Here is a 57,250-nt window from a genome sequence, read left to right on the forward strand (position 1 = left end):
AGTCCATCTTGCCGCCGTTCCACGCACTGTGCTGGTCGGACCAGCCGTGGCTGAGGTCCCCGTTGCACTGGGCGAGGCGCTCGGGGTCGGCGCCGCCGGCCGGCTTGGTCTGGCTGAACTGCCACGGGTACTGGCGGCTGAGCAGGCCGTTGGGCTGGTTGAAGACGCTGTAGCCGCCGGAGATCTGGATGGCGCTGCGGTCGGCGAAGCCGCGCACGCCGCGCAGCATGCCGAAGTAGTGGTCGAAGCTGCGGTTCTCCTGCATCAGGATCACCACGTGCTGGGCGTCGGCGATGGTGCCGGTCGTGCTGAGCGCGGTGGTGGTGGCGGTCGCGGCGGTGGCACTCGGAGCGCCAGGGGCGCCGGCGACCGCGAGGCCGGCCGCGGCGGCGCCGGACAGCGTGACGAACTTCCTACGACTCAACTCGGCCATCAGCCCGGTCCGTCCCTTCGCTGGCATGTTGTGCACACAAGTCGAGGCTCGCTCGATCGCGCAGCAGTCTCCACCGCCTGCGGAGCCGCCCACCAGATGCGCGCGGCAGGGTTGGCGGACTGTTCGTCCGGGCGTCACCGAGTGACGCCCGGACGAACGGGCGGAGGGGGCGGGATGCTCAGCGGTCCTTGACCTCGATTCCCAATGCGTGGGCGAACTGCGGCGCCAGCTCAAGCAGTTGACTGGAGCTGATGACCGCGCCGCGCAGCCCCTGGTGGCCATCGACGAGGCCGAGGCGGACGGCGCCGCGCAGGTCGGTCCTGCTCAGCGTCGCGCCGCGCAGCCGGACCTCCTCCAGCGTGGAGCCGGGGAAGGACACCCCGGTCAGCTTCGCCTCCCCGAAGTCCACGTCGCGCAGCAGGCAGTCCTCGAAGACGACGTCCCGCAGGACGGCCGAGCGCAGGTTGACCGCCTCCAGCTTGCAGCCGCGGAACACCACCCGGCGCAGCGCCGAGCCGTACCCGGCGACACCGGCGAGCACCCCGCCGACGAAGGAGCTGTCCTGCCAGTCGGAGTCGCTCAGGTCGCAGGCCACCCAGCGGCCGGCCTGCACCCACACCTCGTTGAACCGGGCCTGGCGCAGCTTGACCCCGCTGAGCGCGACGCCGGTGAAGGCGCACTCCAGGAAGGCCGCTCCGGCGCCCGACTCGTCGGTGTGCTCACCGCCGTCGAAGTGTGCGGTGTCGTAGCGCTCGTCGCTGCGCAGCGGCCCGGTGTGCGGGCGCAGCAGGTCGGCGTACGGGAGGTCGGCGAGCTGGTCGGGGGCGGAACGGGGCACGGCGGTGGCTCCTGGCGGTCGGGGCGGCGGACGGGTCTCGCCCGCATGCTCGCACGCGGCACCGACAACGCCCCGTCGCGGCACGGCCGGGCAGGACCCACGCCCCGGCCCGGCACGGCACGGCCTTCTGCCCGCCACGGCCCGCCACAGCGGCCCGCGAGGACGCGCCCCGGCCCGGCCGCACCGGGCGGCCGGGCCGGGGCTGGACGCTCACCGCGTCGATCAGCCGTACAGCCAGATCGAGTTCACCCGGCTGCGCTCGGTGGTGTTCGGGTACGGGTTGGTGCAGGACGGGCCGGGGCCGCCGCCCGACATCAGCTCGCTGCACGGGCCGGAGTAGTGGTCCGGCAGGCCGAGCACGTGCCCGGTCTCGTGCGCCACCACGCGCACCGAGCTGTACTGCTGGTTCTGCGCGTAGTCGAGGAAGACGTAACCGCGCCCGTGGCCGTCGGTGCTGGCGTACGAGCCGCGGCTGTCGTTGCCCTCGTAGTAGCGGAAGTCGGCGGCCGAGCCGGAGCGCAGCTGGACGTTGGCGACGGAGCTGTTCCAGATCTGCGCGGCCTGGGATATCTGGTTGCGGAACGACGGGGCGGAGCTGGCGTCGTAGGTGACCACGACGGTCGCCAGGCCCGGGTTGGCGGCCTGCTTGGCCTTGGCGGAGGCCATCACGGCCTGGAAGAAGGCCTGGTTGTTCGCCGCTTCCTCGGCCGAGCCGGCGTACGTCGTGGCGGTGTAGCCCTGCACGGCCGGGGCGGCCGGCGCCGCGGAGGCGGCGGTGGTGGGCAGCACGGCGAGGCCGGCCGCCATGGCGAGGCCGAGGGCGGCGGACAGCACGGATCGCTTCATGTGGGGGCTCCGGTTCCTGGGGTGCCGTGGCCGGTTGGGGGCCGGCCGGGGGGAGGCACCCGGGTCTACGGGTGGTGTCCCCAGAGCTTCGGGCAACCCGGTGCGTGCGCGGATGATGCCAATCGGCGATAACGCCGTCCAATACCCCTGCTATGGAGTCGATTTGAGTCGTCTTTTCCTCGCCTTGACTCATTCGTGCCCCTGGTTTTCCGTTCCGGACGGGGCTAGGCTCCGTCCGGGGAAGTACCCGGAGCGGCGGGCCGATCGATTCCGGCCGAGCGGCCCGCCGCGCCGAACTCACCTGCCGGAGCCGTCAGTTCGTCGCCGCAAGTCCGTTCGCCCAGAGGTAGTCGACCTGGCTGCGCTCGTTGCCGTCGGGGTAGGGATTGGTGCAGGACGGGCCGGGGCCGCCGCCCGACATCAGCTCGCTGCACGGGCCGGAGTAGTCGTCGGGCAGGCCGAGCACGTGCCCGGTCTCGTGCGCCACCACGCGCACCGAGCTGTACTGCTGGTTCTGCGCGTAGTCGAGGAAGACGTAACCGCGCCCGTGGCCATCGGTGCTGGCGTACGAGCCCCGGCTGTCGCTGCCCTCGTAGTACGAGAAGTCGCCGTTGCCGCCGGTCTGCTGGAGCCGCACATTGCGCTCCGAGCTGTTCCAGATCTGCGCGGCCTGGGATATCTGGCCGGTGAAGGAGGGCGCGTTCGCGGTGTCGTAGGTGACGGTGACGTTCAGCAGCCACGGGTTCGCCGCCTGCCGGGCCTTGGCCGAGGCCATCACGGCCCGGAAGAAGGCCTGGTTGTCCGCCGACTCGGCGGCCGAGCCGGCGTACGTCGAGGGGGTGTAGCCCTGGACGGCCGGGGCGGCCGGGGCGGCGTGGACGGCCGGCGCCGCGGAGGCGGCGGTGGTGGGCAGCACGGCGAGGCCGGCCGCGAGGGCCAGGCCCAGGGCGGCGGACGGCACGGATCGCTTCATGTGGGGTCTCCGGTCGCACGGTGCGCCGGCCCGCCGGAGCCGGTGGGGGCCTGACTCGACGGCGGCGCACGGGTGGGGGACCGCCCCGGCGGTGGCCGGCGGCGGGTTGCTGTCCACCGAGCTTCGACCCGCCCGGGGCCGTCACGGATGATGCCAACCGGCGATAGCACCGCCGCACGAGGGCCGGGCCGGCGGCCGGAGCCACCGGCCCGACCCTCCGGCAGGGCGAGCGAACCGGCCCGTCGGCCGGCCCTCCGGCACGCCGTGATGCCTGTCATGTCCTTGGCGAGGGGGCGGGGCGGCGTCTATGCTCCCGACGTGGAGCTCGACGTGAGACACCTCCGGGTGCTGTGCGCGATCGCCGACACCGGCAGCCTCCGCAAGGCCGCGCTCCAGCTCGGCATGACCCAGCCCTCCCTCACCACCCAGCTGCACCGCATCGAACGAGCCATCGGCGGCGCCCTCTTCACCCGCGAACAGACCGGCAGCCGGCCCACCGCGCTCGGCCACTCGGTGCTCTCCCGCGCCCGGCCGGTGATCACCGAGATGGCCGCCCTGGTGGCCGCCGCCCGTCAGGAGGCCCGGGACTCGGCCGCGCCCGGCCGCCAGCGGCGGCTGCGCATCGGCAGCGTCGGCAGCCGGGCGGTCGCGGCCTGGCTGCGCCGGGTGCACGAGCGGCTGCCGGACACCGACACCACCATCCACGTGGACATCTCGGCCAGCGCGCTGCTGCGGATGGTCGCCGCCGACCAGCTGGACGTGGCCTTCGTGTACGAGAGCGAGGGCTTCCCGCTGCGGGTGCCGCCGGACGCCGCGCAGCGGGTGCTGATGGACCGCGAGCCGCAGTTCGTCGCGCTCGCCGCCGGGCACCCGGCCGCGGCCCGGTCGGTCGTCCACCTGGCCGACCTCGCCGAGGACACCTGGATGGTCGACCCGACCGCCGACCACGAGTACGCGGCGATGCGCCGGGTGTTCAGCGAGGCCGGGCTCAACCCCCGGGTGGTGCAGGTGCGGGACAACGCGACCGCCGCCGAGCTGGTCGCCTCCGGCGAGGCCGTCCGCCCCTGCCAGCCCACTTCGCTGCCCGGGCCCGGCACGGTGGTCCGCCCGGTGCACGGGGACCCGCTGGCCGTCCGGCTGCTGCTCACCTGGCGCCCGTGCGCGCTCAGCCCGCCCGCGCTGGACGCGCTGTACGGCGAACTGCGGGCCGCCTACCTGGATCTGGCCAAGGTCAACCCGGCCTACCTGGCCTGGCTGGCGCGGCACGAGCCGGTGCTGCTGGGCCGGACCGGCTAGGAATCCGGCCGGTCACGGTCCCCGCCGGGTCCGGCCGGGCACGGTCCCAACCGGGTCAGGCCGGTCACGGTCCCCGCCGGGCCAGGCCGGCCGGTCACGGCCTACGGCTCCAGCCGGCCCCGCTCGGCCTGACGGCTCTCCCACCCGTGGACCAGCACGCCCACCGCCACCGTCAGCGCGCAGACCAGCCCCGCCGCGAGCACCCCCGGGCCGCCGAGCGCGGTGCAGGCCAGCACCAGGACGGCCCCGGCCGGCGCGATCGCCTGGGCCGCCACGCCCCGCTTGGTGTGCCGGGAGTGCAGGAACCAGACCGTGAGCAGGTAGACGGCGGTGGGCACGGTGACCGTGGCGGTGGCGGCCGTCTCGGAGATCTCCGCCTGGTGCACCGCCGACTCCACCGCCACCTCCAGCCCGGTGCCGATCGCCGCCGCCGAACCGAACACCAGGTAGTGCCCGTAGCCCCAGACCAGCGCCTGCCGGTTGGTGCGCAGGTGCTGGTGGACGGGCCGGGCGAAGTAGATCCACCAGGCCGAGAAGCAGATCAGCAGCCCGCCCGCCGCCACCGGCATCAGCCGCCCCAGCTCCTCGTGCTCGTCCACGGCCGACTGCACCGCGACGGTCGCCGCCGCCACCGTCTCGCCGAGCACGATCAGGGTGAACAGCCCGTACCGCTCGGCGATGTGGTGCGGGTGCCAGGAGGTCCGCATCCGCAGTTCGGCGGCCACCGGCACGGCCAGCTCGCACAGCACCCCGATCGGGATGGCGTACGGCCGGGCGCCGTGCGGGAGGAACAGCATCACCACCCAGCCGACCTGGCAGAGCGTGATCCCCGCCGCGTAGCCCAGCGCGACCTTGCGCCCCACGCCCTGTTCACCGGCGGCGGCGCGCAGCCACTGGGTGACCATCGCCAGGCGCATCACCACGTACCCGGCGATCGACAGCGTCAGGTCCTGGGTGGCGAACAGCCGCGGCACCCCGGCGGCGAGGATCAGCACCCCGGCGATCTGCACCAGGGTGGTGACCCGGTACGGCACGTCGTCGACGTCGTACGCGGAGGCGAACCAGGTGAAGTTCATCCAGGCCCACCAGACGGCGAAGAACGCGATGGCGTAGCCGAGCACTCCGGCTCCGTAGTGCCCGGCGGCGAAGGACCGGGCCAGTTCGCGCCCGGCCTGGCCGACCGCGACCACGAAGCAGAGGTCGAAGAAGAGTTCCAGGGGGGTGGACACCCGGTGCGGCTCGTGGCGGTCGCGCGGGACCATCCGGCGCACCGGGGGCGGGTCGACGGGGTGTCTGCGGGGTCGTGCGGCGGCGGGGTCACTGGCCATCGGAGCTGCTCCGGGGGTCGGGAAGGAGGACCGTCCCGCGCATCCTGGCAGCGCTCCGCGCCCGGCACACCCACCGGCGCGGCGGGTGTGCGCGCACCGGCGAGGCGGTGTGCGCGCTCGGGCGCGGAACGGGAACCCCGCGCGCCCCCGGAGCACGATGACCCCTTATGCCCCTTTTTTCCTTGCTGTCAGCCGCAGTTGACGCTCCGGTGCGCGAACCGGGTGACAGTGCGGCGGGTTTCCGGGCGCGTCCCGCGCGCTGCCTCGCGCCCGGCCGGAGCGCCGCTAGATTCTTCCCCGGTTGGAAGAGCGCGGGCCCTGCCGGGCCCCACGACACGGGTGGCGTGCGGGCAACGCGGAAGGTCAAGGCGGGTGGCGGTACAGCGGGGGCGGCGGGGCCGTTCCTCCTCTGTCCCCGCCACCCGCCTCGCGATCACCGCGCTGCTCGCCAGCGCCTGCCGGGCGGCCCGCCCGGTCCCGACGGCGGCTACTTCTCCCAGCCGACCTTGCTGTAGTCCTCCGTGGCCAGACCGAAGGCGCCGTAGTTGGCCAGCCCCTTGCGGGTCGCCACCACGGCGGGCCGCTGGTAGAGCTCGACGGTGTGGCCGAGCTCCCAGATCTTCGCGTCCGCCTGGTTGTAGAGCTTCGCGGCCTCCGCCGGGTCGACCGTCCCGGCCGCCTTCTTCAGCAGGGCGTCGATCTCCGGGGTGCCCAGCCGCGAGGGGTTGCTGAAGGTGTTGTCGCCCACCGGCAGGCGGAAGTTGGCCAGGCCCTTGGAGTTCGGGAACGAGTCGGTGTTGCGCCAGCTCGCGATGTCGAACTTGCCCGGGGTGACGTACTTGGCGAAGTAGTCGTTGGCGGCCACCTTGTCCAGGCTGACCTTGACCCCGACCTGCTGCCACATCGCCGCCGCCGCGGTGGCGAGGTCGAGCTGGGCCTGCGCGGTGCCGTCGCTGAGCACCCAGTGCAGCTCCAGCGGCCTGCCGTCCTTGGTGCGCGGCCCGCCCCCGCCGGCCTCCGCCCAGCCGGCCTCGTCCAGCAGCTTCTTGGCCGCGGCCGGGTCGAACTTCGCCCACTCCCCGGAGTTGTCCTGGTAGCCGGCCTGGTTGGGCATGATGATGTGGTTGCCGAGCGGCTTGAACTCCACCGGCACCCCGTTGTTGGCGATCTTGATCAGCGCCGAGCGGTCGAGCGCCCTGCCGAGCGCCTGGCGGACCTTCTGGTCCGCCAGCGCCCCGGTGCCGCCGAAGGAGATGTGCACCTCGTCCCACGGGCTGGCGGACCGGATCACGGTGTCCTTGGCGTTCTTGAGCTGCCCGTACGCGGCGGCGGTGCCGGCCGAGGCGAGGTCGATCTCGTTGTTGAGGTACGCCTGGATGCTCGCGGCCTTGTCCATCACCCGGAAGGTGATCCGGTCGAGCTTGGCCCGGGTGCCCCACCAGGCCGGGTCCGGCACGAAGGTGATGGTCTGCGCGGTCTTGTCCGCCGCGCCGATCTTCAGCGGGCCCGCGGTGATCGGGACCTTGTCCACCCAGCCCTTGTTGAAGTCGTCCGGGGTGGCGATGCCGGCCGCCGGGACCAGCGGGCGGAACAGGTTCTGCCAGTCCGCGTACGGCTCCGAGAAGGTGACCTTGACTTCGCTCGGGTCGGCGCCCTGCTCGACCGCGGAGATCAGCTCGTAGCCGGACGGGTCGTAGATGTTGTACGCCGGGTCCTTGCCGTTGCTCGCCTGCCAGTCCGCCTTGAAGTCCAGGTAGCTCAGCGGCTTGCCGTCCGACCAGGTGGCCTTGGGGTTCAGCCGGTACGTGATCACCTGCGGCGACACCGAGGTGACCTTGGCCTCCACCAGGTAGTCCGGATCCGGCTGGAAGGCGCCGGACGCGTCGGTGCGGAAGAGCGAGGGCTCCAGGGCGCGGATGAGGTTCACCGTGTCGGTGTACGAGCCGCCGTCCACCTGGAGCGGGTTCCACTGGGTGATCCACTGGTCCAGCTGGAAGCGCGCCTCCCCGCCGTCCTTGAGCTGGTCCAGCGGCTTGGCGTTGATGTCCTGGGAGTCCTGTCTCGGTGGCTCGCTCTTGGCCACGTCGCCGGCCGAGCCACCCCCGCCCGAGGTGCACGCGGTGACCGTGAGCACGACGGCGGCGGCGAGGGCGGCGGCCCGGCCGAGACGGCGGGCCGTGGTGGAAGCGTCCATGAGGGTCCCCCTGGGGTCGATGACGGGAGTCGGGGCGCGCGAGGTGTGACGGGTCTTGATCGTGGGCAGCCAATTCGGCACCGAGCGAGCAGAACGTAACAGTCGATCAGATCCGCCACCAGGGGGAGGAACGCACACCTGATCCAGACGTCACGAGCGGCAACACCGCCGCAACACCCCCTCAGCGCACCGGTGCTTCACTCTGACCTGCGAATTGCCCGCTCGCCCGCCACCCGCATTGACAACCCACCTGCCACTGCGACCATCTGACGCCCCGACCGGGGCCCGGACCGGAGGCCACTCGATGCCCACCAGACGCGTCGGCCCCACCCGCACCGCCGCGGACGGCCGTTGATGCTCCGCTACCTGGCGAAACGGCTGCTCTACTACGCGGCGCTGCTGATCGCCGCCGTCTTCCTGGCGTACGCGATCTCCGCGACCGCCCTCCAGCCGCGCACCTACTTCGAGGCCAAGGTCCCCCGGCCGTCTGCCGCGTCGGTGGAGCGCCAGCTCACCGCGCTCAACCTCAACGACCGCACGCCGGTGGTCGAGCGCTTCGGCCACTGGGCCGGCGGGCTGCTCCACGGCGACCTCGGCCGGACCATCCACGACACCCCGGTCACCGACGACTTCGGCCGCCGGATCGGGGTCTCGCTGCGGCTGCTGCTGATCGGCAGCCTGCTGGGCATGGCGCTCGGCGTCGCCGCCGGGGCGTGGAGCGCGGTGCGCCAGTACCGGATCTCCGACCGGCTGCTCACCGTGCTGTCCTTCGTGCTGCTCTCCACCCCGGTCTTCCTGGTCGCGCTGTTCCTCAAGAACGGCGCGATCGCCGCCAAGGACGCGGCGGGCCACGAGGTCGTCCCGTTCACCGGCTACGAGACCCCCGGGCTCACCGGCGGCCTCGGCACCCACCTCGCCGACTGGGCGCTGCACCTGCTGCTGCCCACCATCTCGCTGGCCCTCGGCGGCCTCGCCACCTACAGCCGCTACCAGCGCGGCACCATGCTCGACGTGCTCGGCTCCGACTACCTGCGCACCGCCGAGGCCAAGGGCCTCACCCGCCGCCGGGCGCTGCTGAAGCACGGGCTGCGGACGGCCGTGATCCCGATGTCGACCATGTTCGCCTACAGCTTCCTGGGCATCTTCACCGGCGCGATCTTCACCGAGACGATCTTCGGCTGGCACGGCACGGGAGAGTGGCTGATCCAGTCGATCAACGAACAGGACGTCAACTCGGTGGTGGCGATCAACCTGTTCACCGCCGTCGTCGTCCTCGCCTCCGGCTTCCTCGCCGACACCCTGCACGCCGCCCTCGACCCGCGCGTGCGGTCCTGACCGGAGGGAGAGCCGAGATGACCACCGTCACCACCGGATCCGCCACCCCCGGCGCCACCGGCCCCGAACCCGCCGGCCCCGCGCGGCTGCCCGGGCCCTCCGGCCGGGGCCGGCTCGTCCTCGCCCGGCTGCTCGCCGCCCGCGGCGCCGTGGTCGGGGCCGTCCTGGTGCTGCTGCTGTTCGCGCTCGCCTTCGGCGGGCCGTACCTGACGCGCTGGGACTACACCACCCCCGACTTCTCCGCACTGCACCAACCGCCCTCCGCCGAGCACCTGTTCGGCACCAACGGGGTCGGCCAGGACGTCTTCGCCCAGACCGTCCGCGGCCTGCAGAAGTCGCTGGTCATCGGCCTGCTGGTGGCCCTGTTCTCCACCCTGCTGGCCTCCGTGGTCGGCGCCTGCGCCGGCTACTTCGGCGGGTGGGCCGACCGGGCGCTGATGTTCCTGGTCGACCTGCTGCTGGTCTTCCCCTCCTTCCTGATCATCACCATCGTCTCGTCCCGGCTGAAGAGCGCCGGCTGGATCGCCTTCGTCCTGCTGCTCGCGCTCTTCAACTGGATGATCACCGCCCGGGTGGTGCGCTCGATGACCATCTCGCTGCGCGAGCGCGAATTCGTCCGCGCCGCACGGTTCATGGGGGTGCGGCCGCTGCGGATCATCAGCCGGCACATCCTGCCGAACGTCGCCTCCTTCCTCATCATCGACGCCACCATCGCGGTCGGCGGCGCCGTGATGAGCGAGACCGCGCTCTCCTACTTCGGCTTCGGGGTCAAGCCGCCGGACGTCTCGCTCGGCACCCTGCTCGCCGCCGGGACCGGCGAGGCCCCGGTGTTCCCCTGGCTGTTCTACTTCGCCGCCGCGCTGCTGGTGCTGTTCGTCCTCGCCGTCAACCTGATCGGGGACGGGCTGCGCGACGCCCTCGACCCCACCTCCGGGGCCACGGGCCGCCGTGGCCGCCGTGCCCGTGGTTCCCGTGGTTCCCGTGGTTCCAGCCGTGCCCGTGGTTCCAGCCTCTCCCGTCGTTCCGCCGCCCGTAGGAAGCGCCCGTGACCACCACCGCCGAAACCCCGCTGCTCGCCGTCCGCGGCCTCCGGGTCGACTTCGCCGGGCCCGACGGCCCGGTCCCCGCCGTCCGCGGGGTGGACCTCACCCTGCGGCGCGGCGAGACCCTCGGCATCGTCGGCGAGTCCGGCTCCGGGAAGTCCGTCACCGCACTGTCCGTGCTCGGGCTGCTGCCCCGCACCGCGAGGGTCAGCGGCTCGGTGTGCCTGGACGGACGGGAGCTGGTCGGGCTGCCGGGCCAGGAGCTGGCGGCGGTCCGCGGGCGCCGGATCGCCATGGTCTTCCAGGACCCGCTCTCCGCCTTCACCCCGGTCTACCGGATCGGCGACCAGATCGCCGAGGCGGTCCGCGTCCACCAGCGGGTGGACAGGGCCGCCGCCCGCCGCCGGGCCGCCGAGCTCCTCGACCTGGTCGGCATCCCGGCCCCCGACCGGGCCCTGGACAGCTTCCCGCACGAGTTCTCCGGCGGCATGCGCCAGCGCGCCATGATCGCCATGGCCGTCGCCAACCAGCCCGACATCCTGCTCGCCGACGAGCCCACCACCGCGCTCGACGTCACCATCCAGGCCCAGGTCCTGGACGTGCTGCGCACCGCCCAGCGGGAGACCGGCGCGGCGCTCGTCCTGGTCAGCCACGACCTCGGGGTGATCGCCGGCACCGCCGACCGGGTCGCGGTGATGTACGCCGGGCGGGTGGTCGAGACGGCCGGGGTGGACGAGCTGTTCGCGGCCCCGCGCCACCCCTACTCGCTCGGGCTGATCGGCGCGCTGCCCCGGCTGGACGGGCGCGGCGGTCCGCTCGTGCCGATCCCCGGCAGCCCCGCCCCGATGGCCGAGCTGCCGCCCGGCTGCCCGTTCGCGGCGCGCTGCCCGCTGGTGGAGGAGCGCTGCACGGCGGCCGAGCCGGCGCTGAGCGGGACGGTCCCGGACGTGGCCGCTCCGGACGGGACGGCCCTGGACGCGACCGCTCCGGACGGGACCGCTCCGGACGGGACGGCCCCGGGAGGGAGCGGCGGCCACCTGTCGGCGTGCGTCCGGTCCGCGGAACTCGCCGAGCGGCGGCCCGCCCCCGCCGAGGTGTACCCCGTCCCCGCGCTGCCCGGCACGACCGCCGGCCCCGCCGACCGCTCCACCCGGGCGCCGGTGCTGTCGGTGCGCGGCCTCGGAAAAACGTTCCCCCTCCTCAAGGGCACGGTGTTCAAGCGCAAGGTCGGCGAGGTGTACGCGGTGGACGGCGTCGACCTGGACCTGAGGGAGGGCGAGACCCTCGGCCTGGTCGGGGAGTCCGGCTCCGGCAAGTCCACCACGCTGTTCGAACTGCTGAACCTCGGCGCCCCGGAGACCGGCCGGATCGAACTGCTCGGCCGCGACACCGCCGCGCTCAGCCGGGCCGAGGCCCAGCGGCTCCGCGCCCAGGTGCAGATCGTCTTCCAGGACCCGATGGCCAGCCTCGACCCCCGGATGCCGATCGGCGACATCGTCGCCGAACCGCTGCTCGCCCAGCGCGCCCCGCGCGAGGAGACCGCCCGCCGGGTGCCCGAGCTGCTCCGCCAGGTCGGCCTCGACCCGGAGCACGCCGCCCGCTACCCGCACCAGTTCTCCGGCGGCCAGCGCCAGCGCGTCTCGATCGCCCGGGCACTCGCCGTCCGGCCCAGGCTCCTGGTCCTCGACGAACCGGTCTCCGCGCTGGACGTCTCCATCCAGGCCGGGGTGCTCAACCTGCTCCAGTCGCTCAAGGCCGAACTGGGCCTGTCGTACCTGTTCGTGTCGCACGACCTCTCGGTGATCCGGCACCTCGCCGACCGGGTCAGCGTGATGTACCTCGGCCGCACGGTCGAACAGGGCGACGTCTCCGCCGTCTTCGACAGCCCCCGCCACCCGTACACCCGCGCCCTGCTCTCCGCCGTCCCGCTCCCCGACCCCGCCGCCGAGCGCGCCCGCGACCGCATCCTGCTGGCCGGCGACCCGCCGCCGCCCACCGAACGCCGCACCGGCTGCGTCTTCCGCACCCGGTGCCCGCGCTACGCCGCGCTGCTCGACCCGGAGGGCCGGCTCCGCTGCGAGCAGGAGCGGCCGGCCCTCGCCGACGACGCCCCGGGGGCGGACCACCAGGCGGCCTGCCACCACCCCGAGACGGTCACGTGAGGTCACCACTCGAACACGATTCGGCGGAACCGGTCGGGGCCGTGTAAAGTCTCCGACGTCAGCAAGCGCCGCTAGCTCAGTTGGTTAGAGCAGCTGACTCTTAATCAGCGGGTCCGGGGTTCGAGTCCCTGGCGGCGCACATGGCAAGGTCTCAGGCCGTCCACTCCGGTGGGCGGCCTGAGGCGTTCTCCGGGGAAGGCTCGTCCCCTTGACCTCTCCCGAACCCCGCCCGCTCCCCGAGGAGCTGTTGCTGCTCTGCGCCGAGCCGGCCCGGGGCTGCCTGCGCCTCCCCGCCACCGCCCTGCCCACCGCGATCGGCCGGCGCGGGCCTCGCCGGACTCCGGCTCCGGGGCGCGATCGCCCTCGACGGCCGCCGGATCACCGGCTTCCAGCCGCTCGGCGACCACGACGAACTCGCCGCGGGGGTGCTCACCGAGCTGGAGCGCCCGGGCAAGAAGCGGCACCGGGCCACCGTCGACCACGCGCTCCGCACGATGCCGCACCACCGGTACCACCGGTACCACCTGGACCGGCTGACCGAGCAGGGAGCGCTCACCGTCCGGACCCACCGCCTCCTCGGACTGCCCTACCGCCGCCGAACCGCCGTACGGCCGGACGCCAGGGCGCTGATCGCCGGACGGGTGGCGCCCACGCCGGCCCGGACCGGCGGATCCGGCCCGGCCACCCCGGCGGAGGAGCGGGACCGGCAGCCGGCCGGACTGCGTCAGCCGGCCGGACTGATCGGGGCGGCCAGGCTGGAGAACCGGCTCCACCGGGGAGCGGAGGGCGCGCCGACCGGGCGCGCCGTGCGGCGGCCGGCCCGGAGCCTGCCGATCGCCCGGGCCGTGAAGCGGGCCGTGGCGGCGCGTACGTCGGCCGCCGAGGAGTGAGGAGTGAGGAGTGAGGGGCGACGGGTGATGGGTACGGGCTCGGGGCCCCGCCGCGGCGCCGGGAGCCGGACCGGCCGCGACCTCAGTGGGTGTCGAGCACGGCCGAGGCCACCGCGTCCGGGCGGTCGAACATGACCAGGTGCCCGGCGGGGGCGGTGGTGCGGTAGTCGGCTCCGAGCAGCGCCGCCAGCTCCCGCTGCCGGGCCAGCCACTCCTCGGTGCGGCTGGTCCGGCACCCGTCGTCGGCGGCCAGCACGGTGATCGGCAGGTCCTCGGCCAGCGGCCGGGTGCGCCGCAGCCCGTCCAGCTCGGCGGCCGTGTCGAGGTAGCGGCCGTTCTCCCGCAGCAGCGCGCGCAGGGCCCGTCCGGTCCGGTAGCAGTGCCGGACCAGCGGCGCCGGGGCGAGGTCCTCGCGGCGGACGGTGGACAGCCGGGCCGTGGTCCGGCGCACGGTCGGGCCGAGCAGGTAGGGCACGGCGAGGGCGGTGGCGAGGCCGGCCGCCGCCCGGGCCGCCAGGTCGCGGGCCCCGGGCGCCGGGTACGGCCGGGCCCGCGGTTCCACGCTGCTGTCCACCAGCACCAGCCCGGCGGTGCGCTCGGGGTGCAGCCGGGCGAAGGCCTCGACGTGGAAGCCGGCGATCGAGTGGCCGACCACCGTGCAGGGCTCGCGCAGCCCCAGCCCGTCCAGCACCGCCCGTATTCGCCCGGCCTCGCCGGCCGCCGTCGGCGCGGGCCGGCCGGTGGCGGGCTCGGCGGCGCTCAGCCCGTAGCCGGGCCGGTCGAAGCGGACCACGGTGCGGTAGGGGGTGAGGAAGGGGACGACCAGGTCCCAGTCGAACCAGCTGCTGCCGAGCCCGCCGGAGAGCAGGCAGACCGGGCCGCTGCCCTCGGTGCGGACGTGCAGCGGGACGCCGTCGACGCGCAGGAAGCGCGCCGGGGGGCCTGGCACCGCTCCGGACGTGGTCATGCGGGCCTCCGTTCGGGGAGCGGCTCGGCTGGTGCGGCCCGCTCGGCCTCCTCTGCTTCCCCGTCCGGCGCGTCCGAATCGGCGTGGCGGGCGACGCCCAGGGCCAGCAGGCCGAGCCAGAGCGCCACCAGCAGCACCTGGAGCCGCTGCCCGGCCCCGAGCGCCCAGGTGCCGTGACCGGCCTGGAAGGCGGCGATCGAGGCGAGGCTCCAGCCGGTGGCGAGCAGCTCCGCGCCCAGCAGCCAGGGCCCGAACCGGCGCACCGGCGGCCACCAGCCGTGGCGCCGGGCCGCCACGGTGAGCGTGACCAGCGCGGTGAGCGCGCCGGCCATGGCGAGGCTGCTGGTGACGGCGTGCGCGGTGTGGGTGGCGGGGACGAGCCCGGCGGTCTCCCGGGCGGCGCACATCTCGTCGCTGGTGGGGGCGCAGCTGAGCGGCAGCCGGGAGTCGGCGGCGGTCGCGGCGCCGAACAGGGCCAGTGCGGACCAGCCGGTCAGCGCCCAGCGGCTGCGCCGCGAGGCTCCGGCCCGCCCGGTGGCCAGGGCGGTGCCGGCGGCGGCGAGCAGGCTGAGCCCGGCGGCCAGGTCGGTGGCGCGGAAGAGGCCGCCCAGCGGCTGGTCCTCGGCGGCGAGTTCGCTGATGTACGCCTGCACCGGGTCGAGTCCGGTGCTCAGCACGACCTCCAGCACCCAGGCGGTGTACGCCACGGCGCTGAGCAGCAGCAGGGCGGCGACCGCCGTCCGCGCGGCGCGGCGCCCCGGCCTGCCGGGTGCCGGCTGGTCGCGTCCCGGGCTGCCGGGTCCTGGTCTGTCGGGTCGTGCTCGGAGGTGTCCCGGATGTCGGGGGTGTCCTGGCTTGGGGCTGGGCACGTTTCCACCCTAACCAGCGGCGAACTCCGGCCCAACCGGAAGGAAAGGGACGGATCGGGCGGCACCGGCCGGGGGGTGGTTCGAGGCACCCCTCGGAACCGTGTATTGTTTTCCAGGTCAGCAGGCGCCGCTAGCTCAGTTGGTTAGAGCAGCTGACTCTTAATCAGCGGGTCCGGGGTTCGAGTCCCTGGCGGCGCACAGACAGTTGGGGAGCCTCTCGCAGCAGCGAGGGGCTCCCCGATTTTTTGGCCTACGACGTCCGTTTTGCGTGTGATGTCGGTCTCGATTGGCGATCCGCCGGAGTCATCCGGCCCGCTCTGCTCGTCCAGGGCAGTAAAACCGGAATCGGGACAAAGGTCCCCAACCGCCGATGTCCCCGTCCGTGCAGGTCGCTTGGACGCGCCCGCAGGAAAGGCCGCGCATTGTCCAGAAACGCTCAGAGCGGCCGTGGCACGCCGTCGATCAGCCTCCGACCGGTCAAGCGGTTCAAGCGCTCGACCGGCCCGTCCGGCGGGTCCGGTGGGTCCGGCGGGTCCGGCGGCAAGAAGCAGCGCCGCCCGAAGCGCACCGGCTGGCGCCGGCTGATACCCACCTGGCGGATGACCCTGCTCGGCTTCGGCGTGGCGCTGCTGCTCGGCATCGGTCTGTTCGCCCTCGGGATCGCCCTGGTGAAGGTGCCGGACGCGCACGCCTCCGCGACCGCCCAGAGCAACACCTGGCTCTACTCGGACGGCTCGGTCATCACCCGCACCGGCCAGACCAACCGGCAGAACGTCACCCTCGACAAGGTCTCCCCCGCGGCCCAGCACGCCGCACTGGCCGCCGAGGACCGCAACTTCTACAACGAGGGCGCGGTCAACGTCCAGGGACTGGCCCGGGCCGCGATCAACACCGCCAAGGGGCAGGGCACCCAGGGCGGCTCCACGATCACCCAGCAGTACGTGAAGAACACGTACCTGAACCAGAAGCAGTCGATCACCCGCAAGGTGAAGGAGCTGTTCATCGCCATCAAGGTGGACGCCACCGAGAGCAAGGACGAGATCCTCTCCGGCTACCTGAACACCTCCTACTACGGCCGCGGCGCCTACGGCATCCAGGCCGCCGCCCAGGCCTACTTCGGCATCGACGCGTCCGCCCTCGACCCCGCCCAGGGCGCCTACCTGGCCACCCTGCTGAACGCCCCGAGCGCCTACGACGTGGCCACCGCCACCGCGGCGGGCAAGCAGAACGCCGTCAACCGCTGGAACTACGTGCTCGACGGCATGGTCAAGGAGGGCTGGCTCTCCGCCGAGGAGCGCGCCAGGACCACCTTCCCGGACGTCCGGGACCCGCAGCCCAACCCGGGCCTGTCCGGCCAGGCGGGCTACCTGGTCGACGCGGCCACCCAGTACCTCACCTCCAGCGGCGTGATCAACGAGACCGAGCTGGCCAAGGGCGGCTACACGATCAAGCTGAGCATCGACCCGGCCCGCCAGCAGGCGCTCCAGGACTCCGTCCAGGCCCAGCTGCATGACAACCTGAACCCGGACAAGCGGAAGAAGGACGCGACCGCCCAGGCCGGCGCCGCCTCCGTGGACCCGAAGACCGGCGCGGTCGTCGCCCTGTACGGCGGCACCGACTACGTGAAGCACTACGTGGACAACGCCACCCGGCGCGACTACCAGGCCGGCTCGACCTTCAAGGCGATCGCCCTGGCCGCCGCCTTCGAGAACAACGCCAAGACCCAGGACGGCCGCACCATCACGCCGAACACGGTCTACGACGGCACCAGCGGCCGGAAGGTCCGCGGCGGCAAGGGCACCCCGTACGCGCCGCCGAACGAGGGCGACAAGAGCTACGGCCAGATCACCCTCCAGCAGGCCACCGACTGGTCGGTCAACTCGGCGTTCGCGCAGCTCGCGCAGGACACCGGGCTCCAGAAGGTCAAGGACACCGGCATCGCGCTGGGCCTGCCCGGCAACACCCCGGGCCTGGATCCGGTGCCGTCCATCCCGCTGGGCGCGGCCACCCCGAGCGTGCTCGACATGGCGGGCGTGTACGCCACGCTGGACAACGGCGGCAAGCAGATCACCCCGTGGCTGGTGCAGTCGGTGGACCGCGAGGGCGAGAACGTCGCGCTGCCCGCGCACAAGACCACCCAGGCGATCAGCGCGGACACCGCCGACAAGGTCACCTCGATGCTCCAGGGCGTGGTGAGCGACCCGGGCGGCACCGGCTGGCGAGCCAAGGCGCTGGGCCGCCCGGCCGCGGGCAAGACCGGTACCACCGACGACCAGAAGTCGGTCTGGTTCGTGGGCTACACCCCCGAGCTGGTCACCTCGGTCGCCCTGTTCGGCCAGGACCCGGCCACCGGCGCCCAGGTCAGCCTGAGCGGCGTCGGCGGCATCGACGGCGCGGCCGGCGGCCAGTTCCCGGCCCAGATCTGGACCAGCTACATGAAGGCCGCGCTCAAGGGCCAGCCGGTGAGCGACTTCGCGACCCTGGCCGGCGGCAGCTCCTCGGGCCCCGCCGACCTGCCGACCGCCCCGAGCACGCCGAGCGACGCCCCGTCGACGAGCGCGCCCACGGGCGCTCCGAGCACCGGCCCGACCACGGCGCCGAGCGACGGCTCGAACACCCCGTCGGGCGGCACCGACGGCGGCGTGACCACCGCGCCGACGGCCCCGGCGACCACGCAGCCGTCCCCCCAGCCCACCCGGCCGACCAGGCCCACCTCGCGGCCGACGACGACCCCCCAGCCCACCAAGGAGCCGACCTCGCAGCCGACCAGCCAGCCCACGGGCGGTCCGGACGTGCTCGCGGGGACGGGCGCCTCGGCCGGGAGCCGGGGGTAGGGCGCGACCGTTCGGGACCCAGGGCCCCGATTCCCGAGGTGACGCCGGGGATCGGGGCCCTGGGGGCTCTTGGGGCTGTTGGGCCCTTGGGCTGTTGGGCCCTTGGGTCCTTGGAGATCGCCGGCCCTCGGGGGACGGGTGAGTGCGCCACTTCGCACAGTTGCCGGCAGGACCGAATGACGGAATGGCGCCTTATCCGATCATCGGGATGGCTGTCAGAATGCGGCCGTGCACAGATCAACGGCCTCGCCCACCCACTCTCCGGGCAGAACCCTCGGCCTCGGCCTCGCGCTGGTCTCCGCCTTCGCCTTCGGCGGCTCCGGCACCGCGGCCAAGCCGCTGATCGAGGCCGGCCTCTCCCCCCTGCACGTGGTGTGGCTCCGGGTCACCGGGGCGGCGGTGGCCCTCCTCCCGATCGCCTACCGGCACCGGGACGCCCTGCGGCGCCGCCCCGGCCTGCTGCTCGGCTTCGGCCTGCTCGCCGTCGCGGGCGTCCAGGCCTGCTACTTCGCCGCGATCTCCCGGATACCGGTCGGCGTCGCGCTGCTCATCGAGTACCTCGGGCCACCGCTGCTGATCGGCTACGTCAAGTTCGTCCAGCGCAAGCCGATCACCCGCGGCGCGGCCGTCGGAGCCGGCGTCGCGGTGACCGGGCTGGCCTGCGTGGTCGAGGTCTGGAACGGTCTGGGCTTCGACGCGCTGGGCGTCCTGTTCGCCCTCGGCGCGGCCTGCTGCCAGGTCGGATACTTCGTGCTCGCCGACGCCGGACGGCGCGGCGACCGCCCGGTCGACCCGCTGGCCGTCAGCGCGTTCGGGCTGCTCATCGGCGCCGCGGTGCTCACGGTCGTCACCCGGCCGTGGCAGGCCGACTGGGGGAAGCTCGGCGGGTCGGTGGTGATGAACGGGCACACCCTGCCCGCGCTCCTCCCCGCCGCGTGGATGGTCCTGATCGCCACCGTGCTCGCCTACCTGACCGGGGTGATCTCGGTCGGCTACCTCTCACCGCCGGTCGCCGGGGTGGTCGCCAACCTGGAGGCCGTGGTCGCCACCGTGACGGCCTGGGTGCTGCTCGGCGAGCACCTCGGGCTGCCGCAGATCGCGGGCGGTCTGCTGGTGCTGGCGGGCGCCTTCGCGGCGCAGACCGGCAAGCCGGCGGAGGCGGGGGCCGGGGCTGGGACCGGCGCCGGCCCGAGGGACGGGGCTGGAGCCGGTACCGGAACGAAGGCTGGACGTGCCGACGCCGCTGAGGTGGGCGCGGGCTCCCGGGCCGACGACGGCGAGGCCGACGCGGGTTAGGCCTGCGCTGGTGGGGCCGGGGGTCGAGGGCTTGTGGGCCCGGGGACCCCACGGTCGAGGGCCGGCCGCCGTGGGATCAGCGGCCGGTCCAGCCGAACCAGTCGAAGTGGTTGAGCGGCCACACGACGGCCGACACCGGGCCGACCACGTTGTCCACCGGCACCGCGCCGCCACCCGGGCCGTGCTGGTGGTAGCGGGAGTCCGCCGAGTCGCTGCGGTGGTCGCCCTCCACCCAGACGTAGCCCGAGGGCACCTTCACCGGCCCGAAGTCCAGCCCGGCGCAGGAGTCGTCCCCCGGGTGCAGGTACGGCTCGTCGACCTTCCGCCCGTCGACGGTCAGCGTGCTGCCCTCGCACTGCACGGTCTGGCCGCCGGTCGCGATGACCCGCTTGACCAGGTAGTTGTCGTCCTTCGGCGGCACCAGGCCGACGAAGCTGAGCACCGAGCTCATGGCGTTGGTGAACGGGTTCGGGTCGGTGGGCTGCGTCGGCAGCCAGCCCCCCGGGTCCTTGAACACCACCGGCTGCCCCGGCTCCGGCTCCCAGCCGGTCAGCGGCGCCAGCTTGTTCACGCCGACCCGGTCGCCGATCCGCAGGGTGTTCTCCATCGAGCCGGACGGGATGGTGAACACCTGGAACAGGCAGGTCTTGATCAGCAGCGCGACCCCCAGGCCGACCGCCGCCATGACCGGCAGCTCGATCCACCACGGCCGGGGGCGCCGGCCGGAGCGCCCGGCCTTGCGGCCGCGCGAACCCCGCGCCCGGCGGCGGGCCTCGGCGCGGCCGCCGGACACCTCGGGGCCGTTCGCGGCGCCTGGGGCGGCGTGCTGACCGGCGGAAGCGCTGGGGGCTCCACTGGGCGTTTCGGGCAGGTTCACCGCCATCGTCGCTGCTCCACCTCTCCGGCTGGGGAAACCTGCACGCTACGCCAACCGTGGAGCGTGACGAAATCGGGCATTTAGCCGCCGCCGACACGGGCGGGCGCTCCGGGGACCGTCACCGGGCTGCCTTTGAGCTGCTTCCGGGCCCGTCCGCGCCCGTCCGGGCCCGTCTTGGGCTGCTCTCCTGCCGTCGCCGGGCGGTCGCCCGGCACTGCGGAGCAGGCCTCGTGTGCGGGTTCTCGGCCGTGGGGCTCGGCGGTGGGGCTCGGCCTCGGGCGCGTCGGGCGCGGGCCCCGGGTGTGAGCGTCAGGCGCGGGCGATCGCCTCGTGGTGGCGGATCACCTCGGCGATGATGAAGTTCAGGAACTTCTCCGCGAAGACCGGGTCCAGCTTCGCCCCCGCCGCCAGCTCCCGCAGCCGCTTGATCTGGTCCCGCTCACGCGCCGGATCGGCCGGGGGCAGCTTGTGCTCGGCCTTGAGCCGGCCCACTCGCTGGGTCGCCTTGAAGCGCTCGGCCAGCATGTGCACCACCGCCGCGTCGATGTTGTCGATGCTCTGGCGCAGGCTGGTCAGCTCGGCCCGTACCGCGTCGTCGATCCCCTCGGGCAGGCCGTTCTCGGGGGTCGTGGGCTGGTCCGTCATCGGGGCGGCTCCCGGTGTCTGGGTGGGGCGCCCGACCGTACGACGGCCGGGCTCGGGCCCGGGCAAATCTAACAGGGCACCCGCTCGGGCCTCACACGGTAGGACGGAAGCGTCCAGCATCCGGACATCGGGCCGAGTGGGACGACGGCGCGGGCAGCGCGGGCCACGCGGGTGAGGTCGGCGTAGGCGGTGAGGGGCGTAGGCGGTGAGGGGCGTGGTCGGCGCGGTCGCGGTCGGCGCGGGCGCGGTGAAGTGGCCCGGGTGGAGTGGCGTCGGCGGCGTGACGCACCGGAGCGGGGCCGGATCTGCCCGTAGGCTGGGCCCCGCATGACCGGAAGTGACCGCTCGAACACTCCCTCAGCACTGGAGGAACCGATCGTGGCAACGACCCGCACCGCAAGCACCGCCTGGGAGGGCAGCCTCCTCGACGGAAAGGGGCTGGTGACCTTCGCATCCTCCGGGATCGGCGAGTACCCCGTCTCCTGGCCGTCCCGCGCCGAGCAGGCCAACGGCAAGACCAGCCCGGAGGAACTCATCGCCGGCGCCCACTCCGCGTGCTTCTCGATGGCCCTCTCGCACGGCCTGACCGGCGCCGGCACCCCGCCCACCAAGCTGGAGACCCGGGCCGACGTCACCTTCCAGCCCGGCGAGGGCATCACCGGCATCCACCTGACCGTCACCGGTGAGGTGCCCGGCCTGGACGAGGCCGGCTTCGTCAAGGCCGCCGAGGACGCCAAGGCCAACTGCCCGGTCAGCAAGGCCCTGGCCGGCACCACCATCACCCTCACAGCCAAGCTCGCCTGAGCCGGTCCCTCCCCCCTTCTCCGCCACTCCCTCCGACGCCCGCCCTTCGACTCCCCGGCCCGCTCCGCCCTGCTTCCGGCGCGCGACCGGCGCCCGAGGGGCGTGGCTTCGGCGCACGCGCCCCTGGCGCACATCATGTGATGTGCACCGGGGGCGTCTGCACGTATCGCCATTCATGATCACAAAGCGGGCGAATCACCCTGGCGGCGGTCACCGCGCGTTGCCGTCGCGGCCTATGATCGGCCCCAGCGCCCTGTCCCTCGGGCGGGTCCCGCGCTCCGGCGCCCCAACGGCGGGCGGCCCCGCAGCGGACCGACTCCGACTCCGAGGATCGCGGCAGAGTGCGGAGCCGGCCACCGGGTCCCGACTGGTCGGCCGGACCATCGTCAAGCGTCAGCAGCGGACGGGAGCAAGCCGTGCCGGGCCAGAACGAGGGGGCCGACGCACACCACCCGGGCGTGCGGCACGAGGAATCGCCACGCCACCGCCACCTCGCCGCGCCGGTCCTGGCACCGGCCGCCGGCCCCCCCGACGGACCTGCCGGCGGGCCCGCCGGTGGTTCCTCCGATCGCCCCGCCCGCAGCGCCTGCGGAACCCTGACCGAGCCCGGGCCGCTGTTCTGCCCCACCTGCTCGGCCCCGCTCACCGGCGGCACCTACCGGGGACGACCCGACGGCTCCGACGGCCCCAACGGCTCCAGCGGCCTCAATGGCTCCCACGGTCCCGACGGCCGGGAGGACGGCGACCGCGACGACGACCGGACGTTGGCCGCGCTCCGGGCCAGCGAGTCCCGGTTCCGGGCCGCCTTCTGTGACGCCGTCATCGGCATGGCGCTGATCGACCCCGAGGACCGGATCATCGAGGTCAACCCGGCCTTCGCCACCCTGATCGGACGGGGCGTCGGAGAACTGGTCAGCACCCACCTGTACGAGATCATCGACCCGGAGGGCATGCCGGACCGGCTCTTCGCCGGACTCGTGAGCGGCGAGCGGGAACGGTTCCGCGTGGAGAAGCAGCTCAGGCACCGCGAGGGCCACACCGTCTGGAGCAAGGTCACCGTCTCCCTGATCCGGGACGGCGACGGGGATCCGCTCTACACCCTCGCGCTGGTGGAGGACATCACCGAGCAACGCCGACTCGGCGACCGGCTGGAGTACCAGGCCCTGCACGACCCGTTGACCCGGTTGCCCAACCGGGCCTACTTCTTCGACCGGCTCGACGCCGCCTGCCTCGCGCCGACCGGCGGACCGGCCGCGGGCGGATCGTCGGGCGAACGCCGGGTGGGGGTCTGCTACCTGGACCTCGACGGCTTCGCGACGATCAACGAGGCACTCGGCCACCACATCGGCGACCAGCTGCTGATCGCCGTCGCCACCCGGCTGCGACGCGGGTTCGACGGACACGACACCCACCTGGTGGCCCGGATGGGCGGCGACGAGTTCGCCGTCCTGGTCACCGACAGCCTCGGCAGCGAGCAGCTGACCGAGCTGGCCGACCGGATCCTGGAGTCCCTGGAGCGCCCCTTCGACATCGCCGGGCACCGGCTGGCGATCACCGCCAGCGTGGGCGTGGTCGAGCGGTCCGTCCACGAGACCACCCCGACCGACCTGGTCAAGGACGCCGACGCCACCCTCTACTGGTCCAAGGCCGACGGCCGCGCCCGCTGGACCCTCCACGACCCGGACCGAGGCGCCCACCAGCTCACCCGGCAACTGCTCGCCACCGCGCTGCGCCCGGCCCTGGAGCGCGGCGAGTTCACCATCGAGTACCAGCCGCTGGTCGGCCTGGCCGACGGCGCGGTGCACGGCGCGGAGGCACTGGTCCGCTGGCGCCACCCCCGCTACGGGACCCTCTCCCCGGACCGCTTCATCCCGCTCGCCGAGGAGACCGGCGCGATCGTGCAGCTCGGCACCTGGGTGCTGGAGGAGTCCTGCCGCCAGGCCCGGCAGTGGCTCAGCGAGTTCCCCGAGACCGAGACCTTCGTGAGCGTCAACCTGGCCGCCCGCCAGATCTGGGACTCCGACATCGTCGCCGACGTCGCCCGGGCCCTCGAACGCACCGGCCTGCCGGCCCGGCTCCTCCAGCTGGAGATCACCGAGAGCGCCCTGCTCGGCCCCGGCGGCCGCCCCCTCCAGGCGCTCCAGGCGCTCGCGGACATGGGCGTGCGGATCGCGATCGACGACTTCGGGACCGGCTACTCCAACCTGGCCTATCTCTCCCGGCTCCCGGTCCACGTGCTCAAGCTCGACGGCACCTTCATCGAGGGCTTCCGCGAGCCCTCCCCGGCGGACCGCCCCGGCCGCCCCGGGCTCGGCTCCCGCCGCAGCGACGCGGACGAACAGATCGTCGGTGCCATGGTGCAGCTCGCCCACACCCTCGGCCTGACCGTCACCGCCGAGGGCATCGAGAACGCCGCCCAAGCCGAGCGCCTCCGGCTGACCGGCTGCGACACCGCCCAGGGCTGGTACTTCGCCCGCCCAGGCGAAGCGGCACTCGTCGCCGCCATACTCCGCAACGGGCGCGCCGCCTCCGACGACCGGTAGCCACCACGAGCGCCGAGGCGGTCAGGAAGCGCAAAAAGGCGAGGGCCGAGGGACCGGCGCCGTCACCACCGAAGGCGCCACGGCCGCGCCGGCCAGGGCCGGTGCTCCGCCCGGCCCGGCGCAGCCGCACTCCTCGCAACCCTGCTCCGCAAGGGGCACCCCGCCCCCGGCAGCCGGTAGGCGCAGAGGCGAGGGCCCAGGGACCGGCGCCGTCACCACCAAAGGCACCACGGGCGCGTCGGCCAGGCCGACTGCCCCGCCGCTGACCGGCGGCGACACCGCCCAGGGCCGGTGCTCCGGCAGCCCCGCGAAGCCCCACCGGACACGGCCGTGCAGCCGCCACCGTGACGCGAAGCGGTCGAGGAGGGGTGTTCTCCGGACGCGCGGGAGAGCAGGGTGTCGGGCCCGGAGATCCCGTGCCACCAGGCGAGGAGGCCGGCGCGCAGCTCACCCTCCCGCCCCTCGGGCGGCTACCACGGCGGGCGGCCGTCCGGTGCCGAACCGTCTGTCCGGTGGGGCGCCGAAGCTGCCCCGCCGTGCCCCGGCGGGCCGACGCCGCATGCCGCGTCGGCCCCTTCGGACTCGGTCAGGCCATTGCCGTCAGGCCGTACGCCTCGGCGATCAGACCGTAGGAGCGGAGGCGGGCCTCGTGGCCGTGGATGTGCGAGGTGACCATCAGCTCGTCCACACCGGTCCGCTTGCGCAGGGCCTCCAGGCCGTCGGCGACCCGGCCCGGGTCGCCGAGCACGACGTTGTCGAGCCAGCTGTCGATGAAGTCGGCCTCGACCGGGCTGTACGGGTACTGCTCGGCCTCTTCCGGCGTGGGGATCGGGCCGGGGTTGCCGCGCCGCAGGCGGAGCATGCCGAGGGCCGCGGAGCGGGCGAGGCGCCGGGCCGAGGGCTCGTCGTCGGCGGCGACCGCGCTCACGCCGATCAGCGAGTACGGCTCGGCGAGCACGGCGGAGGGGCGGAAGGACGAGCGGTAGAGGTCCAGCGCCGGGAGGGTGTTGGCGCTGCTGAAGTGGTGGGCGAAGGCGAACGGGAGGCCGAGACGGCCCGCCAGCTGGGCGCTGAAGCCGGAGGAGCCGAGCAGCCAGATCGGCGGGCGGCCCTCGCCTTTGGGGACGGCGGTCAACCGGGCGTACGGGTGGCCGTCCGGGAAGTCGCCGTCGAGGAAGTGGGTCAGCTCGGCGAGCTGCTGCGGGAAGTCGTCCGCACCATCGGTGAGGCCGCGGCGCAGCGCCCGGGCGGTGGCCTGGTCGGTGCCGGGGGCGCGGCCGAGTCCCAGGTCGATCCGTCCGGGGTGCAGGGCTTCGAGCAGGCCGAACTGTTCGGCGATGGCCAGTGGGGCGTGGTTGGGGAGCATGACGCCGCCGGAGCCGAGCCGCAACGTCGTGGTGTGGGCCCCGAGGTGGGCGAGCAGGACGGCGGGGGTCGAGCTGGCCACCCCGGGCATGCCGTGGTGTTCGGCGACCCAGAAGCGGTGGTAGCCCCACCCTTCGGCGCGGCGCGCCAGCTCGGTGGTGGCGGCGAGGGCTTCGGCGGGCGTGTGGCCGACGCCGACGGTGGCCAGGTCGAGGATCGAGAGCGGTGCGGGTGCCGTTCCGCGGGCGGTGCCCCGGATCGCCGCGTCGGCCGACGGCTCGGTCCGGTGCTCCTGCTGGTCCTCGGTGGTCATGCCCGTCGCCCTCCTGAGCTGTTCTTGAACCGGCCTTCGTGGGTGATCGCCCGGGCTCGGAACGCCCCTGCCGGTCACCAGTACCGACGGGGGTCAACCACGGCCGGGGGCTCGCTGTTCCCGCGTCCCGGATTCCGCCGGGTTCCGTCCCGAGTTCCGTCCCGTCACGGTCCAGGTCGGTTTCGGCCATTTCGTACGGCCGTCCGACCGGCCACCCGGCTGACGGAGAGCCAGCGGGCGAACACGGTTGGCGACTTCCCGCCAGCGCCGGAAGTCGCCAGCGCCGGGTCTCGCGCCGGGGGTCCGGAGTCCGGCAATCTGGGGACCAGGAGCGGGCCACCGAACGGGATCCGCCCTCCACCAGCAAGATCGTCGGACTGGACCAGTACCGACGATCGCTGCGAGCCCTCGGCGCGGCACCCCGCCCCGGGGGCTCGTTCCGTGTGCGGCCGCTCTCCGCCGCGCGGCCCGCCCGCCCCGGTCACCGCCCAGCCGCCCGCCGCGGGCGGATCGCAGGCCCGGCCCACGCCCCGGCACGGCCTGGTGACGCGGCCGGAATCAGCAGCCGTGGCCCCCGGCAGACCGGGGTGCTTCAGGGCATGAAAAGTCGAGGCGCTAGCGTTGTCCCAGCAGCCACCTGCTCCCTCGGGCGGCGTGGAGGGAGTAAAGGGCCTTGAACTTCGTGGCGGCGATCGGATCCTCGTGGATCTGCGCGCTGGCGCTCTTCGCCGTGCTCGGAGACGCCCTTCTCCCCTTCATCCCCAGCGGGACGTTGGTCATCCTGGCCGTGCTCAAGACCGCGCAGGTCAACGGGGCCCCGGTGATGCTCGCGCTGGGCGTGGCGGTGGCCTCCTTCCTCGGCGATCTCCTGCTGCTCAACCTCGCCCGGCGCGGCGCCCCGGTGCTGCACCGCCGGCTCGCCCGGCGGCCGAAACTGGCGGCCAGCGTGACCCGGGTCCAACAGGCCCTGATCGAACGCCCCCACGGCGCGGCGGCCGCGATCGTGGTGATCGCCCGGTTCGTCCCCGCCGGGCGGACCGTCCTCGACCTGGCCATCGGCCACTCCCCCGCCCATCCGCACCGGTTCCTGCACTGGTCGGCACTGGCGGCGCTGGTCTGGGCCGCGTACATCGTGACGCTGGGCTGGCTGAACAGTCACTGGTTCGACACCGCCTGGCTGAGCCTCGCGGTCTCCTGCGCGGCGGCCACCGCCATCAGCACCGCGATCGCACGGGTCGTACGCCGCACCCGGCGGCTCGCCGCACTCTGACGGCCCGCCCTGCGGCTCGCTTTGCACCCGCGCGGCGGCCGGCACGTCGCCGGTTCACCCCGGGCCGGCACCGCCCTCGGCGGGGTTCACACGACCCATCCCCGCAAGGGGCAAAAGTTTTCCCAAAAGGACCTTGAACCGGGCCTGACGCCGACGAACCCGGGCAGGGAGCGAACCGACCGGCGGTAGCGTAACGTCCCGGGCCGCGCGGAGCGGGAAGCGTCACAGGACGGCAACAGTCGACGCATCCTCGCAGCCCAGCCGGATGCGCCCGGCGTGTTGATAGCCGTCAGCGCCCGGCGACCTTGGTGACCGTCGCGGCGACATGACATGCTAACGGCGGAATACTCATCAATTGCCCGATTTGACCGGTGCGACCATGCGTCGCCCTCACCACCGGCGTCGGCACCCAGGGGAGACCATGACCAGCATCTCGCGCAGGACGGTGCTCAGTGCGACCGCTGCGACCGCGGCCCTCGGCGCGGTCGCGGCCTGCTCCAGCAGCGGATCCGGTTCGGGTCAGGACTCCGCCCCTCCCGCTACCGGCGGCCCGAGCACCACCCAGGGCGGCACCGCCGACCCCACCCAGGCGGTGGTGCCCAAGGGCACGCCGATCGGAGACGGCTCCAACGCGGACACCGGCCCCCAGCCGAACCAGCCCAAGCCCGAGAAGCTCAAGCCGGGCGAGCAGCCCCCGCAGTTCGTGGTCTTCTCCTGGGACGGCGCGGGCGGCACCGAGGACGGCCAGTTCCCCCGTTTCCTGAAGCTGGCGGAGCAGTACAAGGCCACCATGACCTTCTTCCTCTCGGGCATCTACGCCCTGCCCAAGGACAAGGCCGACCTGTACCACCCGCCGAAGCACTCGGTCGGCGCCTCCGACATCCCGTACCTGTCGGACGGCGCGGTGAAGAGCACGCTCAAGCTCGTCAGCCAGGCCTGGCTGGCCGGGCACGAGATCGGCACCCACTTCAACGGGCACTTCTGCTCCAGCCGCCCGGACAAGAACGGGGTCAACATGTGGACCCCCGAGGACTGGCAGAGCGAGATCGACCAGGCGATCGGCTTCGTCACCCAGTGGCGGACCAACACCGGCTTCACCGACGTCGACCCGCTCCCCTTCGACTACAAGAAGGAGCTCATCGGCGGCCGCACCCCGTGCCTGGAGGGCCAGAAGGCGTTGCTGCCGACCATCGCCAAGCTGGGCTGGAAGTACGACGCCAGCTCCTCGGGCGGCCTGCAGATATGGCCGCAGAAGGTGCAGGACGGCAAGGTCTGGGACTTCCCGCTGCAGTCCATCCCGTTCCCCGGGCACAACTTCCAGGTCCTGTCGATGGACTACAACATCCTGGCGAACCAGTCCAAGGGCAGCACCAAGGGCGATCCGGCCAAGTACGACGAGTGGCGCACCCAGGCCGCGAACTCCTACCTTGCGGGCTTCGAGCGCGCGTACAACAGCAACCGCGCGCCGTTCTTCATCGGCAACCACTTCGAGCAGTGGAACGGCGGCATCTACATGGACGCCGTCGAGGAGACCCTCAAGGCCATCGCGGGCAAGCCCGACGTCCGGCTGGTCTCGTTCAAGCAGCTGGTCGAGTGGCTGGAGGTGCAGGACCAGTCCACCCTGCGCAAGCTGCGTTCGCTCAATGTCGGCCAGGCGCCGGCGGGCGGCTGGCAGAGCTTCCTCGGCACGGCGGGCTGACGCCGCCGGGGGCTCTGGCGCGCCGGAGGGCAGCGGGCTGACGCCGACGAGCGGCGGCAACCGCGGCGGCGGAACCGAGGGCGCGGAGACGGGGAACCGGCTTCGGCCGGCGGGGTCGCCCCGCCGGCCGGTCGGTCAGCCGGTCGGTCAGCCGACGGTGAGGACGTCGGCGAGCAGGTTGCGGACGATGCGTTCCGCCCCAGACTCGCCCCAGATGATCGAGTAGTGGTTGGTGCCCGGCACCGGCGAGGCGGGCACCCGCTCAGGGTCCAGCCCGGCCAGCCCGAGGCGCTCGTGGTCGTAGAGGCCCTGCGGCTCGTCGAACAGGCCGCGCTCGGCCCAGAGCAACTCGGCCGGGCAGGGCAGCCGGTGCACGGCGGCGGCCGCGTCCCGGTCGAGCAGGACCTGGGCACCGTCGGTCTCCACGGCCTCCAGCACGCAGGAGGAGCGCAGTTCGGGTTCCACGCCGACGAGGTCGCGCTGAGTGTAGGCGTCGATGCCCTCGGTCCACTCGTCGGCGAAGGCGGGGTGCCCGCGCCAGAACTCGCGGTAGGCGTCCCGCTCCGGGAAGGTCATGGACAGCCGGGCCAGCGCGGGGCCGAGCACCGCGGCCAGGGCGTCCTCCTCCCGGACGCCCTCCGGCAGCGGGAAGGTCACCGCTCCGTCGACCAGCAGGACGCGGCGGACCAGGTCAGGGTGCCGGACGGCGGCGAGCGCGGTGATCCAGGCCCCCATCGAGTGGCCGACCACCGTGAGGGGGCCCGAGCCGAGCGCACCGATCAGCTCGGCCACGTCGTCGGCGTGCCGGGCCAGCCCGTACGGTCCGGCGACCGAGCGGCTGACGCCGCGGCCCCGCAGGTCGGGTGCGAGCAGGGTGGCCCGGCCGGCGAGCCGGCGGGCGACCTCGAACCAGGCGAGGCCGTTGGCGGTGATGCCGTGCACCGCCACGATGGTGGGGGCCTCCGGGTCCTCGGCGGGCCAGCGCAGGACGGCCAGGTCCCCGCCGGGTACCGGAACGGCCAACTCCTCGGGCTTCAGCGGCGACTGGCTCACGCGGGGGTACCTCCGGTGGGGTGGGCGGTTCCGAGGCCGGCCGACGCCGGCGCGGATCGGGCGGATCGGGCGGCGCGGATGCGGGCAGGCAGTCTAGCCAGGCCGCCGGGCAGCAGGTAGACCACGGCCACGAACAGGGCGCCCAGCAGGAACAGCGGTTGGGAGAGCGGCACGCGCAGCACGCCGGGCAGCTCGGCGACGGTCGACGAGTTGGCGAGGTCCCCGAGCCGGTGGTCGGCCCAGGTGTACAGGACCCCGCCGAGCAGCGGCCCCCAGCGGGTGCCGGAGCCGCCGAGGACGACCATGACCAGGAGCGCGAGCGTGGCATCCGAGGTGGCGGCCTGCGGGGTGGCACCGCCGGCCAGCAGCAGGTAGACCACCCCGCCCAGCCCGGCGAGGCCGCCGGCCAGCACGAAGGCGACCAACTTGTAGCCGTAGGGCCGCAGTCCGAGCACCTCGACCCGGCGCTCGTTCTCCTTGATGCCCTCCCAGACGCGGCCCATCGGCGACTTGACGGCCCAGTGGACGGCGGCGACCGTCAGCACCAGGTAGCCGACGGCGATCCAGTAGAGGTTGGCCGTGTTCTCGATCCCGAGTAGGCCGGAGGGCAGCAGGTCGGCCGGGGTGGAGCGGCCCTCCTCGCCTCCGGTGACGCCACCGGGGTTGCGCTGGACGAGGATCGAGCCGGCCTGGGCGAAGGCGAGGGTGACCATGGAGAAGCCGATGCCGGTCACCCGCAGGCTGACCGAGCCGAGCAGCAGGGCCAGCAGCACCGAGCAGGCGACGCCGAACACCGCGGCGGCGGCGAAGGGCAGTTGCAGCTCCAGCATGCCGAGGTCGGTGGCGTACAGGCCGGTCGCGAAGTAGAGCGCGTGGCCGAAGGAGAGCAGTCCGGTACGGCCGAGCAGGAGGTCGTAGCCGGTGGCGAGGGCCCCGTAGAGCAGGCACAGGGCGATCAGCTGGAGGCTGCCGGGGCTGCCGAGCGGGCCGTCGAGCAGTCCCGGGAGGGGAAGCGCACTATATGGGGCGACAAGGAGCGTGATCAGCAGAGCGATCGGCCACAAGCGTAGCGCTCTGTGGAGGACTGTCCAGCGGTTAGTGACTGAATCACCTGTTCGAGGGATGGCGCCGGACTCGGCCCTGTGTTCACAATTGGTCTCGGCAAGGCCGGTGTCAGTCCCCCTTGCCACAGTGGCGGTGTCAGTGGAGCTGGTGTCAGTCCCCTCTGCTGGCATGGTGGTCACGGCAGGGCTGGTGGAAGTCCCCCCTGCCGGGACGGCGGCGCTGCGGTCGGCCTCGCGGCCACCGGTGCTCGTGATCGGAGTTTCGGCGCTCACGCGAGCCTCCCGGTGAGTCCACGGGGTCGGACCAGTAGCAGCACGGCGAGCAGGACGACGACCGAGAGGTCGCCGAGCCCGGCGCCGGTGTAGTAGTTGGCGAACTGCTGGACGAGGCCGACGCCCACCGAGGCGACGGCGGCGCCGGTCACGGAGCCCATGCCGCCCATCACCACGACGACGAAGGCGAAGATGAGCAGGCCGGTCCCCTGGCCGGGGTTGACCGAACCGAAGTAGAGGCCGCCGAGGGCTCCGCCGAGCGCGGCGGCGGCCCCGCCGAGGGCGAAGACGAGGGTGAAGGCCTTCCGGACGTCGATGCCGAGCGCCGTGACCATCGCCCGGTCCTCGACGCCGGCCCGGACGATCAGCCCGTAGCGAGTGCGGGCGAGGAACAACCGAAGAGCGAGCAGCAGGAGGGCGGCGGCAGCCACCAGCACGAAGCGGTTGACCGGGACGGTCGCACCGAGCACGTGCCAGGTGCCGGACAGCAGGTCCGGCTGGGGGAAGGGGCGGGAGTCGGCGCCCCAGATCCCCATCAGCAGGGCGGGCACGGCGAGCCCGACCCCGACGGTGGCAAGGATCTGGTCGCGCGGGCGGCTGTACAGCGGCCGGATCAGGAAGAGCTCCAGCAGGACGGCGGCGACCGTCCCGACCAGGGTGCCGAAGGGCACCGCGAGCCAGAAGGAGAGGCCGGCCTCGGCACCGGCCCACCAGGTGGCATAGGCGCCGATGGAGAGCAGGGCGCCGTGCGCGAAGTTGAGCACGTCCATCAGCCCGAAGATCAACGACAGACCGGAGGCGACCAGGAAGTACAGCGCACCGAGACCGAGTCCGGTACAGGAAAGGAGGACAACGGTGTCCATCAGGGCTTCACCTCGGCGGTGACGACGGGGGCGGCCGGGGAGACGGAGGGCCGGGGCCCGCCGGCGAGCGGGTGACGGGAGCCGACGCCGAGCAGGCGGCGGGCGGCCTCCTCGTCGGCCAACAGCTCGGCGGTGTCCCCGCGGTGGGCGGTACGGCCGTCGGCCAGGACGGCGCAGGTGCCGGCCAACCGGCGGACGAGGGCGAGGTTCTGTTCGACCAGCAGGACGGGCACGGCCTCGGCCGCACGCGCCAGTACCTCGGCCACCTCGGCGACGATCTTCGGGGCCAGGCCCTTGGTGGGCTCGTCGGCGATGATCAACCGGTTGCGGTTGAGCAGCGTCCGGCCGATCGCCACCATCTGCTGCTGGCCGCCGGAGAGAGTCCCGGCCAACTGCCCGGCCCTCTGCTTGAGTTCGGGGAAGAGCTCGTGGACGAGTGCGTAGTTCGGCTCGCCGGCCCCCTCCCCGCCTCCAGCGGCGCGCTCGGCGAGACGGAGGTTCTCGGCCACCGTCAGACCGGCGAAGATCCCCCGGTCCTCGGGTGCGTAACCGATGCCATGACGAACAACCAGATGCGTGGGAAGGGAGGAGAGTTCGGCTCCGGCGAGCCTGACGGTCCCGGTGCGCGGCACCAGGCCCATGACGGCCTTGACGGTGGTGGTCTTGCCGGCGCCGTTGCGGCCCAGGAGAGCGGTCACCCCGGCGGGGGCGACGTCGAAGTCGACGCCGTGCAGGATGTGCAGCCCGTCGATGACCACGCGCAGATCGCGCACGGAGAGGAGAGGTTCGGCAGTGGACGGCTGAACGCCGGACGGCAGCGAGGAGGAGTGCGCCGTAGCGGAAGGGCGCTGAGCGGAGAACGGAGAGGAGGTCACAACGCCTCACCCAGGTAGGCCTGTTGCACGGTCGGGTCGGCCATCACGGCCTCGGGGGTGTCCAGGGCGAGCAGGGTGCCGTGGTGCATCACCGCGAGCCGGTCGGCCAGGCCGAGCAGGACGTCCATGTGGTGCTCGACCATCAGGACGGTCCGGCCGAGGTCTCGGTGCACGGAGCGGATCAGCTCGGTGAGGGCCGGCACCTCCTCCGCACTGACACCGGCCATCGGCTCGTCCAAGAGGATCAGCCGGGGCTCGGAGACCAGCAGGACGGCCAGCTCCAGCTTGCGCTTCTCCCCGTGCGAGAGCGCACTGGCCAGGGTGTCCGCGCGATGGCTGAGGTCGGTGCGCTCCAGGGTGTCGGCCAACTGCTTCTCGTAGCGGTCGGCGCGGCGCCAGAGCCGGTACGAGGCACCCGGGCCGGCCGCCGCCTGGGCGGCGAGGCGGACATGGTCGGCGACCGTCATCGCCGGCCAGAGGGAGGAGGTCTGAAAGGTGCGGCCGAGTCCGCGGCGGGCCCTGGCGTGCACCGCCTCGGCGGTGATGTCCACGCCGTCGAGGTGGAGGCTGCCCTGGGTCGCCGGGTAGATGCCCGAGATCAGGTTGAAGAGGGAGGTCTTGCCGGCCCCGTTGGGCCCGATGAAGGCGATGAACTCGCCTTCGCCGACCGAGAAGGAGACGTCCTCGACGATCGGCACACCGCGGACGGCCCAACCGAGCCCCTCTAGGCGCAGCACCGGAGAGGAGGACGACAAGGACGACGAGAAGGACGAACGCGCGGACGGATCCGAAGAAGCGGAAGTGACGGAGGTGGTACGGGCGGGCACCGGGATCAGCCCGCCATCGGGGCGACCGGGGGCGCCGCCTCGTCCGCGGTCAGGGTCTTCTCCACCGAGGGCTTGGCGGCGGCGCCGGTGCCGGTCAGCCGGACCTGGAACATCGGCTGGAGAAGGGCGTGGTCCTCGGCGCGGACCGTGGTCTTCCCCTTCACCCCGTCGAAGCTCCAGCCCTCCAGGGCCTTGACCAGGGCCGAGGTGTCGTCGGTGGAGCCGTGGTTGGACTCGACGGCGTGCACGATCATCTGGGCGGCGGTGAACCCGTCCGGGGTGAAGATGTCGGTCTTCCCTCCAGCGGCGGCGACGGCGTCGGTCATGGCCTTCTCCACCGGGGTGCCGGCGGCGCCGTCGAAGTAGTGGTTCAGGAAGGAGATCTTCTCGCCGGCCGGGCCGAACAGCGGGTAGGAGGCGGCCAGGTCGAGGCCGGTGACGACCTTGGTGTCGGCGAAGACGTCCTGCTGGTTGAGCGCCGTCCACAGGGCCGAGGCGGTGTCACCGGCCCAGGCGACGAACAGCAGGTCCGGCTTGCCGGTCTTCGCCTGGGTGGCGAAGGGGGTGAGGTCGGTGGCGCTCGGCGGGGCGAGCACCTGGTCGACCGTCGCACCCTCGGCGCCGAGCACCGCCTTCACGGCGGCCACGTTGGCCTGCCCGAAGGCGTTGTCCTGAGCGAGCACGGTGACCTTCTTGCCCTTGGCGTCACCGACGAACGAGGCCGCGGTCTTGATGTCCTGGTAGGACTGGCGGCCGGAACGGAAGGTGTACTTGTTCAGACCGGTGGCCTTGTCGGCGGCGGCCGGGCCGCTGATGAAGAGCACCTTGTTCTGCGCGGCGATCGGGCCGACCTGGAGGGCCACACCGGAGGCGGTGGAGCCGGCCAGCACCTTGTAGCCCTTGCCGATCAGGTCCTTGGCGGCGGACACCGCCTTGGCCGGGTCGCCCGCGTCGTCCTGCTCCTCGAACTCGATCTTGTGTCCGTCGACCGCGCCGGTGCCCTTGGTCGCGTAGTCCAGGCCGGCCTTGAAGCCCTCCAGGTACTGCTTGCCGTAGGCGGCCAACGGTCCGGTCTTGGAGTACACCAGGCCGACCTTGATCGGGCCCTTCGATCCACCGTCCGCCGCGGTCGTCCCGGCCGTGCCGGCCTTGGCGCAGCCCGAGGCGAGCAGGACGCACGCCGCGAGGGCGGCGAGCTTCCGGCCCGGGCGGCTGGTCAGAGAGCCGCCTGCCAGGGAGCCGCCGGTCTGGGAGTTGCCGGCCAGGGAGTCGTCCAGGCGGGCGCCGGAGGCGGTCCTGGAGGGGGCTGTCGAGCTGCGCATGGTGACCGGCTCCTGAGGGTGCGGCGGGGTGGATGCGGGAACCGTAGGTGTGCGGTGGGAACGGCAACATGTGCCCGGCCGACGCATCAGGCCCTCGGGATGTGGTTCCAGCTGACATACCGCCATGCCGTCGCCGCCCCATGGCCGCCCTGGTGTGGCCTGCCTACACGACTGCGCGCCCACCCATGGGTGTGGTCGCCATGGCTGCGGCGGCCAGTACCCGGTGACGGTGGAGGGGCGCGGAGCCCGTCCGGCGGGGCAGCCATCCCAGCGGCGCGCCCGGCCCGGTCCGGTCGGGCCCAGGCACGGATCCCAGCCCGGCCCTGGTCCGGCCACGGGCTCCGCGCGCCTCCCGGGCCCGCCGGCCGCCGGCCGCCGGTCCCAACCGCCCGCCGTTCTCGCCCGTCCCAGCCGCCGCTCGGCCCGCCCCCACCACCCGTCCCCACCATCCTTCCCCGGCCGTCTCCGCCTGCTCCCCGCCCCCGGCGGCCCGAGCGCCCACCGGCACCCACCCACCCCCAGCCACTCCCACTCCCACTTCCACTCCCTCACGAGGTGACCCCTTGGACAAGGTCCTGGACTCCCCCGCCGACGCCGTCGGGGACATCCCCGACGGCGCGGTGCTGGCCGTCGGCGGTTTCGGCCTCTGCGGCATCCCGAGCACGTTGATCGGCGCCCTGGTGGACTCCGGTGCCACCGGGCTGCGCGTGGTCTCGAACAACTGCGGGGTGGACGACTGGGGGCTGGGCCTGCTGCTCCGGGCGGGCCGGATCGCCCGGATGACCTCCTCGTACGTCGGGGAGAACAAGGAGTTCGCCCGGCAGTACCTCTCCGGCGAGCTGGAGGTGGAGCTGACCCCGCAGGGCACGCTGGCCGAACGGCTGCGGGCGGGTGGCGCCGGCATCCCGGCGTTCTTCACCCCGGCCGGAGTCGGCACCCAGGTCGAGGAGGGCGGGCTGCCCTGGCGCTACGCGGCGGACGGCTCGGTGGCCCTGGCCTCCCCGCCCAAGGAGGTCCGGGAGTTCGGCGGCCGTCGCTACCTCATGGAGGAGGCGATCACGGCGGACTTCGCCCTCGTCCGGGCCGAGGTCGCGGACCGGCACGGCAACTGCGTGTTCCACGCCGCCGCCCGGAACTTCAACCCGCTCTGCGCGGCGGCGGGCCGGATCACCCTGGTGGAGGCGGACCGGATCGTCGAGCCGGGCGAGCTCCCGCCGGACGCCGTGCACCTGCCCGGGGTGTACGTCGACCGGGTGGTGGCCGCCGACCCCGAGGACCGCCGCATCGAACGCCGGACCGTCCGCCCCGCACTCCAGGAGGCCTGACCCGATGCCCACGCTCACCGCCCACACCCCGACCACCACGTCCAGCACCGCCCCCGCCCTCGACCCGCGCAACGCCCTGGCCGCCCGTGCCGCCCGGGAGTTGCGCGACGGCCAGTACGTGAACCTGGGCATCGGCCTGCCGACCCTGATCCCCAACCACCTCCCGCCCGGCGTCGAAGTGGTGCTGCACTCGGAGAACGGCATCCTCGGTGTCGGACCGTACCCCGAGGAGGGAGCCGAGCACGCCGACCTGATCAACGCCGGGAAGGAGACGGTGACGGTCGCGCCCGGCGCCTCGTACTTCGACTCCGCCTTCTCCTTCGGCATGATCCGGGCCGGACGGATCGACGTCTCGGTGCTCGGCGCGATGCAGGTGTCGGCCACCGGGGACCTCGCGAACTGGATGATCCCCGGCAAGATGGTCAAGGGCATGGGCGGCGCGATGGACCTGGTGCACGGCGCCCGCCGGCTGATCGTGGTGATGGAGCACACCGCCCGGGACGGCTCACCGAAGATCGTCGACGAGTTGTCACTTCCCGCTACCGGCAGGGGTGTTGTCGATCGGATCGTCACCGACCTGGCAGTGGTCGACGTGACCCCGGAGGGGCTGCGCGTGGTGGAGACGGCGCCCGGCGTTGGCTTCGCCGAGGTCCAGGCGGCGACCGGCGCGCCCCTGCTGCCCCCGCTCTGACCAACCCGGCGCCATGCGGACGGCCGGATCACCCCGGGTGGTCCGGCCGTTCCGTCGCTACCGCAGAAGCCGAAGGCCGGGGCCGAACCAGAACCGGGAACCGAAACCGGGGGCCGGGGGCCGGGGGCCGGGGGCCGAACCCGACCGAATTCGCCGCCATAGCACCAACACCCGTCGGATCGTCCAGGAACCATGGCATCTTCATGCCTTGGCAGCGGTGATCCCCCGGACTGGTTGCGATCACCGTTGTGCTCAGGGAGAGTTGGGGAACCAAGGATCCCGACGTGCCCGGAGGGGAAGCTGAACAGCGCATCGGGATCCCGCGTTCGAGACCGCCACACCGGCGTGACAACCGGTCCGGTCGTACGCACCGGATGCGCCGGAGGTCCCGGAAACCGCCTGGGGGAGCAGCCATGACCACGCCGTTCTCGCGACGAAGGGGCGTCGGAACGGCCCACGGGCGCGACACCGGGCAGTTGGACGAAGCCGCTCTTCGCGCCTTACCCGCGCCCGAAGCCCCGTACGATTACGGCCACTTCAGCCGCCTGGCCGGCCCCGCCCACGACCCGGACGAGGACGACGACCTCGGTGCCGGCGTCTACTGGCCCGAACCGGCGGCACCAACCCCACCAGCCACACCCTCACCGCATGCCCCCTCACCGCACGCCCCCTCTCCGTACGGGCCTTCGTCGTACGGCACCTCTCCGTACAACACCTCGCTGCACAGCACCTCACCGCACAGCCCCTCGCCGTACGCACCCGCCACGCCCCTCGCACCGACCGAGCCGCAGGAACCCCCCGCGCCCCCCTACCGCGTCCGGTACCGCAGCCTGCTGCGCCGCGAGCCGCACCGGATCCGCGCCGCCCTGTTACTGATGGCCGCCCCCGTGGTGGAGGCGGTGCTGCTGGTCTGGCTGCTGCTGCCCGAGCACTGGCCCGAGCGGCTGGACGAGACGAACGCCCTGGTGCTCCTCGGTGACAAGGTGATGATCGGCATCATCGCGGTGGTCGAGGTGTTCCGGCTGGTCAACGTCATCTCCAACACCCATGCCACGCTGGTCGCCCGCGATCCGATCCCGGTGACACCGGAGCCCGGCACCCGGGTCGCCTTCCTCACCACCTGCGTGCCGGGCAAGGAACCGCCGGAGATGGTCCGGGCCACGCTCACCGCCGCCCGCGCCGTGCGGCACGAAGGGCCGTACGACGTCTGGTTGCTGGACGAGGGAAACGATCCTGCGATGCAGGCGCTCTGCACCGAGCTGGGTGTGCGCCACTTCAGCCGCTCCGGCCGGCCGCACTGGAACCGCCCGAAGGGCCCGTTCCGCGCCGGAACCAAGCACGGCAACTACAACGCCTGGCTCCGGGCCCACGGCGACGACTACGAGTTCTGGGTGTCCGTGGACACCGACCACGTCCCGCTGCCGGACTTCTGCGAGCGCATGCTCGGCTACTTCCGCGACCCCGACGTGGCGTTCGTGGTCGGCCCCCAGGTGTACGGGAACTACCGCAGTTCCGGCTCCGCCGTCACCGCGTTCTCCGAGAGCCAGCAGTACCTCTTCCACGCCCTCATCCAGCGCGCCGGAAACCGTTACGGCGCACCCATGTTCGTCGGCACCAACAACGCCGTCAGGATCCGGGCGCTCCAGTCGATCGGCGGGCTGTCCGACTCCATCACCGAGGACATGGCGACCGGCCTGGAGTTCCACCGCAGCCGGAACCCGGAGACCGGGGAGCGCTGGAAGTCCGTGTACACCCCGGACGTGCTCGCGGTCGGCGAGGGCCCGTCCTCCTGGACCGACTTCTTCTCCCAGCAGCTGCGCTGGAGCCGCGGCACCTACGAGACCCTGCTCACCCGCTATTGGCGCGTGCTGTGGCAGCTCTCCCCCGGCCGGCTGCTCAACTACTCGCTGATGATGGGCTTCTACCCGATGGCGGCGCTCACCTGGCTGCTCGGCGGCCTGTCCAGTGTGCTCTACCTGGGCTTCGGCGCCTCGGGCGTGCACGTCTCCTCGGAGATCTGGATGATGCTCTACAGCGACGCCGCCGCCCTCCAACTCCTGCTCTACACCTGGAACCGCAAGCACAACGTGAGCCCGCACGAGCCTGCCGGTTCCTCCGGGGTCGCCGGCATGGTGATGTCCGCACTGTGCGGTCCGGTCTACGCGGCCTCGCTGCTCCAGGCACTCGTCCGCCGCCGCAGCCGCTTCGTGGTGACGCCGAAGGGCCGTGCGGCCAGCACCGACCGGCTCGGCACCTTCCGCTTCCACCTGTTCTGGACGCTGGTGTTCGGCGGCGCGATCGCCGCCTCCTACGTCACCGGCTACGACCACGTCGCGATGCGCACCTGGGCCTGGATCGCCCTGGGGCTCACCCTCCTGCCGGTCCTGATCACGGCCGGCGACGCCGTCCGCCGCCGCCGTAGCCGCCCCATCGCCACCCTCACCGTCACCGGTGGCCCGGCCTCGGCCCCGAACGTCCTGCTGGAGAAGCGCCGCCCGCGCCACGCCCGCCACGCCCGCGACCCACGGGCCCCGCGGCCCACGCAGCCACCCCTGCCCGCCTCCGACCACGCGGACAGCGGCATGCCGACCCACTGACCGGCCCCGCCGAAGGCCAGAGCAACCGAGCCCCCGGCCCAGGACCAGAGCAACAGAGCCGCCCCGCCCCAGGACCACAGCCCCCCAAGCAGAACCAGCCCCCCGCCCAGGACCACAGCCCCCCAAGCAGACCCACAGCCGCCCCGAACAGAGCCGCCCGCCGAACAGCCCCGACCGCCTCCCGAGGGGAGTCACCACCGTGAAGATCCACAAGGCCGGCCGCACCAAGCGCCTCGCCCTCGGCAGCACCGTCGCGCTGACCGTGGCCGGGATGAACGCGCCGGCCGTCCTCGGCTTCGCCTCCGAGCAGTACCACGACTACGTGATCAACCGCCCCGAGTACAAGGCGCGGTACGGCCACTGGCAGACCCTGTCGCTGCCCGCCGAGTTCCGGGTCAACGCCGTGCACGCGACCCTGCTGCGCACCGGCAAGGTGCTGATCGTGGCCGGCTCCGGCAACGACCAGAAGCAGTTCGACGCGGGCACCTTCAAGAGCCTGCTCTGGGATCCGGCCCGGAACTCCTACAAGCTGATCCCCACCCCGGCCGACATGTTCTGCGGCGGCCACACCTCGCTGCCGGACGGCCGCGTCCTGGTGGCCGGCGGCACCCAGCGGTACGAGAAGCTGGCCGGCGCCGTGAAGAAGGCCGCCGGCGTCATGCGGGTGCGCAACGAGAGCCCGGAGCGCGACCGAACCTTCCCGAAGGGCACCGTCTTCGTGGCCCCGAACGGCCACGAGTACGCCAGCACCGCCGCGGTGACCGTCCCGGCCGCCACCAAGACCGGCTCCGGCAAGCAGACCGTGGTCACCGCCGGCGAGCAGCACGTGTACGTGGAGGCGGTCGGCACGGGCCCGGACTACGCCACCGACACCCCCGCCCAGTACCGGATCAAGGGCCTGACCGGCACCGACGCCCACAACCTGTACGGGCAGAACGAGAAGCTGACCCTGGACAAGCAGGAGTACCAGGGCATCCGCTCCGCCTTCGAGTTCAACCCGGACACCGAACTGTACGAGCCGGTCACCGACATGGCCCACGCCCGCTGGTACCCGACGCTGACCGGGCTGGGTGACGGCCGGGTGGTCACCGTCTCGGGGCTGGACGACACCGGGGAGATCCTCAACGGCAACGACAACGAGATCTACGACCCGAAGACCAAGTCCTGGTCCAAGGGCCCCGACCACTACTTCCCGACGTACCCGTCGGTCTTCCTGACGGCGTCCGGCAAGCTCTTCTACTCCGGTTCCAACGGTGGCTACGGCCCCGCCGACAAGGGCCGCGAGCCCGGCGTGTGGGACCTGTCGAACGGCGCCTTCCAGCCCGTCCCCGGCCTGCGCGACCCCGGGCTGACCGAGACCTCCTCCTCGGTGCTGCTGCCGCCCGCGCAGGCCCAGAAGGTGATGGTGCTCGGCGGCGGTGGCGTCGGCGAGTCACCGCTGTCCACCGCCCGCACCGACATCGCGGACCTCACCGCCGCCCAGCCCGCCTTCTCCCCCGGCCCGGACCTGCCGGCCGGCGGCACCCGCTACCTCAACAGCGTGATCCTCCCGGACGACACCGTCTTCACCACCGGCGGCTCCAGCGGCTACCGCGGCCGGGGTGACAGCGACCTGCTCAAGGCGCAGGTGTACCACCCGGACTCCAACAGCTTCAGCACCGCCGCCGAGCCGACCGTCGGCCGCAACTACCACTCGGAGGCGCTGCTGCTGCCGGACGGCCGGGTCGCCGTCCTGGGCTCCAACCCGCTCTTCGCGGACAAGGCCGAGACCCAGCCGGGCGGTTTCGAGCAGCGCATCGAGATCTACACCCCGCCGTACCTGTACCGCGGCGACCGCCCCGAGGTCAGCGCCGCCCCGCAGGCGGCCCGGCTCGGCGGCACCCTGAGCGTCGGCACCTCACGGCCGGAGGCGGTCGCCACCGCCAAGCTGATCCGGCCGAGTTCGGTCACCCACGTGACGGACGTCGAACAGCGCTCGGTGGCCCTGGACATCACCGGGCGGACGGCGGACGGCGTCGCACTCACCCTGCCCGGCAACCCCAACCTGCTGCCGCCGGGCTGGTACATGCTGTTCCTGACCGACTCGGCCGGCACCCCGTCGGTCGCCCGCTGGGTCCAGGTCACCGCCTAGCCGGGCCCCGTCCGGCCGCCGTACGGGACACCTGAGCCGAGCCGGGGCGAGCCTGGAGGGGCGCGGGCGCGCTCAGCGCGCCGCCTGCGCCAGCCCGAGCGCGTACGGCAGCCAGAACGCGCCCGCCCGGGGCTCGCCCCGCCCGCAGTCGCCGTCCGACTCCCCCGGGTTCTTGATCCACAGGTAGGCGTCCACCGCGGGCCGGCCGGTCTCGGTGGTCGGCCGCTCGCCGAGCGCGCGCCCCGGCGGGTTGCACCAGGCGTCGCCGCCCAGCGCGCCGTTGCCGCTGCGGCTGGTGTCGATCACGAAGTGCTTCCCGTCCAGGACCGCGGAGAGCCTGGCCCCGTACGCCGCGTTCCGCTCGGTGTCGTAGAAGTTGGCGACGTTCAGGGCGAAGCCGTCCGCCGCCGCGATGCCCGACCTGCGCAGCGCGGTGGCCAGTTCCACCGGGTCCTGCGCCCAGCCGGGGTTGCCGGCGTCCAGGTAGACCCGGACGTTCGGGTTCTTCTTCAACTCCTGGACGGCGAAGGCCAGCAGGCCGTACCGCTCGGCGGCCAGGTCGCCCTTGATCCCGCAGTCGTCCAGGGTGTGGGCGACGGCGTCCGGCTCCAGCACCACCCAGGCCCTGCGGTCGCCGAGGGCCTGCGCGACGCCGGTGATCCAGGACCGGTAGGCGGCGGCGTCGGGGGCACCGCCGGCCGAGTACTGGCCGCAGTCGCGGTGCGGGATGTCGTAGGCGACGAAGACCGCCGTCCGGCCCGCCTCGGTGGCCCGTCGGCTCACCTGCTCGGCGATCTCCTTGGCACCCTGCTCGCCGAGCCACTGCGAGGAGGGCTGGGCGGCGATCCGCAGCAGGGTCTCGGCCTCCGCCGTGCGGCCCTGGCCTCGCAGCGCGGTCACCTGGCGGGCGGCGTTGGTCTGGTCGGAGACGTAGAAGTCCTGCCCGGGGAGCTGGGCGAACCCCCCGCCCTGGCCCGCACCCGGGCTCTCAGCCGATCCCGCTCCAGATCCGGATCCCGACCCAGCTCCAGATCCCGATCCGGTTCCCGACCCTGACCCCGGCCCGGGCCCCGCGACGGCGCCCGGCTTGCCGCCGTCCGAACCGCCACACCCGGACACGACGGCCACCACCCCGGCCAGCAGCACCCCCGCCACCCACCGCAACGCACCCGCCCGCCCCAGCCCGTGCACGTACCGCCCCTCCTGCCCCGGACCGGCCGGTCCGCCCGGTCGCCCGATCCGCACCAGCTAAGCACACCCCGCACCGGCCGGCGGCCATCACCGGTGAACGCCAAGTGGCCGTGGGCGAACGGGACATCGAACCCGTCCGACCCACGGCCACCCGTTGCTCAGGGACACCGGGACACAACAGAGGAGCGAAGGCTCAGGCCTCCTTGAGGTTCGGCACCCGCCAGTCGATCGCCTCGGTGCCGAAGGACTCCAGCGCGCTGTTGATCTGCGAGAACGGGCGGCTGCCGAAGAACAGCTTGGCCGACAGCGGCGACGGGTGCGCCCCCTGCACCACCACGTGCCTGGAGGTGTCGATCAGCGGCAGCTTCTTCTTCGCGTAGTTGCCCCAGAGCACGAAGACCACCGGCTCCTCGCGGTCGCTCACCGCCTTGATCACCGCGTCGGTGAACTTCTCCCAGCCCTTCGCCTTGTGCGAATTGGCCTCGTGCGCGCGGACCGTGAGCACCGCGTTCAGCAGCAGCACGCCCTGCTCGGCCCAGTGCATCAGGTAGCCGTTGTCCGGGGCCGGGATGCCCAGGTCGGCGTCCAGCTCCTTGAAGATGTTGCGCAGCGACGGCGGCGTCTTGGTGCCCGGCAGCACCGAGAAGCTCATGCCGTGGGCCTGGCCGTTGTCGTGGTACGGGTCCTGGCCGAGCACGAGCACCCGGACCTTGTCGTACGGGGTGGCCTCCAGCGCGGCGAACTCCTGGCCGCTCGGCGGGAACACCTCGTGCTCCGCGCGCTGGGCCGCCACGAAGGCCGCCAGCTCGGCGAAGTACGGCTTCTCCGTCTCGGCGCCCAGCACCGCGCGCCAGGACTCGGGCAGCTCCAGCCCGCCGCCCGCACCGGCCCCCACCACGCCCGCCTCGACCGTGTCCGTCACGACATCTACCTCCCACACCGCGGCTGCTGCGCCGCACGCCCTCTATCACCCCGAACGCTACACAGCCCCACCGACAACACACTCCGCCGGAGCGGAATCCGGCCCTCGGCGGCCACCCACCCCGACTCGCCGTTGGCGGCTCCGCCCCGGGCCCCGGCCCCACGGATGGCGCCGACCCCACGGACGCACCCGGCCCCGCAGACGGCCCCGTCCCAACGGGCGCCCCCGGCCCCACGGGCGCCCCCGACCCCACGGGCGGCAGAGCGGCTCCGGACACGAAGCGGCCCCGCCCCGGCGACCGGCCGGAACGGGGCCCGCGACGGCGAAGCGCGGAGGTCAGACCAGCTCGACCAGGTCCGCGATCGACTTGACCACCCGGCTCGGCCGGTACGGGAAGCGCTCCACGTCGGCGGCGGAGGTCAGGCCGGTGAGCACCAGGATGGTCTCCATGCCCGCCTCCATGCCCGCGACGATGTCGGTGTCCATCCGGTCGCCGATCATCACGGCCGTCTCGGAGTGGGCGCCGGCCGTGTTCAGCGCCTCGCGCATCATCAGCGGGTTGGGCTTGCCGACGAAGTACGGGTCCACGCCGGTCGCCTTGGTGATCAGGGCCGCGACCGAGCCGGTGGCCGGCAGCACGCCCTCGGTGGAGGGGCCGGTCTCGTCCGGGTTGGTGCAGATGAACCGGGCGCCCTGGTTGATCAGCCGGATCGCCTTGGTGAGCGCCTCGAAGGAGTAGGTGCGGGTCTCGCCGAGGACGACGTAGTCGGGGTTGTTGTCGGTCAGCACGTACCCGGCCTGGTACAGCGCGGTGGTGAGCCCCGCCTCGCCGATCACGTACGCGGTGCCGTTCGGCCGCTGGCTCTTGAGGAACTTGGCCGTTGCCAGGGCGGAGGTCCAGATGCACTCCTCGGGCACCTCCAGGCCCATCCCGGCCAGCCGGGCGCTGAGGTCGCGCGGGGTGTAGATGGAGTTGTTGGTGAGGACCAGGAAGGGCTTGCCGGACTCCCGCAGGCGACGCAGGAACTCCTCCGCCCCGGGGATCGGCGTGCCCTCGTGGATGAGGACCCCGTCCATGTCGGTCAGCCAGGACTCGATGGGCTTACGGTCTGCCACGTAGGTGTCTCCTCGGTCTTGCAAAGGCTCTGAACGATCTCGCACATGCCCCAACCGGACACCCTCGGCCGGTCGGGCGCCAAAGGCTGCCCCAACGCCGACCAGCGTAGTCGCCACCGGCGCCATCGCGCGGCCCCCGTCCGGCCCGAGGTTTCCGGCCCGACGGAGCGCCTGTTTGCTCCCGGTTTGGGTGGACCGGCGCCGCCCCGTGATTGAGTGGGCGCATGAACCAGCAGACGACTCCCGGTCCGTTCCGCGTCGGCCTGATCGGCTACGGTCTGGCCGGCTCCGCCTTCCACGCACCGCTGATCGCCGGCACGCCGGGGCTGCGGCTGGACGCCGTGGTCACCGCCAACCCCGACCGGCGCGCCCAGCTGGCGCGCGAACACCCCGGCGCCCGCGCCGTGGACACCCCCGAGCAGCTGCTCGCCGATCCGGACGCGCTCGACCTGGTCGTCATCGCCTCGCCCAACCGCACCCACGCCCCGCTCGCCCGCGCCGCGCTGCGGGCCGGCCTGGCGACCGTGGTGGACAAGCCGCTGGCCGGCACCGCCGCCGAGGCGCTGGAGCTGTGCCGCCTCGCCGAGGAGCGGGGCGTGCTGCTCTCGGTCTTCCACAACCGCCGCTGGGACGGGGACTTCCTCACCGCGAGCCGGCTGGTGCGCGGCGGCGCGCTCGGCCGGGTGCACCGCTTCGAGTCCCGCTTCGAGCGCTTCCGCCCCAAGCCCAAGCCGGGCTGGCGCGAGCTGGCCGACCCGGCCGAGGTCGGCGGCACGCTGTACGACCTGGGCAGCCACCTGGTCGACCAGGCGCTCACCCTGTTCGGACCGGTCGAGACGGTGTACGCGGAGATCGACATCCGGCGCGACGGCGCGGTGGTCGACGACGACGCCTTCCTCGCCCTCACCCACGCCTCCGGCACCCGCTCGCACCTGTGGACCAGCGCCATCACCCCGCTGATCGGCCCCCGGCTGCGGGTGCTCGGCGACACCGCCGGCTACGTCAAGCCCGGCATGGACCCCCAGGAGGCCGACCTGCGGGCGGGCCTGCGCCCGGACGGCACCCGCCCCTGGGGCGCCGACCAGCCCTCGCACTACGGCACCCTGGGCACCGACGAGTCCGCGATCTCGCTGCCGACCGAACCCGGCGACTACCCCGCCTTCTACGCGGGCATCGCCGCCGCCCTGGCCGCCCCGGGCACCCCGCCGCCGGTCGACCCGCGTGACGCGGTGGCCGCCCTCGCGGTGCTGGAGGCGGCCCGCACCTCCGCCGCCACGGGAACGGCGGTCCGCCCGGGCTGAGCGGCCCACCCGGAGACCGCACAGCACGCCCCGGGCCCGAGCGGCCCACCTGGCCGACCTGAGGCCTGAGGCCTGAGGCCCCCGGACCTGAGGCACCCTGGCCCGAGGCCCCTCGACCTGCCGCCACCCCGGACACCCGCGATTCCTAAGATGACCGGATGAACAGTCAGCGGGGGCGGCAGGTCGACATCGAGGAGCGCCGGCGGCGCGAACAGGCGTGGTCCGCCCAACAGCGGCTCCGCGAGGAGGAGTTCGAGCGGCGCCGCGAGGCCCGGGAGGCCGAGGACCGCGCGCTCCAGCAGAGCCTGTCGATCGCGAAGGAGCGGAAGGCCTGGGCCCGCGGCGAGCGGGACGGGGCGATCGGCCACATCGAGGCGACCGGGCCCGACGCCGTGCCCGTACGGATCGCGGTGGTGTGGCTCGGCCGGTTCGGGGCCACCGCCAAGCGGCTGGACGACCACGACCCCTTCCGGCACGTCGCCGGCACCCCGGACAGCGTCGAGGGGATCCTCCTGCTCGTCCCCCTGGCCGCCCTCATCGGCCTGAACGTCGGAATCCGATGGCTCGTGCTGCGGCTGCTCGGCCGCCCGCTGTGGGCCGTCGCCGCCAAGGCGGGCGGCGACCGGGGCGAGCGCGGGGGCAACACCGTGCTGCTGCGCACCCGGCACCGGGCGCAAGCCCTGAAGCACGCCGCCGCGCTGGCCGACCGGGTCGAACGGGACGGCACGGCCGCCCTCACACCCCGATGACCTCCACCGCCGAGCCCAGCCCCCGGAAGTCCGCCACGTTGCGGGTGTACAGCGGCAGCCCGTGGGCCGAGGCGACCGCGGCGATCATCAGGTCGATCCGGCGGGGGCGCGGCTGCCGGCCGGCGGCGATGGTGAGGGTGACCAGCGTCCCGTAGCGGGCCGCTGCCGCCGCGTCGAAGGGCAGCGGGTCGAAGTCCGCCATCGCCGCGCCCAGCACCTCCAGCCGGGCCGCCCGGCTGGCCGGGTCCCGGGCCATCGACACGCCCTGCTGCAACTCGGCGAAGGTGATCGCGGTCAGCTCCGGCACGGCCGGCAGGTCGGACGGGTTGAGCAGCGCCAGGTCGATGTAGACGCAGGTGTCCAGCACCCCGGCCGGCCGCCGCCGGGGCGCTCTGCGGCGCTCAGCCACGCCGCCGCTCGAACGGGTCGTCGCCCTCGTCCCCCACCAGTTCCTCGGGCCCGAAGTACTCCTCGGCCTCCTTGCGCATCTGCTGGTAGTCCACCCGCGGCAGCTTCACGTGCCGCGCCACCAGTTCCTCCGCCGTGAGCCGCCGCCGCCCGGACACCGGCCGCAGCTCCGCGACCTCGACCCCGTTCCTGGTGATGTGGAAGGTCTCCCCCGCCTCCACCGCGTCCATCACCGCGGCGGAGTTGTTCCGGAACTCCCGCTGGGTAATCGTCTTCATCCCTCCAAGGTAGCCCCGCGTAGCACCGCCGGCTACAGCCGTGCGGGCCCGGGAATCCCCCCGACGGAAGCGGAAAGGAACGGGGACGGAAGCGATCACGGGAAACGGGAACTCCACCGGCCCCCGGATCGTCCTGCCTTTACGTCCGGGACACAGACACCGAGGGGGGAGCACGCCGTGGCCGTCGTCGCGATGCTGCTGGGCCTGCTCCGGGTGCTGACCGGGGAGCTGGTGGCCGACAGCGGAACGCTGGCGTCCGTCGCCACCGTCGCGGCCGTGGTGCTGGTGGCCAGTACGGTCGCCGGTGCGCTGGCCGGGGCGCGGCTGCTGGGGGCGCGGGCGCCGGCGGCGGTGCGCAGCGGGATGCTGCGTCGCCGGGCGTTCGGTACGGCGTTCCTTCCGCAGCGTGATCCGGACGCCCGGGGCAGGCGACGCCCCAGGGCGCCGGGAGCGGCCCCGGCGGCCGCGTGACCCCGTGAACTCCGTGAATCCGTAAGTCCGTCACGGCTCGCTCGTGGCCGTCCTCCGTCGATCACTCGTCTCCCGAGGCCCCGGAGGGCTCGCTCACCATGTCCGTTCTCGCTGTTCTCGATCCGGCCGTCGCCGTCGCGCACGCCGTGGTCGCCGCCATCGCCCACGTCCTGCCGGCCGCGCTGGCCATCGTCCTGTTCACCGTCGCCGTCCGGCTGGCGCTGCACCCGCTGGCGCGGGCGGCGGCACGCGGGGAGAAGGCGCGGGCCACCTTGGCGCCGAAGGTCGCCGCGCTGAACCGGAAGTTCAAGGACCGCCCGGAGAAGCTGCGGGAGGCGATGGCGGAGCTGTACCGGAAGGAACAGGTGTCGCCGTTCGCGGGGTGCCTGCCGATGCTGGTGCAGATCCCGTTCTTCTCGGTGACGTACCGTCTGTTCACCACCCCCAACGACCTGCTCGACCACACCCTGTTCGGGGTGCCGCTCGGCCTGCACGTCTCGGGCGCGCACGGCGCCGGGCAGTGGGCGGTGTTCGGGGCGCTGTTCGCCGGGCTGGCGGCGGTCGGGTACGTCAACTTCCGCCGGGCGCGACGGGCGGCGGCGACCGCGGCCGCCAGGGCCGAGGCCGAGGCCACGGCGGGGAGGGCCGCGGGCGCGAAGGCGGCACGGCCCGCCCCGCAGCCGGGGGCGGGACTGCTGCCGTACCTGTCGTTCGGGTCGGTGCTGTTCGCGGCGCTGGTGCCGGTGGCCGCCGTGCTCTACCTGCTCACGGCGGGCGTCTGGTCGGCCGCCGAACGGGCCTGGCTGTACCGGGACGGGACGCCGGTTCCGGCCGCCGCGCTCGTGGGCTGACCCACCGTGCTGGTGGACTGACCCGCCGTGCCGGCGAACTGACCCGGCTCGCTGACGGGCTGTCCCGGCGCCGGACGCGTCAGAAGTGGCGCAGCAGCTCGGGGAAGGCCCCGAGCTGCAACGTCGCCTCGTCCGGCCCGAGTTCCACGTGCTCCAGCACCCAGGTGTGCTCGTGCGGGATGAAGACGGTGCGCAGTCCGGCCCGGCGGGCGGGGGCGATGTCGGACTTGGGCGAGTTGCCGATCATCCAGGTGCGGCCCGGGTCGAGGCCGAGCTCGGCGGTGAGCTGCCGGTAGGTGTCGACCGACTTCTCGGCGACGATGTGGACGCCGCGGAAGTGGTGGTCGATGGCGGACTCCGCCACCTTGCGCTGCTGCTCGCCGTGGTCGCCCTTGGTGAGCAGCAGCAGCTCGTGCCGTTCGGCGAGGGCGGCCAGGGTGTCGGCGACCCCGGCGATCAGTTCGACGTTCCGGCTGGTCAGCGGGGTGAGCAGCGCGTCGATCCGGGCGTGCTCGGCCGCCGTGGGCGTGCTGCCGTTGAGCCGCTGGAGGCAGTCGGCGAGGCTCTGCCGGAAGACGGCGGCGCCGTAGCCGAGGGTGGCGGAGTTCGCGGCCTCGATCTCGTTCAGCAGGGCCCTGGTGCGCTGGTGCTCGGCCGGGGCGGCGACCCAGTCCAGGAAGCCGTCGATGACCCGCTCGAAGAGGACGTTGTTCTCCCAGAGCGTGTCGTCGGCGTCGAAGATCAGGATCTGGTCGGTGTGCATCCGGTTCGTCTCCAACGGGTTCGGGGGTGTCCAACGGGTTCGGGCTCGACCGGGTTCCGGGGCGACCGGATCGGGCGGCTCGACCGGGTTCCGGGGCGACCGGATCGGGCGGCTCAGCCGGATCCGGGAGGGGCTCAGGGCAGCAGCAGGGGGGCGGCCCGGTCGAGGGTCTCGCGGAGGTTCTCCACGGTGGTCCGCCGCTTGGCGTCCGCGACGCCGAGCCACTCCAGCGGGGACGCCGGGTTCTCCGGGCGGGCCAGCTCCGGGGTGTCGGTGGCCAGCAGGAAGCGCAGGTCGGCGTGCTCGTGCGCGGGCTCGGTGGGCGAGGCGGGGACGGGCACCACGGCGACGTGGACGAGCGCCGGGCCGGGCCACGGGGCGAGGTCGGTCAGACCGGTCTCCTCCAGGCCCTCGCGCAGGGCGATGTCCAGCGGACCGGTCTCCCCCGGGTCGCCGTGGCCGCCGACGTGCAGCCAGGCCTGCTGGCGGACGTGCCAGCGCAGCAGGACTCGCCCGGTCGGCGGGTGGACGATCAGCGCGGAGGCGGTGAAGTGGAGGGGGAAGGTGCGCCGGTCCCAGGCGTCGGCGACGTCGAGGAGCCGGCGGGCCCGCTCGTGGTCGGCGGTCTCCACCGGGCCCCGCGGGCGGTGGTCGTCCAACAGCCTGGCCAGGTCGGGGCCGTGCGACGGGCCGCCCGTGGTCACCATGGGTCTGCTACTCCTCGTTCCGCTCCGGGCGCGCGGGGCGTGGCAACCGGCGCGCGGAGGCAGGCGGTCGGGGCACGCGGCGGTCGGGCCCGGTGCCTTCGGGTTCCGGCGAACCCGCGCAGCCTAGCCCGGGGGGCGCTCGAAGACCCACCGGTTTTCGTCCGGGGAGCCCGGGCGCCGGGGCCCCGGGGCGCGGGCTCGGCGGGCGTTCCCCCGGAAGTCATCCGCCGTACCGCCGACGGCATACCGGCTGGTCCGGGCGTTTCCCCGGAGGCCGTAGCCTGTGGTGATCATTCAGGGACAGGTGGAAGGAATCGTCATGGTGGCTGCTCCGGCACTCGCAGAGCTGCGCGAGGTGTGCCAGCCGCAGGCCAAGATCCAGAGCCGCAACGGCGAGCACTGGGCGGGCCGGCTGTACATGCGGGCGGTCTCGCTGCGCACCACCCGGCAGCTGGTGCGCACCTCGGTGTCGCCGAACACCCTCACCTGGGTGATGGTGGTGTGCGGGGTGGGCGGCGGCGCGGCCCTGCTGATCCCGGGCCTGACCGGCGCGGTGCTGGCCGCCGTACTGTTCCAGCTGTTCCTGCTGTTCGACTGCGTGGACGGCGAAGTGGCGCGCTGGAAGCGCCAGTTCAGCATGGCCGGGGTGTACGTGGACCGGCTGGGCGCCTACCTGGCGGACGCCGCGCTGATGATCGGCGCGGGCGTACGGGCGGCGCGGGGCGGGTCGGAGCTGTGGGTGTCGGCGGGTCTGGCCGCCGCGCTGGGCGTGGTGCTGCTCAAGGCCTCGACGGACCTGGTGGACGTGGCGCGGGCCCGCAGCGGGCAGCTCCCGGCGACCGAGGAGTCGACGCAGCCGCGCTCCCAGGGCATCGCGACGGCCCGCAGGGTGGCCTCGCTGTTCAAGATCCACCGGGTGACCAACGGCATCGAGTCCTCGCTGGTGCTGCTGGCGGCGGCCGTGGTGGACACGGGGCTCGGCAACCTGGACGCGACGCGATGGGTGCTCGCGGGGATCACGGTGATCACCTGGGGCATGGTGGTCGCGCACCTGGCGTCGATCCTGTCCTCCTCGCGGCTCCGCTGAGCAGCACTCCGCACCGAACGACGCTCCGGCCGAACGGGGCTCAGCGCCGAGGCGGGGCCGACGGCCCACCACCCCCGCATGCCCCGCGCGGGAAGTCGACTCCACCGACTTCCCGCGCGGGGCACGTCACTTCACCGAGGGGGCGTCGGTGACCAGGGGCGCCCGACCGGGCGCGCGGACCCACCGCCGCCGGCCGAGCCGACCCGGCCGGTGGCGGTGGGAGTGGTGGGGACGCGGAGCTTCAGCGCCATGTGCACGGGAGACTCCCTTCCGGAGCGGGTGGCGCGGGCCGGCGCGAGGCGACTCGTCAGTCCAGCGGCTTGCCCGGGCACCACTGGTCGCCCCAGGCCGTCGTGGAGACGCAGCTGTGGCCGTTCCCGGGACCGGAGTTCGTCGACAGATCGCCGGGGAGCACGGCGGCTCCGGCCGGGGCCACCGCGCCCGCCCAGGCGGCGGCGCCCAGCACGACCGCGACCAGTGTCCGCGTCACGATTCCTCGCACGACGACAACTCCCATCACCTTGGGGACAGTTCCACACGATTCGGGTGTTTCCGCAGTTCGCGGCGCATCACCCACCCGGTCCGTGATCGTCACCCTGCCAGTCGGCGGATGGCCGCGACATCCCCCACAAGGGATCATGAGCCTGCCTGACAGCTTTAGGAGGCATGCGATGGAACCCGGGACCGCCCTCGACCCGGCCGCGTTCGACCCGACCGATCCCGATCCGGCCGATCCCGGCCCGGCCGGTCCCGACCCGGCCGCGTTCGACCCAGCCGCGTACGACCCGACCGGTCCCACCGGTCCCACCGGTCCCACCGGTCCCGCCGGTCCGACCGCCGACGTGCCCGCGCTCGACAGCGCCGCCGTCACGCTCTACCGGTGGACGGTGGTGCACGAGCGCCTCACACCCGCCAACCTCGCACAGGCGGCGTCGGAGACCGACCTGAGCCTTCCGGAGTGCGAGGCGGCCGTCCGGCAACTCACCGGCGCCTGCCTCTTCCAGGAGCTGCGCGCACCCGACGCCCCGGCCGCCGCTGCCCCGGCCGCCTGGCTGCCGGTGAGCCCCCAGGCCGCCACCGCGCAGCTGCTCTCCGCCCGCGACACCGCCCTGCGCGCCCACGAGGAGGCGCTGCGCGAGCAGCGGCGGCTCATCCAGCAGCAGCGCGACGGGCTCGCGGCGCTGCTCCCCGTCTACCTCCAGGCCCGCCAGCACGCCTTCCCCCAGGGCACCATCGACCGCCTGCCCGACAAGTTCGCGGTCCGCTCGCTGCTCGCCGACGTGATGGACTCCTGCCGCAGCGAGGTGCTGGTCTCCAAGCACGGCGGGTCCTTCCCGCCGGCCGCCCTGCGCGAGGCGCTGCCGCGTGACCTGGCGCTGCTCGAACGGGGCGTCCGGATGCGGAGCCTCTACCAGCACGCGACCCGCTTCGACCAGCCCACCCGGGTGCACGCGGGCCGGCTCATCGAGGCGGGCGCCGAGATCCGTACGCTGCCCGAGGTGCTGCCACAACTGATCATCGTGGACGGCTCCTTGGCGCTGCTGCCCGCCAGCTCCGGCGGTGCGCTGATCATCCGGGAGCCCGACCTGCTCTCCTACCTGCTGACGGTCTTCGAGCGGGACTGGGAGAACGCGACCCCGTTCGCCAGCGGCCCGCAGGCCGCCCACGACGTCACCAAGACGGTGAAGCAGAGCATCCTGGTGCTGCTCGCGAAGGGCCTCAAGGACGAGTCGATCGCCCGGCGGCTCGGCATCTCCCTGCGCACCTGCCGCCGCCACGTCTCGGAGCTGCTGGACAGCCTCGGCGCGCACAGCCGCTTCGAGGCCGGTGTGGTCGCCGAGCGGATGGGCCTGACCTCGCACCCCGCCCCGGACCCGGCCGCGACACCCGGGCCGGACGCAGAACCCGGGGCGGACGCGGAACCCGGGGCGGACGCCGTGCCCGAGCCGGACGGGGAGCCCGACCCGAACGCCGAGCCCGAGGCGGCGGCCGAGGTCGCGGCGCCGCTGCCGGCGGCGGCCTGCCCCGCCTGCGGCGAGCCCCTGACGGACCCCGCTCCCTCCCCCAGCGCCCGGCGGCGGGCGGGCGGCCGCCCGCCACGCTACTGCTCGCCCCGCTGCCGCTCCCGCGCCTACCGGGCCCGGCAGAAGCAGCGCGCGGAGGACGTCACGTAACCCGCGACGGCGTGACGTAACCCGGCGCCGGGAGCCACGACTCGCGGGCCACGGGTCGGGCGAGGACTTCGGGGACAGGACGCGTGACCCGCCGCCCTCGACGTCCCCGCCCCGGGGCGCGGCCCGTACGGGCCGCGCCGTTCGCGGCGTCGGCCGGACACCGCGCCGCCGTCACCGCCCACCCGGGCCGGAGAACCGCATGCCCGCTCCGCGCCCCGCCCGTCCCGGTCGACACCCGCCATCAGCACCCCGTACGCCGAGCCTCCGACCGGTGGGCCGTCGCGGTGGGGCCGGCCGCCAGCCGGCCGGGGGACAGGGCCGGTGGGACAGGGCCGGTGGCCCACCCGGCATAACCTCCGCCCCGCCGACGTTGGGCCCGGCATGACCAAGATCCTGGTGACCGGCGCAACCGGCAGCGTGGGAAGGCACGTTGTGTCCTCGCTCGTCGAAGGGGGCCACGACGTAAGGGCGTTCGTCCGCGATCCGGCAACGGCTCGGCTGCCCGAGGGCGTTGAGGCGTTCCGGGGCGACCTGGCCGAGCCCGGAAGCCTGGAGCCCGCGCTGACCGGCGGCGTGGGGGCGGTCTACCTGATGTGGCCCGGGCTGCCCGTACGGCCCGAGGTGGTGGAGCTGATCGCCCGGCACGCCGAGCGGGTCGTCTACCTGTCCACGGATGTGCCGGACCTCGCTGACGACGAGCCCGCCGCGGTCTTCCACCAGGAGATCGAGCGGCTGATCCGGCACTCGGGCCTGCGCTGGACCTTCGTCCGGGCGATCGACTTCGCCGGAAACCTGCTGGCCTGGGCCGACCAGGTGCGCGAGGGCGTGGTCCGCTGGCCGTACGGGCGGGCACGGCGCTCGCTGGTGCACGAGCGGGACATCGCGGACGTCGCGGTGCGGGCGCTCACCGAGGACGGGCACGACGGCGCCAGGTACGTGGTCACCGGCCCGGAGTCGCTCTCACACGCCGAGTTGGCCGGGATCGTCGGCGAGGAGCTGGGCGTCCCGCTGCGGTGGGAGGAGCTGCCGCCGGAGACGGCCCGTGAGCAGCTGACGGCCGCCTGGGGGAACCCGGCGTTCGTGGCGGCCCGGCTGCGGGCCTGGGAGTCGTTCACCCGCGAGCCGGAGCGGGTGACGGACACCGTGCGGCAGGTGCTCGGGCGTCCGCCGCGCGACGTCCGCAGCTGGGTGCGGGATCACGCGGCGGACTTCCGGTAGACCGGGGCCCGCCGGGGGCCTCGGCAGCCGGCGGCCCCGGCAGCGGACGACCCGGAAACGGACGGCTCCAGGAGCGGACGGCCGGTATCCGACGCCCTCAGGAGCGGACGGCCTCAGTAACGGACGGCCTTGACCACCACGGGGGTCAGGTTCAGGTCGGCCGGCTGCCTGCTGAAGGCGACGGGCTCGGCCTTCTCGTTCGCCGGGACGTTCTCGGCGCCGACGACGGAGCTGTCCACCGCCTTGCCGGCGGCATCGAGGAAGTCGACCTGCACCGCGTAGGAGGCCGGGTTGGGCCCCGGGTTCCGCACGGTGACGACCACGGCGTTCAGACCGCCGGTGTTCTGCTGGGCGATGCCGGTGATGGTGACGTCCCTCTGGGCGTTGCCGCCGTCCGGCACCCCGCTGAGCACCGAGGCGGCCTTCTCCCGCATCATCGCCTGCTGCGCCGAGACGGACGCCTCGAACGCGGAGGCCGCGGCGGACTTGGCGGCGGCGGCCGACTCGGAGGCCGCCGACGCCGAGGCCTGCGCGGCCGACGCCGAGGCCAGCAGCGACTGGGCGGCGGAGGCGATCGCCGAAGGCGGCTCGCCGGAGAAGGCGCCCGGGTTGGGCGAGGCGGCCGGTGAGCCGCCCGCCGTGCCCGAGGAGGGAGTGCTGCCGCACGCCGCGAGCACGGCGACGCCGGAGGCGGCCACGATCAGCGCGACCGTGCGCTGGGGCGTCCACCACCGGGCCGGCCGCCGGTCCCCGCCCGAGAGGTGCCCGGGCAGTGGACGGTGGCCGGATCGGCCGGGGCTGGGGGGACTGTGGAGTTCACGCACCGAGGATCCCTCTCCTGGTCGGGGGTCGGCGGCCGAGGGGCCCGTAGTCCCCATGCTTGGCAACAACCCGCTCCACAGCGACAGCTCCTGACCCGTCCGAGTGGGCCGGCCCGCGCGGCGACGGCCGGACGGGGGCCGGACGGGGGCCGGACGACAGCCGGACGACGGCCGGACGGGGCCCGACGACAGCCGGACGACGGCCGGACGGGGCCCGACGACGGCCGGACGACGGCCCGACGGGGCCGAGGGCAGGCTTCGGAAGCCGCAGTGCCCTCGGACCCCCTGGAGCCCGAGAGGCCTCAGGCCCCGATGGTCAGCACCGCCTTGCCGTGCAGCCGCCGCCCGAGCAGGGCGTCGACCGCTTCGGCCGCGTCGTCCCAGTCGCCGCGCCAGGTGATGCCGGGGTCCAGCTCGCCCGCCGCGACCCGGTGGGCGAGCCAGCCGAGGTCACGGTCGAGGCCGGAGCAGGCGAGCAGGTAGAAGGAGACCACCGAGCGGTCGTGCCGGGCCGCGTCGCCGAAGAGGGCGCCGAACGGGAAGCCCTCCCCCTGGCCGGAGCTGTGGCCGGCGGCGACCAGGGTGCCGCCCCGCCCCAGCACCTCGTAGGCCTCGACCAGTTGGGGGCCGCCGACGAGGTCCACCACGCCGTCGACCGGGCCGTCGGCCTCCTTCGGCCAGCCGATCACCTCGTGGGCGCCGAGGCGCCGCAGCACTTCACCGTTCCGGTCGGCCGAACCGGTGGACGCCAGCACGTGCGCGCCCGCCGCCCGGGCGAGCTGGACGGCGTAGCGGCCGACGCCGCCGGTGGCTCCGGTGACCAGCACGCGGCGGCCGAGCAGCGGGCCGGTGCGGTGCAGCGCGCGCAGGGCGCTGGTGGCGGCGACGGGGATCGTGGCGAGGTCGGCCAGGTCGGCACCGGCGGGCGCGACACCGATCAACCCGGTGTCCACCGCCCGCAGTTCGGCCCATCCTCCGTCCGGCATCAGGGTGACCACCGGGGTCCCCTCGGCAGGTCCGGAGCCGTCCGCGGCGGCGCGTTCCACGATTCCGGCGGCGTCCCAGCCGAGGACGGTCCCGTCGGGGGCCCGGTCGAGGCCGATGGCGACCTCGCCGTAGTTGAGCGAGGTCGCGGTGACCCGGACCAGCGCCTGGTGGGGCGCGGGCTCGGGGTCCGGGGCCGTACCGAGGCGCAATCCGCCGGGGGCCGAGCGGTCGACCAGGAGTGCACGCATGGAAGGTCCTCCCCAAGATTCTGCCACTGAGTGGCATAAGCCTACAGGTGGCAATCGGCCTCGGACTAGACTGCCGCGATGACTCCCGAGAAGGCCGCAGGCGCCGTGCCCCCGACA

49 protein-coding genes, 2 tRNA genes and 1 pseudogene (2 of these 52 cut by a window edge) are annotated in these 57,250 nt (G+C 73.6%); 25 read left to right on the forward strand and 27 right to left on the reverse strand.

Annotated features, from left to right (window positions below; translation table 11 throughout):
• From ACZ55U_RS06540 to snpA (ACZ55U_RS06555), 4 genes are all read right to left on the reverse strand, one after another.
• Positions 1-433 carry the beginning of a phosphocholine-specific phospholipase C gene (locus ACZ55U_RS06540; protein WP_465523337.1) on the reverse strand. It extends 1,637 nt beyond the left edge of the window, so the window shows 433 of its 2,070 coding nt (coding positions 1-433); its start codon is at positions 431-433; its stop codon lies off the left edge, out of view.
• 178 nt (positions 434-611) lie between these two features.
• Positions 612-1,271 carry a pentapeptide repeat-containing protein gene (locus ACZ55U_RS06545; RefSeq protein ID WP_465523089.1) on the reverse strand — a complete coding sequence of 220 codons (660 nt, stop codon included), beginning with the start codon at positions 1,269-1,271 and terminating at the stop codon, positions 612-614.
• A 222-nt stretch (positions 1,272-1,493) separates the two neighbouring features.
• Positions 1,494-2,117 (reverse strand): snapalysin, encoded by a 624-nt coding sequence (gene snpA / locus ACZ55U_RS06550; RefSeq protein WP_465523091.1) that lies wholly within the window; start codon positions 2,115-2,117, stop codon positions 1,494-1,496.
• A gap of 313 nt (positions 2,118-2,430) precedes the next feature.
• The gene (gene snpA, locus ACZ55U_RS06555; RefSeq protein ID WP_465523093.1) at positions 2,431-3,090 is read right to left on the reverse strand and encodes a snapalysin; all 660 of its coding nucleotides are present in this window, start codon (positions 3,088-3,090) and stop codon (positions 2,431-2,433) included.
• A gap of 318 nt (positions 3,091-3,408) precedes the next feature.
• Here snpA (ACZ55U_RS06555) and ACZ55U_RS06560 point away from each other — a divergent pair, with 318 nt between their 5' ends.
• A complete protein-coding gene (locus ACZ55U_RS06560) occupies positions 3,409-4,386 on the forward strand; it encodes a LysR family transcriptional regulator (protein WP_465523095.1) in 978 nt (325 codons plus the stop codon).
• 101 nt (positions 4,387-4,487) lie between these two features.
• Here the strand turns inward: ACZ55U_RS06560 and ACZ55U_RS06565 are convergent, their stop codons facing one another.
• The gene (locus ACZ55U_RS06565) at positions 4,488-5,714 is read right to left on the reverse strand and encodes a low temperature requirement protein A (protein WP_465523097.1); all 1,227 of its coding nucleotides are present in this window, start codon (positions 5,712-5,714) and stop codon (positions 4,488-4,490) included.
• 487 nt (positions 5,715-6,201) lie between these two features.
• Complete coding sequence (locus tag ACZ55U_RS06570; RefSeq protein ID WP_465523099.1) at positions 6,202-7,908, reverse strand: ABC transporter family substrate-binding protein; 1,707 nt, start codon at positions 7,906-7,908, stop codon at positions 6,202-6,204.
• A gap of 354 nt (positions 7,909-8,262) precedes the next feature.
• Between ACZ55U_RS06570 and ACZ55U_RS06575 the strand changes: the two genes are divergently transcribed.
• The 5 genes and pseudogenes from ACZ55U_RS06575 to ACZ55U_RS06595 form a co-directional block, all read left to right on the forward strand.
• On the forward strand, positions 8,263-9,243 hold the full coding sequence (locus ACZ55U_RS06575; RefSeq protein ID WP_465523101.1) for an ABC transporter permease: 981 nt from the start codon (positions 8,263-8,265) through the stop codon (positions 9,241-9,243).
• A gap of 17 nt (positions 9,244-9,260) precedes the next feature.
• On the forward strand, positions 9,261-10,292 hold the full coding sequence (locus tag ACZ55U_RS06580; RefSeq protein WP_465523103.1) for an ABC transporter permease: 1,032 nt from the start codon (positions 9,261-9,263) through the stop codon (positions 10,290-10,292).
• A complete protein-coding gene (locus tag ACZ55U_RS06585) occupies positions 10,289-12,448 on the forward strand; it encodes an ABC transporter ATP-binding protein (RefSeq protein WP_465523105.1) in 2,160 nt (719 codons plus the stop codon). The genes ACZ55U_RS06580 and ACZ55U_RS06585 overlap by 4 nt, the downstream gene beginning before the upstream one ends.
• A gap of 65 nt (positions 12,449-12,513) precedes the next feature.
• Positions 12,514-12,587 (forward strand) — tRNA-Lys (locus tag ACZ55U_RS06590).
• A 190-nt stretch (positions 12,588-12,777) separates the two neighbouring features.
• A pseudogene (locus ACZ55U_RS06595) lies at positions 12,778-13,338 on the forward strand (hypothetical protein); the annotation flags it as partial.
• 82 nt (positions 13,339-13,420) lie between these two features.
• Here ACZ55U_RS06595 and ACZ55U_RS06600 read toward each other — a convergent pair.
• Positions 13,421-14,305 carry an alpha/beta fold hydrolase gene (locus ACZ55U_RS06600; protein WP_465523107.1) on the reverse strand — a complete coding sequence of 295 codons (885 nt, stop codon included), beginning with the start codon at positions 14,303-14,305 and terminating at the stop codon, positions 13,421-13,423.
• Complete coding sequence (locus ACZ55U_RS06605) at positions 14,302-15,012, reverse strand: DUF998 domain-containing protein (RefSeq protein WP_465523109.1); 711 nt, start codon at positions 15,010-15,012, stop codon at positions 14,302-14,304. Before ACZ55U_RS06605 ends, ACZ55U_RS06600 begins: the two co-directional genes overlap by 4 nt.
• A gap of 286 nt (positions 15,013-15,298) precedes the next feature.
• Between ACZ55U_RS06605 and ACZ55U_RS06610 the strand changes: the two genes are divergently transcribed.
• The 3 genes from ACZ55U_RS06610 to ACZ55U_RS06620 all read left to right on the forward strand — a co-directional run bounded on the left by ACZ55U_RS06610 (position 15,299) and on the right by ACZ55U_RS06620 (position 19,304).
• Positions 15,299-15,372, forward strand: a tRNA-Lys gene (locus ACZ55U_RS06610).
• A gap of 224 nt (positions 15,373-15,596) precedes the next feature.
• Positions 15,597-18,008: a transglycosylase domain-containing protein gene (locus ACZ55U_RS06615; RefSeq protein ID WP_465523111.1), complete on the forward strand. Its 2,412-nt coding sequence runs from the start codon at positions 15,597-15,599 to the stop codon at positions 18,006-18,008.
• 228 nt (positions 18,009-18,236) lie between these two features.
• On the forward strand, positions 18,237-19,304 hold the full coding sequence (locus ACZ55U_RS06620; RefSeq protein ID WP_465523113.1) for an EamA family transporter: 1,068 nt from the start codon (positions 18,237-18,239) through the stop codon (positions 19,302-19,304).
• Positions 19,305-19,380: 76 nt separating this feature from the next.
• On the opposite strand, the gene lepB is transcribed toward ACZ55U_RS06620, so the two are convergent.
• Both lepB and ACZ55U_RS06630 read right to left on the reverse strand, forming a co-directional pair.
• Positions 19,381-20,187 carry a signal peptidase I gene (lepB, locus tag ACZ55U_RS06625; protein ID WP_465523115.1) on the reverse strand — a complete coding sequence of 269 codons (807 nt, stop codon included), beginning with the start codon at positions 20,185-20,187 and terminating at the stop codon, positions 19,381-19,383.
• 303 nt (positions 20,188-20,490) lie between these two features.
• On the reverse strand, positions 20,491-20,826 hold the full coding sequence (locus tag ACZ55U_RS06630) for a chorismate mutase (RefSeq protein WP_380701516.1): 336 nt from the start codon (positions 20,824-20,826) through the stop codon (positions 20,491-20,493).
• Between the two features lie 378 nt (positions 20,827-21,204).
• Between ACZ55U_RS06630 and ACZ55U_RS06635 the strand changes: the two genes are divergently transcribed.
• Both ACZ55U_RS06635 and ACZ55U_RS06640 read left to right on the forward strand, forming a co-directional pair.
• On the forward strand, positions 21,205-21,630 hold the full coding sequence (locus ACZ55U_RS06635; RefSeq protein WP_465523117.1) for an OsmC family protein: 426 nt from the start codon (positions 21,205-21,207) through the stop codon (positions 21,628-21,630).
• A gap of 416 nt (positions 21,631-22,046) precedes the next feature.
• A complete protein-coding gene (locus ACZ55U_RS06640; protein WP_465523119.1) occupies positions 22,047-24,173 on the forward strand; it encodes a putative bifunctional diguanylate cyclase/phosphodiesterase in 2,127 nt (708 codons plus the stop codon).
• A gap of 586 nt (positions 24,174-24,759) precedes the next feature.
• Here ACZ55U_RS06640 and ACZ55U_RS06645 read toward each other — a convergent pair.
• A complete protein-coding gene (locus ACZ55U_RS06645; protein ID WP_465523121.1) occupies positions 24,760-25,851 on the reverse strand; it encodes an LLM class flavin-dependent oxidoreductase in 1,092 nt (363 codons plus the stop codon).
• 682 nt (positions 25,852-26,533) lie between these two features.
• Between ACZ55U_RS06645 and ACZ55U_RS06650 the strand changes: the two genes are divergently transcribed.
• Both ACZ55U_RS06650 and ACZ55U_RS06655 read left to right on the forward strand, forming a co-directional pair.
• Entirely contained in the window at positions 26,534-27,121 is a 588-nt protein-coding gene (locus ACZ55U_RS06650; protein WP_465523339.1) for a DedA family protein, read from the forward strand.
• A gap of 421 nt (positions 27,122-27,542) precedes the next feature.
• Entirely contained in the window at positions 27,543-28,820 is a 1,278-nt protein-coding gene (locus tag ACZ55U_RS06655; protein WP_465523123.1) for a polysaccharide deacetylase family protein, read from the forward strand.
• A gap of 147 nt (positions 28,821-28,967) precedes the next feature.
• On the opposite strand, the gene ACZ55U_RS06660 is transcribed toward ACZ55U_RS06655, so the two are convergent.
• The 6 genes from ACZ55U_RS06660 to ACZ55U_RS06685 all read right to left on the reverse strand — a co-directional run bounded on the left by ACZ55U_RS06660 (position 28,968) and on the right by ACZ55U_RS06685 (position 35,097).
• Entirely contained in the window at positions 28,968-29,873 is a 906-nt protein-coding gene (locus ACZ55U_RS06660; protein ID WP_465523125.1) for an alpha/beta fold hydrolase, read from the reverse strand.
• Entirely contained in the window at positions 29,870-30,997 is a 1,128-nt protein-coding gene (locus ACZ55U_RS06665) for a branched-chain amino acid ABC transporter permease (RefSeq protein WP_465523341.1), read from the reverse strand. Before ACZ55U_RS06665 ends, ACZ55U_RS06660 begins: the two co-directional genes overlap by 4 nt.
• Before the next feature lie 209 nt (positions 30,998-31,206).
• Complete coding sequence (locus tag ACZ55U_RS06670; protein WP_380727959.1) at positions 31,207-32,073, reverse strand: branched-chain amino acid ABC transporter permease; 867 nt, start codon at positions 32,071-32,073, stop codon at positions 31,207-31,209.
• Positions 32,073-32,846, reverse strand: coding sequence for an ABC transporter ATP-binding protein (locus tag ACZ55U_RS06675; protein WP_465523127.1), 774 nt, complete (start codon positions 32,844-32,846; stop codon positions 32,073-32,075). The genes ACZ55U_RS06670 and ACZ55U_RS06675 overlap by 1 nt, the downstream gene beginning before the upstream one ends.
• 98 nt (positions 32,847-32,944) lie before the next feature.
• Positions 32,945-33,703 (reverse strand): ABC transporter ATP-binding protein, encoded by a 759-nt coding sequence (locus ACZ55U_RS06680; protein ID WP_465523129.1) that lies wholly within the window; start codon positions 33,701-33,703, stop codon positions 32,945-32,947.
• 77 nt (positions 33,704-33,780) lie between these two features.
• Entirely contained in the window at positions 33,781-35,097 is a 1,317-nt protein-coding gene (locus ACZ55U_RS06685) for a substrate-binding domain-containing protein (RefSeq protein ID WP_465523131.1), read from the reverse strand.
• 563 nt (positions 35,098-35,660) lie between these two features.
• Here ACZ55U_RS06685 and ACZ55U_RS06690 point away from each other — a divergent pair.
• The 4 genes from ACZ55U_RS06690 (at position 35,661) to glxA (ending at position 41,841) form a co-directional block, all read left to right on the forward strand.
• A complete protein-coding gene (locus ACZ55U_RS06690; RefSeq protein WP_465523133.1) occupies positions 35,661-36,422 on the forward strand; it encodes a CoA transferase subunit A in 762 nt (253 codons plus the stop codon).
• A gap of 4 nt (positions 36,423-36,426) precedes the next feature.
• A complete protein-coding gene (locus tag ACZ55U_RS06695) occupies positions 36,427-37,113 on the forward strand; it encodes a 3-oxoacid CoA-transferase subunit B (RefSeq protein ID WP_465523135.1) in 687 nt (228 codons plus the stop codon).
• Positions 37,114-37,526: 413 nt separating this feature from the next.
• Complete coding sequence (locus ACZ55U_RS06700; protein WP_465523137.1) at positions 37,527-39,710, forward strand: glycosyltransferase family 2 protein; 2,184 nt, start codon at positions 37,527-37,529, stop codon at positions 39,708-39,710.
• A 199-nt stretch (positions 39,711-39,909) separates the two neighbouring features.
• Positions 39,910-41,841 carry a radical copper oxidase GlxA gene (gene glxA / locus ACZ55U_RS06705; RefSeq protein ID WP_465523139.1) on the forward strand — a complete coding sequence of 644 codons (1,932 nt, stop codon included), beginning with the start codon at positions 39,910-39,912 and terminating at the stop codon, positions 41,839-41,841.
• Between the two features lie 72 nt (positions 41,842-41,913).
• On the opposite strand, the gene ACZ55U_RS06710 is transcribed toward glxA, so the two are convergent.
• The 3 genes from ACZ55U_RS06710 to ACZ55U_RS06720 form a co-directional block, all read right to left on the reverse strand.
• The gene (locus ACZ55U_RS06710; RefSeq protein ID WP_465523343.1) at positions 41,914-42,987 is read right to left on the reverse strand and encodes a glycoside hydrolase family 6 protein; all 1,074 of its coding nucleotides are present in this window, start codon (positions 42,985-42,987) and stop codon (positions 41,914-41,916) included.
• Positions 42,988-43,225: 238 nt separating this feature from the next.
• Entirely contained in the window at positions 43,226-43,954 is a 729-nt protein-coding gene (locus tag ACZ55U_RS06715) for a uracil-DNA glycosylase (protein ID WP_465523141.1), read from the reverse strand.
• Positions 43,955-44,290: 336 nt separating this feature from the next.
• Positions 44,291-45,070, reverse strand: coding sequence for an HAD-IIA family hydrolase (locus ACZ55U_RS06720; protein WP_465523143.1), 780 nt, complete (start codon positions 45,068-45,070; stop codon positions 44,291-44,293).
• Between the two features lie 224 nt (positions 45,071-45,294).
• On the opposite strand from ACZ55U_RS06720, the gene ACZ55U_RS06725 reads away from it, so the two are divergent.
• Complete coding sequence (locus ACZ55U_RS06725; RefSeq protein ID WP_465523145.1) at positions 45,295-46,371, forward strand: Gfo/Idh/MocA family oxidoreductase; 1,077 nt, start codon at positions 45,295-45,297, stop codon at positions 46,369-46,371.
• 158 nt (positions 46,372-46,529) lie between these two features.
• Entirely contained in the window at positions 46,530-47,120 is a 591-nt protein-coding gene (locus tag ACZ55U_RS06730; RefSeq protein ID WP_465523147.1) for a hypothetical protein, read from the forward strand.
• Here ACZ55U_RS06730 and ACZ55U_RS06735 read toward each other — a convergent pair.
• Together ACZ55U_RS06735 and ACZ55U_RS06740 are read right to left on the reverse strand one after the other, a co-directional pair.
• Positions 47,107-47,529, reverse strand: a complete 423-nt coding sequence (locus ACZ55U_RS06735) for a PIN domain-containing protein (RefSeq protein WP_465523149.1) — start codon at positions 47,527-47,529, stop codon at positions 47,107-47,109. The two genes, ACZ55U_RS06730 and ACZ55U_RS06735, sit on opposite strands and share 14 nt — an antisense overlap.
• Complete coding sequence (locus ACZ55U_RS06740) at positions 47,522-47,806, reverse strand: type II toxin-antitoxin system Phd/YefM family antitoxin (protein WP_063349249.1); 285 nt, start codon at positions 47,804-47,806, stop codon at positions 47,522-47,524. Before ACZ55U_RS06740 ends, ACZ55U_RS06735 begins: the two co-directional genes overlap by 8 nt.
• 177 nt (positions 47,807-47,983) lie before the next feature.
• On the opposite strand from ACZ55U_RS06740, the gene ACZ55U_RS06745 reads away from it, so the two are divergent.
• Together ACZ55U_RS06745 and yidC are read left to right on the forward strand one after the other, a co-directional pair.
• The gene (locus ACZ55U_RS06745) at positions 47,984-48,277 is read left to right on the forward strand and encodes a DUF6412 domain-containing protein (RefSeq protein ID WP_465523151.1); all 294 of its coding nucleotides are present in this window, start codon (positions 47,984-47,986) and stop codon (positions 48,275-48,277) included.
• Between the two features lie 98 nt (positions 48,278-48,375).
• On the forward strand, positions 48,376-49,128 hold the full coding sequence (yidC, locus tag ACZ55U_RS06750) for a membrane protein insertase YidC (protein WP_465523153.1): 753 nt from the start codon (positions 48,376-48,378) through the stop codon (positions 49,126-49,128).
• Between the two features lie 79 nt (positions 49,129-49,207).
• Here the strand turns inward: yidC and ACZ55U_RS06755 are convergent, their stop codons facing one another.
• Entirely contained in the window at positions 49,208-49,891 is a 684-nt protein-coding gene (locus ACZ55U_RS06755) for an HAD family hydrolase (protein WP_465523155.1), read from the reverse strand.
• A 134-nt stretch (positions 49,892-50,025) separates the two neighbouring features.
• Positions 50,026-50,598: an NUDIX hydrolase gene (locus ACZ55U_RS06760; protein ID WP_465523157.1), complete on the reverse strand. Its 573-nt coding sequence runs from the start codon at positions 50,596-50,598 to the stop codon at positions 50,026-50,028.
• A gap of 319 nt (positions 50,599-50,917) precedes the next feature.
• Between ACZ55U_RS06760 and ACZ55U_RS06765 the strand changes: the two genes are divergently transcribed.
• A complete protein-coding gene (locus tag ACZ55U_RS06765; RefSeq protein WP_465523159.1) occupies positions 50,918-51,685 on the forward strand; it encodes a CDP-alcohol phosphatidyltransferase family protein in 768 nt (255 codons plus the stop codon).
• Between the two features lie 307 nt (positions 51,686-51,992).
• On the opposite strand, the gene ACZ55U_RS06770 is transcribed toward ACZ55U_RS06765, so the two are convergent.
• Positions 51,993-52,175 carry a hypothetical protein gene (locus tag ACZ55U_RS06770; RefSeq protein WP_465523161.1) on the reverse strand — a complete coding sequence of 61 codons (183 nt, stop codon included), beginning with the start codon at positions 52,173-52,175 and terminating at the stop codon, positions 51,993-51,995.
• A 181-nt stretch (positions 52,176-52,356) separates the two neighbouring features.
• Here ACZ55U_RS06770 and ACZ55U_RS06775 point away from each other — a divergent pair, with 181 nt between their 5' ends.
• Positions 52,357-53,859: a helix-turn-helix transcriptional regulator gene (locus tag ACZ55U_RS06775; RefSeq protein WP_465523163.1), complete on the forward strand. Its 1,503-nt coding sequence runs from the start codon at positions 52,357-52,359 to the stop codon at positions 53,857-53,859.
• Between the two features lie 381 nt (positions 53,860-54,240).
• On the forward strand, positions 54,241-55,077 hold the full coding sequence (locus ACZ55U_RS06780; protein ID WP_465523165.1) for an NmrA family NAD(P)-binding protein: 837 nt from the start codon (positions 54,241-54,243) through the stop codon (positions 55,075-55,077).
• A 113-nt stretch (positions 55,078-55,190) separates the two neighbouring features.
• On the opposite strand, the gene ACZ55U_RS06785 is transcribed toward ACZ55U_RS06780, so the two are convergent.
• The gene (locus tag ACZ55U_RS06785; RefSeq protein WP_465523167.1) at positions 55,191-55,901 is read right to left on the reverse strand and encodes a hypothetical protein; all 711 of its coding nucleotides are present in this window, start codon (positions 55,899-55,901) and stop codon (positions 55,191-55,193) included.
• Positions 55,902-56,200: 299 nt separating this feature from the next.
• Positions 56,201-57,133 carry a zinc-binding dehydrogenase gene (locus tag ACZ55U_RS06790; RefSeq protein ID WP_465523169.1) on the reverse strand — a complete coding sequence of 311 codons (933 nt, stop codon included), beginning with the start codon at positions 57,131-57,133 and terminating at the stop codon, positions 56,201-56,203.
• A 78-nt stretch (positions 57,134-57,211) separates the two neighbouring features.
• Here ACZ55U_RS06790 and ACZ55U_RS06795 point away from each other — a divergent pair, with 78 nt between their 5' ends.
• Positions 57,212-57,250 carry the start of a TetR/AcrR family transcriptional regulator gene (locus tag ACZ55U_RS06795; protein ID WP_465523171.1) on the forward strand. 657 nt of this gene lie beyond the right edge of the window, so the window shows 39 of its 696 coding nt (coding positions 1-39); it begins with the start codon at positions 57,212-57,214; its stop codon lies beyond the right edge, outside the window.

The organism is Kitasatospora sp. NPDC034533, from assembly GCF_055575155.1.

Excerpts from the sequence above, each read along its gene's own strand:
- lepB (WP_465523115.1), bottom strand. The coding sequence starts at position 20,187 with ATGGCGGTGAACCTGCCCGAAACGCCCAGTGGAGCCCCCAGCGCTTCC.
- ACZ55U_RS06575 (WP_465523101.1), top strand. The coding sequence starts at position 8,263 with ATGCTCCGCTACCTGGCGAAACGGCTGCTCTACTACGCGGCGCTGCTG.
- ACZ55U_RS06790 (WP_465523169.1), bottom strand. The coding sequence starts at position 57,133 with ATGCGTGCACTCCTGGTCGACCGCTCGGCCCCCGGCGGATTGCGCCTC.
- ACZ55U_RS06600 (WP_465523107.1), bottom strand. The coding sequence starts at position 14,305 with ATGACCACGTCCGGAGCGGTGCCAGGCCCCCCGGCGCGCTTCCTGCGC.
- ACZ55U_RS06565 (WP_465523097.1), bottom strand. The coding sequence starts at position 5,714 with ATGGCCAGTGACCCCGCCGCCGCACGACCCCGCAGACACCCCGTCGAC.
- ACZ55U_RS06700 (WP_465523137.1), top strand. The coding sequence starts at position 37,527 with ATGACCACGCCGTTCTCGCGACGAAGGGGCGTCGGAACGGCCCACGGG.
- ACZ55U_RS06730 (WP_465523147.1), top strand. The coding sequence starts at position 46,530 with ATGAACAGTCAGCGGGGGCGGCAGGTCGACATCGAGGAGCGCCGGCGG.
- ACZ55U_RS06765 (WP_465523159.1), top strand. The coding sequence starts at position 50,918 with ATGGTGGCTGCTCCGGCACTCGCAGAGCTGCGCGAGGTGTGCCAGCCG.
- ACZ55U_RS06775 (WP_465523163.1), top strand. The coding sequence starts at position 52,357 with ATGGAACCCGGGACCGCCCTCGACCCGGCCGCGTTCGACCCGACCGAT.
- ACZ55U_RS06780 (WP_465523165.1), top strand. The coding sequence starts at position 54,241 with ATGACCAAGATCCTGGTGACCGGCGCAACCGGCAGCGTGGGAAGGCAC.
- ACZ55U_RS06685 (WP_465523131.1), bottom strand. The coding sequence starts at position 35,097 with ATGCGCAGCTCGACAGCCCCCTCCAGGACCGCCTCCGGCGCCCGCCTG.
- snpA (WP_465523093.1), bottom strand. The coding sequence starts at position 3,090 with ATGAAGCGATCCGTGCCGTCCGCCGCCCTGGGCCTGGCCCTCGCGGCC.
- ACZ55U_RS06755 (WP_465523155.1), bottom strand. The coding sequence starts at position 49,891 with ATGCACACCGACCAGATCCTGATCTTCGACGCCGACGACACGCTCTGG.
- ACZ55U_RS06725 (WP_465523145.1), top strand. The coding sequence starts at position 45,295 with ATGAACCAGCAGACGACTCCCGGTCCGTTCCGCGTCGGCCTGATCGGC.
- ACZ55U_RS06760 (WP_465523157.1), bottom strand. The coding sequence starts at position 50,598 with ATGGTGACCACGGGCGGCCCGTCGCACGGCCCCGACCTGGCCAGGCTG.
- ACZ55U_RS06655 (WP_465523123.1), top strand. The coding sequence starts at position 27,543 with ATGACCAGCATCTCGCGCAGGACGGTGCTCAGTGCGACCGCTGCGACC.
- snpA (WP_465523091.1), bottom strand. The coding sequence starts at position 2,117 with ATGAAGCGATCCGTGCTGTCCGCCGCCCTCGGCCTCGCCATGGCGGCC.
- ACZ55U_RS06630 (WP_380701516.1), bottom strand. The coding sequence starts at position 20,826 with ATGACGGACCAGCCCACGACCCCCGAGAACGGCCTGCCCGAGGGGATC.
- ACZ55U_RS06645 (WP_465523121.1), bottom strand. The coding sequence starts at position 25,851 with ATGACCACCGAGGACCAGCAGGAGCACCGGACCGAGCCGTCGGCCGAC.
- ACZ55U_RS06580 (WP_465523103.1), top strand. The coding sequence starts at position 9,261 with ATGACCACCGTCACCACCGGATCCGCCACCCCCGGCGCCACCGGCCCC.
- yidC (WP_465523153.1), top strand. The coding sequence starts at position 48,376 with ATGTCCGTTCTCGCTGTTCTCGATCCGGCCGTCGCCGTCGCGCACGCC.
- ACZ55U_RS06570 (WP_465523099.1), bottom strand. The coding sequence starts at position 7,908 with ATGGACGCTTCCACCACGGCCCGCCGTCTCGGCCGGGCCGCCGCCCTC.
- ACZ55U_RS06695 (WP_465523135.1), top strand. The coding sequence starts at position 36,427 with ATGCCCACGCTCACCGCCCACACCCCGACCACCACGTCCAGCACCGCC.
- ACZ55U_RS06740 (WP_063349249.1), bottom strand. The coding sequence starts at position 47,806 with ATGAAGACGATTACCCAGCGGGAGTTCCGGAACAACTCCGCCGCGGTG.
- ACZ55U_RS06670 (WP_380727959.1), bottom strand. The coding sequence starts at position 32,073 with ATGGACACCGTTGTCCTCCTTTCCTGTACCGGACTCGGTCTCGGTGCG.